47 protein-coding genes, 1 tRNA gene and 1 other RNA gene (1 of these 49 running past the window's edge) are annotated in these 57,671 nt (G+C 38.2%); 23 read left to right on the top strand and 26 right to left on the bottom strand.

From position 1 onward, the window contains the following. A protein-coding gene (locus tag B0G92_RS16815; protein WP_245867895.1) for a hypothetical protein crosses the window boundary here: on the bottom strand, positions 1-57 show its beginning. The gene continues 120 nt to the left of window position 1, outside the view; 57 of the gene's 177 nt are visible here — the first part of the coding sequence; its start codon is at positions 55-57; its stop codon lies beyond the left edge, outside the window. Between the two features lie 306 nt (positions 58-363). Here B0G92_RS16815 and B0G92_RS14395 point away from each other — a divergent pair, with 306 nt between their 5' ends. Continuing rightward, positions 364-747 (top strand): hypothetical protein, encoded by a 384-nt coding sequence (locus B0G92_RS14395; RefSeq protein WP_101472750.1) that lies wholly within the window; start codon positions 364-366, stop codon positions 745-747. A gap of 44 nt (positions 748-791) precedes the next feature. Here the strand turns inward: B0G92_RS14395 and B0G92_RS14390 are convergent, their stop codons facing one another. The 5 genes from B0G92_RS14390 to B0G92_RS14370 all read right to left on the bottom strand — a co-directional run bounded on the left by B0G92_RS14390 (position 792) and on the right by B0G92_RS14370 (position 5,205). Further along, positions 792-1,526: a protein phosphatase 2C domain-containing protein gene (locus tag B0G92_RS14390; RefSeq protein WP_101472749.1), complete on the bottom strand. Its 735-nt coding sequence runs from the start codon at positions 1,524-1,526 to the stop codon at positions 792-794. A gap of 44 nt (positions 1,527-1,570) precedes the next feature. After that, positions 1,571-2,089 carry an N-acetyltransferase gene (locus B0G92_RS14385; protein ID WP_101472748.1) on the bottom strand — a complete coding sequence of 173 codons (519 nt, stop codon included), beginning with the start codon at positions 2,087-2,089 and terminating at the stop codon, positions 1,571-1,573. A gap of 112 nt (positions 2,090-2,201) precedes the next feature. Next, complete coding sequence (locus B0G92_RS14380; RefSeq protein WP_245867893.1) at positions 2,202-3,581, bottom strand: aminotransferase-like domain-containing protein; 1,380 nt, start codon at positions 3,579-3,581, stop codon at positions 2,202-2,204. Between the two features lie 60 nt (positions 3,582-3,641). Further along, entirely contained in the window at positions 3,642-4,190 is a 549-nt protein-coding gene (locus B0G92_RS14375; RefSeq protein WP_101472747.1) for a TPM domain-containing protein, read from the bottom strand. 31 nt (positions 4,191-4,221) lie between these two features. Next, a complete protein-coding gene (locus tag B0G92_RS14370) occupies positions 4,222-5,205 on the bottom strand; it encodes a hypothetical protein (RefSeq protein WP_101472746.1) in 984 nt (327 codons plus the stop codon). Between the two features lie 117 nt (positions 5,206-5,322). On the opposite strand from B0G92_RS14370, the gene idi reads away from it, so the two are divergent. The 5 genes from idi to B0G92_RS14345 all read left to right on the top strand — a co-directional run bounded on the left by idi (position 5,323) and on the right by B0G92_RS14345 (position 7,884). Next, on the top strand, positions 5,323-5,850 hold the full coding sequence (gene idi, locus B0G92_RS14365) for an isopentenyl-diphosphate Delta-isomerase (protein WP_101472745.1): 528 nt from the start codon (positions 5,323-5,325) through the stop codon (positions 5,848-5,850). A gap of 97 nt (positions 5,851-5,947) precedes the next feature. Then, entirely contained in the window at positions 5,948-6,367 is a 420-nt protein-coding gene (locus B0G92_RS14360) for a 6-pyruvoyl trahydropterin synthase family protein (RefSeq protein ID WP_101472744.1), read from the top strand. 74 nt (positions 6,368-6,441) lie between these two features. After that, positions 6,442-7,407, top strand: a complete 966-nt coding sequence (locus B0G92_RS14355; RefSeq protein WP_101472743.1) for a type I phosphomannose isomerase catalytic subunit — start codon at positions 6,442-6,444, stop codon at positions 7,405-7,407. 58 nt (positions 7,408-7,465) lie between these two features. Beyond that, positions 7,466-7,732 carry a hypothetical protein gene (locus B0G92_RS14350; RefSeq protein WP_056068555.1) on the top strand — a complete coding sequence of 89 codons (267 nt, stop codon included), beginning with the start codon at positions 7,466-7,468 and terminating at the stop codon, positions 7,730-7,732. Positions 7,733-7,810: 78 nt separating this feature from the next. Then, positions 7,811-7,884, top strand: a tRNA-Thr gene (locus B0G92_RS14345). A gap of 96 nt (positions 7,885-7,980) precedes the next feature. On the opposite strand, the gene B0G92_RS14340 is transcribed toward B0G92_RS14345, so the two are convergent. The 9 genes from B0G92_RS14340 to B0G92_RS14300 all read right to left on the bottom strand — a co-directional run bounded on the left by B0G92_RS14340 (position 7,981) and on the right by B0G92_RS14300 (position 16,350). After that, positions 7,981-8,694, bottom strand: a complete 714-nt coding sequence (locus B0G92_RS14340; RefSeq protein ID WP_056069073.1) for a DUF4369 domain-containing protein — start codon at positions 8,692-8,694, stop codon at positions 7,981-7,983. Between the two features lie 127 nt (positions 8,695-8,821). After that, complete coding sequence (locus tag B0G92_RS14335; protein WP_101472742.1) at positions 8,822-10,669, bottom strand: M61 family metallopeptidase; 1,848 nt, start codon at positions 10,667-10,669, stop codon at positions 8,822-8,824. Between the two features lie 76 nt (positions 10,670-10,745). After that, entirely contained in the window at positions 10,746-11,684 is a 939-nt protein-coding gene (locus B0G92_RS14330; RefSeq protein WP_101472741.1) for an alpha/beta hydrolase family protein, read from the bottom strand. 4 nt (positions 11,685-11,688) lie between these two features. Then, positions 11,689-12,282, bottom strand: coding sequence for a hypothetical protein (locus tag B0G92_RS14325; protein WP_101472740.1), 594 nt, complete (start codon positions 12,280-12,282; stop codon positions 11,689-11,691). Beyond that, positions 12,279-12,560 (bottom strand): DUF2089 family protein, encoded by a 282-nt coding sequence (locus B0G92_RS14320; protein ID WP_056068548.1) that lies wholly within the window; start codon positions 12,558-12,560, stop codon positions 12,279-12,281. The genes B0G92_RS14325 and B0G92_RS14320 overlap by 4 nt, the downstream gene beginning before the upstream one ends. A 131-nt stretch (positions 12,561-12,691) precedes the next feature. Next, entirely contained in the window at positions 12,692-12,970 is a 279-nt protein-coding gene (locus tag B0G92_RS14315; protein ID WP_056068546.1) for a DUF2805 domain-containing protein, read from the bottom strand. 92 nt (positions 12,971-13,062) lie between these two features. Then, positions 13,063-13,905, bottom strand: a complete 843-nt coding sequence (locus tag B0G92_RS14310; RefSeq protein WP_101472739.1) for a sterol desaturase family protein — start codon at positions 13,903-13,905, stop codon at positions 13,063-13,065. 16 nt (positions 13,906-13,921) lie between these two features. Continuing rightward, on the bottom strand, positions 13,922-15,271 hold the full coding sequence (locus tag B0G92_RS14305) for a sensor histidine kinase (protein WP_101472738.1): 1,350 nt from the start codon (positions 15,269-15,271) through the stop codon (positions 13,922-13,924). A gap of 179 nt (positions 15,272-15,450) precedes the next feature. Beyond that, a complete protein-coding gene (locus tag B0G92_RS14300) occupies positions 15,451-16,350 on the bottom strand; it encodes an EamA family transporter (protein ID WP_101472898.1) in 900 nt (299 codons plus the stop codon). 139 nt (positions 16,351-16,489) lie between these two features. Here B0G92_RS14300 and B0G92_RS14295 point away from each other — a divergent pair, with 139 nt between their 5' ends. Continuing rightward, positions 16,490-17,095 (top strand): murein L,D-transpeptidase catalytic domain-containing protein, encoded by a 606-nt coding sequence (locus tag B0G92_RS14295; RefSeq protein WP_101472737.1) that lies wholly within the window; start codon positions 16,490-16,492, stop codon positions 17,093-17,095. 234 nt (positions 17,096-17,329) lie between these two features. Here the strand turns inward: B0G92_RS14295 and htpG are convergent, their stop codons facing one another. Further along, on the bottom strand, positions 17,330-19,216 hold the full coding sequence (gene htpG, locus B0G92_RS14290) for a molecular chaperone HtpG (protein WP_101472736.1): 1,887 nt from the start codon (positions 19,214-19,216) through the stop codon (positions 17,330-17,332). Positions 19,217-19,401: 185 nt separating this feature from the next. On the opposite strand from htpG, the gene B0G92_RS14285 reads away from it, so the two are divergent. The 5 genes from B0G92_RS14285 (at position 19,402) to B0G92_RS14265 (ending at position 27,486) form a co-directional block, all read left to right on the top strand. Continuing rightward, entirely contained in the window at positions 19,402-19,878 is a 477-nt protein-coding gene (locus B0G92_RS14285) for a lipocalin family protein (RefSeq protein ID WP_056068536.1), read from the top strand. A 19-nt stretch (positions 19,879-19,897) separates the two neighbouring features. Beyond that, on the top strand, positions 19,898-20,593 hold the full coding sequence (locus tag B0G92_RS14280) for a YiaD family glycine zipper/OmpA-like lipoprotein (protein WP_056068534.1): 696 nt from the start codon (positions 19,898-19,900) through the stop codon (positions 20,591-20,593). Between the two features lie 359 nt (positions 20,594-20,952). After that, positions 20,953-21,621 carry a TetR family transcriptional regulator C-terminal domain-containing protein gene (locus B0G92_RS14275; RefSeq protein WP_101472735.1) on the top strand — a complete coding sequence of 223 codons (669 nt, stop codon included), beginning with the start codon at positions 20,953-20,955 and terminating at the stop codon, positions 21,619-21,621. Between the two features lie 12 nt (positions 21,622-21,633). Beyond that, entirely contained in the window at positions 21,634-22,947 is a 1,314-nt protein-coding gene (locus B0G92_RS14270; RefSeq protein ID WP_101472734.1) for an ABC1 kinase family protein, read from the top strand. 327 nt (positions 22,948-23,274) lie between these two features. Further along, the gene (locus B0G92_RS14265) at positions 23,275-27,486 is read left to right on the top strand and encodes a GEVED domain-containing protein (protein WP_101472733.1); all 4,212 of its coding nucleotides are present in this window, start codon (positions 23,275-23,277) and stop codon (positions 27,484-27,486) included. A gap of 76 nt (positions 27,487-27,562) precedes the next feature. On the opposite strand, the gene B0G92_RS14260 is transcribed toward B0G92_RS14265, so the two are convergent. Beyond that, positions 27,563-28,183, bottom strand: a complete 621-nt coding sequence (locus B0G92_RS14260) for a porin family protein (RefSeq protein WP_056068527.1) — start codon at positions 28,181-28,183, stop codon at positions 27,563-27,565. An 82-nt stretch (positions 28,184-28,265) separates the two neighbouring features. On the opposite strand from B0G92_RS14260, the gene xerD reads away from it, so the two are divergent. The 3 genes from xerD (at position 28,266) to B0G92_RS14245 (ending at position 31,160) form a co-directional block, all read left to right on the top strand. Next, entirely contained in the window at positions 28,266-29,165 is a 900-nt protein-coding gene (gene xerD / locus B0G92_RS14255; RefSeq protein WP_101472732.1) for a site-specific tyrosine recombinase XerD, read from the top strand. Positions 29,166-29,251: 86 nt separating this feature from the next. Further along, the gene (locus B0G92_RS14250; protein WP_101472731.1) at positions 29,252-30,775 is read left to right on the top strand and encodes a PAS domain-containing sensor histidine kinase; all 1,524 of its coding nucleotides are present in this window, start codon (positions 29,252-29,254) and stop codon (positions 30,773-30,775) included. After that, the gene (locus B0G92_RS14245; protein WP_056068520.1) at positions 30,762-31,160 is read left to right on the top strand and encodes a response regulator; all 399 of its coding nucleotides are present in this window, start codon (positions 30,762-30,764) and stop codon (positions 31,158-31,160) included. Before B0G92_RS14250 ends, B0G92_RS14245 begins: the two co-directional genes overlap by 14 nt. A gap of 56 nt (positions 31,161-31,216) precedes the next feature. On the opposite strand, the gene rny is transcribed toward B0G92_RS14245, so the two are convergent. From rny to B0G92_RS14225, 4 genes are all read right to left on the bottom strand, one after another. Next, entirely contained in the window at positions 31,217-32,782 is a 1,566-nt protein-coding gene (gene rny, locus B0G92_RS14240; RefSeq protein ID WP_056068518.1) for a ribonuclease Y, read from the bottom strand. Between the two features lie 50 nt (positions 32,783-32,832). Beyond that, positions 32,833-32,938, bottom strand: a non-coding RNA gene (ssrS, locus tag B0G92_RS14235) — 6S RNA. A 60-nt stretch (positions 32,939-32,998) separates the two neighbouring features. Beyond that, positions 32,999-33,292: a cell division protein ZapA gene (locus tag B0G92_RS14230; RefSeq protein WP_056068517.1), complete on the bottom strand. Its 294-nt coding sequence runs from the start codon at positions 33,290-33,292 to the stop codon at positions 32,999-33,001. 5 nt (positions 33,293-33,297) lie between these two features. Further along, positions 33,298-33,588, bottom strand: coding sequence for a hypothetical protein (locus B0G92_RS14225; protein WP_056068515.1), 291 nt, complete (start codon positions 33,586-33,588; stop codon positions 33,298-33,300). A gap of 187 nt (positions 33,589-33,775) precedes the next feature. Here B0G92_RS14225 and B0G92_RS14220 point away from each other — a divergent pair, with 187 nt between their 5' ends. Genes B0G92_RS14220 through B0G92_RS14210 form a run of 3 tightly spaced genes read left to right on the top strand, consistent with a single transcriptional unit; the run spans position 33,776 to position 38,735 of the window. After that, positions 33,776-35,473, top strand: coding sequence for a M23 family metallopeptidase (locus B0G92_RS14220; protein WP_101472730.1), 1,698 nt, complete (start codon positions 33,776-33,778; stop codon positions 35,471-35,473). An 11-nt stretch (positions 35,474-35,484) separates the two neighbouring features. Beyond that, positions 35,485-37,947, top strand: a complete 2,463-nt coding sequence (locus tag B0G92_RS14215) for a TonB-dependent receptor (RefSeq protein WP_101472729.1) — start codon at positions 35,485-35,487, stop codon at positions 37,945-37,947. A 53-nt stretch (positions 37,948-38,000) separates the two neighbouring features. Beyond that, positions 38,001-38,735 (top strand): hypothetical protein, encoded by a 735-nt coding sequence (locus B0G92_RS14210; protein ID WP_056068509.1) that lies wholly within the window; start codon positions 38,001-38,003, stop codon positions 38,733-38,735. Between the two features lie 31 nt (positions 38,736-38,766). Here the strand turns inward: B0G92_RS14210 and B0G92_RS14205 are convergent, their stop codons facing one another. From B0G92_RS14205 to B0G92_RS14185, 5 genes are read right to left on the bottom strand one after another with little or no spacing between them, the layout of a single operon-like run. Further along, positions 38,767-39,468 (bottom strand): hypothetical protein, encoded by a 702-nt coding sequence (locus B0G92_RS14205; RefSeq protein ID WP_101472728.1) that lies wholly within the window; start codon positions 39,466-39,468, stop codon positions 38,767-38,769. 10 nt (positions 39,469-39,478) lie between these two features. Further along, positions 39,479-41,305: an ABC transporter ATP-binding protein gene (locus B0G92_RS14200; RefSeq protein WP_056068505.1), complete on the bottom strand. Its 1,827-nt coding sequence runs from the start codon at positions 41,303-41,305 to the stop codon at positions 39,479-39,481. Between the two features lie 20 nt (positions 41,306-41,325). Then, on the bottom strand, positions 41,326-43,053 hold the full coding sequence (locus tag B0G92_RS14195; protein WP_101472727.1) for a phospho-sugar mutase: 1,728 nt from the start codon (positions 43,051-43,053) through the stop codon (positions 41,326-41,328). A 32-nt stretch (positions 43,054-43,085) separates the two neighbouring features. Next, positions 43,086-44,042, bottom strand: a complete 957-nt coding sequence (locus B0G92_RS14190) for a glycosyltransferase family 2 protein (RefSeq protein ID WP_101472726.1) — start codon at positions 44,040-44,042, stop codon at positions 43,086-43,088. Between the two features lie 3 nt (positions 44,043-44,045). Then, positions 44,046-44,588 (bottom strand): DUF4199 domain-containing protein, encoded by a 543-nt coding sequence (locus B0G92_RS14185; RefSeq protein ID WP_101472725.1) that lies wholly within the window; start codon positions 44,586-44,588, stop codon positions 44,046-44,048. Positions 44,589-44,831: 243 nt separating this feature from the next. Here B0G92_RS14185 and B0G92_RS14180 point away from each other — a divergent pair, with 243 nt between their 5' ends. The 5 genes from B0G92_RS14180 to B0G92_RS14160 all read left to right on the top strand — a co-directional run. Next, positions 44,832-45,083, top strand: coding sequence for a type B 50S ribosomal protein L31 (locus tag B0G92_RS14180; protein ID WP_056069064.1), 252 nt, complete (start codon positions 44,832-44,834; stop codon positions 45,081-45,083). Between the two features lie 322 nt (positions 45,084-45,405). Continuing rightward, positions 45,406-46,581: a GlmU family protein gene (locus B0G92_RS14175; RefSeq protein ID WP_101472724.1), complete on the top strand. Its 1,176-nt coding sequence runs from the start codon at positions 45,406-45,408 to the stop codon at positions 46,579-46,581. 190 nt (positions 46,582-46,771) lie between these two features. Then, entirely contained in the window at positions 46,772-48,328 is a 1,557-nt protein-coding gene (locus B0G92_RS14170) for a helix-turn-helix domain-containing protein (protein ID WP_180326456.1), read from the top strand. Between the two features lie 67 nt (positions 48,329-48,395). After that, positions 48,396-49,472 carry a tetratricopeptide repeat protein gene (locus tag B0G92_RS14165; protein ID WP_180326455.1) on the top strand — a complete coding sequence of 359 codons (1,077 nt, stop codon included), beginning with the start codon at positions 48,396-48,398 and terminating at the stop codon, positions 49,470-49,472. Between the two features lie 160 nt (positions 49,473-49,632). Next, a partial coding sequence (locus B0G92_RS14160; protein ID WP_180326454.1) for a choice-of-anchor J domain-containing protein occupies positions 49,633-57,671 on the top strand: 8,039 nt, incomplete at its 3' end.

The following is a 57,671-nucleotide window of genomic DNA, read 5'->3' as shown; positions in this document are numbered from 1 at the left end:
TCCAGAAATGCTGTCATCTGGTTTTCCAAGCAAGCTGATGATCTCGTTTTTTTGCATTCCGACTAAGTCGTGATTGTTTCTTATACTATTCATCATATCTCAGCGTAAACTCCAATTTTCTTCTGAATTAAGATCTGAATTTTTCCATTTATCAGAATCAAATTTTTTATGTGAAATTTTTCCGCGTAAAAAGAAGCCACAGATTAACAAAATTCCGATTGTAATAATTACTGGTTTAAGAATCTTTTTCATGGTTTGTTTTATCTTAACGCAAAATACAAATTATTTGAAATCTGTGTTATTTCTGAAATTACATAGTTTGTATTATATGCTATATTTGTTTTTAAAGTTAGATTGTTTGTTATGAAAAAAGATATGATGTTCAAAAAAGCAATTGGATTGATAGGTGTAATATCATTGATTATGATTTCATGTTCTTCTTCATTGTCTAAAAAGAATGAGGCTAATACTTTTATGGGAAAATGGGAAGGAAAATGGGATGATATTTCAGTAGAGTTAGTATTTCAACCTAGAAATAAAGGATTTGTCACTTACACAAATCCATTAGAAAAAAAATATTTTAATTATAAAGTCAAGGGTGATAGTATAACGTTAAATTATCCAAAATTAGTCAGGACTTATAAATTTACAGTTGAACAAGATAAATTATATATAAACTCAAAAGATTATAAAGAAGAATCTGCAGAAATAATTGAATTGATTCGCTACACTAGAAAAAAAGAATAATACAATTAATATTAAAAAATTGGATAATTTACATTGTTTAGGTCTTAACTATTTAAAATCCGTATCATAGAAAAATCATCGGTTGGTTTTAGTCCAAAGTCATTCTTCAAAATTTTGAGTTTTAGGTTTAGCATATCCTCAGTTTCATTACCCTCTTTATTTTGTGATAAAAAATCAATCACATCCATTTCTTCGGTCGATTTTTGGACTTTTGTGAATGAAAAAATACCATCTGTTGCGATGCTTATATCGCTGATCTTATCAAACACAATTTTTTGATTTTGTAGACTGTAGAATTTTTCAAAGTCTTCGGAAATATGAAATCCTAAATAATCAGGTTTATTGTCTTGCTCGTATTCCGTTACTTTTCCATTGATATTTACAAAGCCATCACCAATAGTAAGAACAATTCCCTGATCTGAATTTTTATCTACAATCATGATAATCAACGTGGTCAGCAGCTCTTTAGCGTCTAATAATAATTGATTTTTAATTATTTTAAGTTCTGAAAACAGATCTTTTAGTATAGATTTCAAATGCTGTTCTAAAGACATAGTAGCTTCACTTTTATCAACCATGTCTTTATATCCTTTCTCAATTATAATTTTCTTTAGTATTTTGCATACTAACAGGGAAGCAAACTGACTTTCTATAGCCGTTGTACAGCCATCCATAACTGCACAGATTAATTTGTCTCTCCCGAATTTTCCTATATAAAGAGCATCTTCACAATTGTTGAAATGATAATCTCCAATTTGTATTGCTGAATAAATTTTCATGGCGGCAATTTACTGTTTTATCTGTATAATTTGCCTACACTTTCTTAGCTGTGTTTATTCTTTACCAAAAATACAGATGACAACGGAAGTTCCTCATGCTGACAAGTCTCATCCTGCATCACAAATCCTTCGGATTCAAAAAAAGCAACCAAAGGATTTTCTTTATATTCATGAATCCACAGTCCGTCATAAGATTTACCGATAGCCAGACATTTTTCGAGAAGTGATTGCCTGATGAGTGTATCGTTGTACTTTTTGAGTATTCCAAAATCTGCAATTCTCATTATTCGTGCCTCTTCCTGATTTTTAGGTTTTCTGCCGTTTGATGTAATACAGGCATATCCCACGGGCGTATCTCTTATATAAACAACAAGCCATTGGTTAGACATGCTGTTCATTTCAGCAATCAGGTTTTTGTCATTGAATTTCTTTTCGATATAATCTTCGAGCTGTTGCGGCTCTATTAGTGATGTGAATTTTTCCGTTGCTATTTCTTTAGCTAACGTTGCCAGTAAGCTTCTGCCTTGCTCTGTGGCGATTGTGAATTTTGTAGTGATTTCCATCTCTCTTTCTGTTGGTAAATATGCAAAATTAGAGAGGGTTTTGAGATTTATATCGGTACACAATCGGAAACAATTGTCGGTACAGATCAGCGGATAAGTTGTCCGACCTGCCTTATGGCTTCAATTCTTTTTGGCGTATAGGCATCGGCAAATACGATTCTGAAATAACTGGAAAAAGTATCTGAAAACGAAAAAGTATACCGGGTGTAAATCGTACACCAATTTTATCACATTGGGTATAAAAATAATCCATGTTTGTGGCTTCCGGCATTTTTACCCAAATAGAGTAACCGCCGTCAGGAACTGTGATAGAAGTGCCTCTCGGGAAGTTTTCATTAAGCAGGTGTAAAGTAAGATTGGCATTTTTTGCCAATTGCTTCCGGAATGCCTTAAGATGTCTTTCATAACTGCTTGTAGACAGCAAACGGTTGACTGTTTCCTGATAGACTGGAGATACGGTGCTGCCCAGAGAAAATTTGATCTGTTCTGCTTTTTGGGTAAATTTTCCTGCCGACAGCCACCCGAGCCTGATACCGGGAGCAAGAGTCTTGGCATAGGAAGAATAGGTCATAACAAGTCCGCTGTCATCATAACTTTTAATTGTAGTTGGCCGGGTTCCATTAAAGTTAAGGTCACCATAAATATCATTTTCGATAACTGCAATTTCATAATCCTGCGCCACAGAAAGCACCGCCTTTTTTTTCTCATCTGTCAGCAGGATACCTGTAGGATTATGGAAATTAGGCGTTAGCAGCACGGCGCTTACCTTGTTTTTTGCACATGCTTTTCTAAGAAAGTCTACGTCAAAACCACTATCTCTATCTATTGGAATTTCTATAACTTTTAGGTGGAGTACCCGGATTACTTCCAATATAGAAAAGACACATGGGCTTTCCACAGCAACTACATCGTCGGCAGTACATACAGAAGCCAACGCAATATACAGTGCCTGTAATGCGCCGTCTGTGACAATCAATTCATCAGGATTGAGAAGGGTTTGGTATCCGGCAGCACGCCTGGCAATTGCGTCTTTTAAATCTGGCAGTCCGTTAGAAGGATAATACCGTAACAGATTTGCTCCCTGTTCTCTTACGACCTGCTGCATAGTGCGCAATAGTAGTTTTTGTGGAATCAGGAGGTCACCGGGAGCGGCAACATTAAATTCTGAAAGTTTTCGTCCTTTCCGTAAAGATGTAATGGAGGCAAGGCTGTTTTCAAAGAAAGCATCCCTGATTATGGGCGAACGGTTTGTTTTAACGGGCTCGTGAGATTTGCCAAATTGACGATTCACATAATATCCTGATTTGGGCACGCTTTCAACCAATCCCTGAATGATAAGGTATTCATAACCGTTTTGAACAGAATTGGTGCTTAGCTGGTATTTGTCTTTTAATTCACGTACCGAAGGTAGTTTATGTCCCGGTTTGTATATTCCTTCCCGTATGTTTTTTTCTAAAAACGAAGTAAAGATTTCAAATTTATATGATTTCATACGAGGTGGTTAAGGTATGCTTTGCCTGTTCTTTATTAAACGTTTTTTGTTAAGTTGGTATTACATTTTGCTTTTTAAAATTCGCGTTATTTCTTTTATGCCCAGTAATGTTCCATAGAAATATTCTTCTTTTTTGAAATAAGGGATAAAATAGTTGTCAATAACCAATTGTGTTTCTTCGTTTGTAAATAATATTTCAGTTCCATTTCCGTTTTGTATCCTTATTCGCCTATATCCTTTTGAAATAGCAATTAAGATTCCATTGTCCTTAAAGCGCTTTCCAACGCCCCAAGTTTTAGCGATATGTAGCGATAGATCTTCAAATTTATCTTCTGTAACTATTATCGTATCAATTGTGACAATTGCTATCTCGAAAGAAGTTTCTTTTTCAAAATTATCAATCAGAGCAGTAAGCTCTGCTTTTTGGTCAAAAGTGTATAAATCTTCATAATCATTTACCCATTTTTGATATCTGGGAGGATGCATCCAAAATATATTTCTAACGAGTTCAATACTTTTTGTTCTTAACGAATCAACGTTTTCTGTTTTCTCTTGTGACCAAACATTTGTAAATGTCAAGAAAACAATAATGATAAGAGTGTTTCTCATTTTAAAGTATGCTTTTAAATGACCAAAATAATCACTCAAACTCAGATATGACCTTGTTCTTATCGATTAAAAACAGGTTTATTTTATTAAAATTATTAAAAAGAATTAGCTGTTTGCCAAATCTGCTAATAACTTGAAATGGCCAAAAAGTCCCATTGTCTATATGAATTAATGTTTCTGAAATATTTTCATTATGTAAGTAGTAGAAATTCTCTTTATCTACAAATACCAGTAATGACATCGGATTAATATAAGTATAATAGTAATAATCTTTGATTTTAAATAGGCGTTTTTTTGAACTATAATGAGATCCTATCTCAAATAGAAACTCATTGTTACTCCAATAAATATCAATTTTGGAATACATTTCCGTCTCTATTTTTGTTTTTTCTTTTATTATTTCCTCTGCAAAATCAGATTTGCCTGAAGTAATCAGATTAAACAATTTTTTTGGGATAATATTGGCAGAATAAACATACGTACTATCATTGTCCCAATCGGGCAAGGTAATTTGTTTTTTCTCTAATTTAAGTTTTAAGGATTTTCGGTTTCGGATTGAATACTCAACTAGTTTTAATACTTGCCCAATATCAATTTTATCTGCATTTATTCTTAGAGAGATTCCATAATTTTTTTCCTTTAAATCTATTTCATCTGTATCATAATATCCCTGTTGCGCTTGGATATATGCGGCAGATCTAAAATCGTTCCTTTCATCATTAATGAATTTAAGGTTTGTATTGTTGTTTTCAAACGAATAAATTTCTTCTGGGAAACGTTCTGCATAATCGTTCACGTATTCGATTAATAAAGTATCCTTACAATTGAGTTTTTTTGACAGTTTTTCAGACAGTACTCCTATAACCTTCATTTTTTCGATTTCGGAATATTCAAAACCAGTTTTCAGGTAAATTTTGACATTACCATAAGTTTTTACAAAAAAAATATCTTTATGAGCAAAGATATTATTTGAGAATACCAAAAATACTGTGTAGATAAACAGTCTTTGTTTCATATGTAATTGTTTTTATTTCAAATATATTCAAAATCACATGACTATTGAAAAAGCTCTAATAATTATTGATTTCACAAGGACGTTTCTTTTTTGTATTTTTGTAAAGTACACAAAATTATGACAGAAGAAAAAGTAATATTGGTTAATGAGCGCGATGAGCAGATTGGATTGATGCCAAAGCTGGAAGCTCATGAAAAGGCAGAACTTCACAGGGCCTTTTCAATTTTTATACTGAATTCAAAAAATGAAGTAATGCTCCAGCAGCGTGCTTCACAAAAATACCATTCACCATTGCTGTGGACTAACACCTGTTGTAGCCATCAGCGTGAAGGTGAAAGCAATATTCAGGCAGGAAACCGCCGACTTATGGAGGAAATGGGGTTTTCAACAGAGCTGAAAGAACTGTTTCATTTTATCTATAAAGCGCCTTTTGATAATGGATTGACAGAACATGAATTGGATCATGTAATGGTTGGCTATTTTGATGGTGAACCAGTCATCAATCCGGAAGAAGTGGAAGATTGGAAATGGATGGATATTGATGCAATCAAGGAGGACATGCAGCTGCATCCGGAAAAATATACGGTATGGTTCAAGATTATTTTTGATGAATTTTATCACTTTTTAGAAGAGCATAAGTTGTGAAGTTGAGAGTCATAAAGTCATAAAGTCATAAAGTCTTAAAGTCGTAAGTTTTAAAGTCGTAAGTTGAAAGTCGAAAATCAAAAACCACAAATCAAAAATGAGAGTAACTGTCAGTAGAAAAGCCCATTTTAATGCCGCACACCGCCTGTATCGCAAAGACTGGTCGGATGAGAAAAACGATTTGGTTTTTGGGAAATGCAACAATCCTAATTTTCACGGCCATAATTATGAATTGATTGTTAGCGTGACAGGAAAAATCAATCCTGATACGGGCTATGTGATTGATATCAAGGATTTGGCCGATATTATTCTCGAAGAGGTTGAAAGACCTTTTGACCATAAAAACCTGAATCTGGATGTGCCTGAATTTTCAGATTTGAACCCGACAGCCGAAAATATTGCTGTTGTTATTTGGAATAAGATCAGAAAAAGGATAGAAGCCGATAAGGATCTGGAAGTTATTCTTTATGAAACGCCGCGAAATTTCGTAAGTTATAAAGGAGAAAGCGCCAACTAAAAATCATATAAGTTATTTCAGAAATAATGGTACAAGCCAGATTGTAAATTTCTGTAATTTGTTTTCAAAAAAATATGAGTCTACAACTATACCCGCTGGTTTTCGAACCAATACTAAAAGAACGAATCTGGGGCGGGACAAAACTTAAAACCGTTTTTAATAAGCCAATACAGTCAGATAGTACAGGCGAAAGTTGGGAATTATCCACAGTGGCGGGAGACATCAGCCGCATTGCAGAAGGAGAATATCAGGGAAAATTACTTTCGGACTTGATTTCACAGTTTCCGGAAGAAATTCTGGGTGAGGCAGTGCATAAGAAATTCGGGACAGAATTCCCTTTACTGTTTAAATTTATTGATGCCAAAGAAGACCTTTCAATTCAGGTGCATCCCAATGATGAGCTTGCCAAAAAGCGCCATAATTCTTTCGGAAAAACAGAAATGTGGTATGTGATGCAGGCAGATGAGAATGCCAGGATTGTAGTAGGTTTTAAAGAAAAGTCAAGCAGGGAAGAGTATTTGAAAAATCTGGAAGATAAGACGCTATTGTCAATCTTACAGGAAGTCCCAGTAAAAAAAGGAGATGTCTTTTTCTTAGAAACAGGAACAATCCACGCCATTGGAGCCGGAATTGTGATTGCGGAAATCCAGCAAACTTCAGATATTACCTATAGAGTATACGATTGGGATAGGGTTGATGCCGAAGGAAAATCAAGAGAGCTTCACATAGACTTGGCGCTTGATGCCATCAATTATAATACTACAGATACGGAAAGAACCTACACACAGGAAAAAAATAAAAGTAATCCGGTAGTAACATGTCCTTATTTTATTACCAATTACTTTCCGCTTGATGGTGAGGTGGAAATAAAGAAGCAGCAAGAATCGTTTACTGTGTATATGTGTATGGAAGGTAATTTTACGATAAAGTACAATGGAATGGAATGGAATTATAAAAAAGGAAATACAGTATTATTGCCAGCCGCAATGCGGGAATATCGTTTAGAAGGTGAGGCGGTACTTTTAGAAATTTATATTTAATAGCCTCAAATAGAAAGATTATGCTTAATTTTGCAGACGCAAATTAAAATTTAAAAAAATGGCAAACGTTAGGAATTTAAAGAAAGACATCAATTACGTATTGGGAGACATTATTGAAGCAGTATACATCTGGGAAATGTCTACAACAGGAAAACCAACTGAAGCTTCTGAAGCTTTGATTGATGAAGCAATTGTTGCTTTTGATTCTTTGATCGCAAAAGTGAATGCTAAAAATGTAGAAAACAAAAAAGCACATTTCAAGCAAATCAATGCAGAATTAGAACAAACTGCTAATCAATTGGTTGCTAAAATAAACGCTTTATAGTCTAAAAAAAGATAAAAAAAGTGCAGATTTTTTTTGGAAAATTAAAATTCAGAACTATATTTGCACCCGTATTGAGATGCCGGTGTAGCTCAGCTGGCTAGAGCAGCTGATTTGTAATCAGCAGGTCGTGGGTTCGAGTCCCTCTATCGGCTCAATAAGAAAAACCATCCTTTCGGATGGTTTTTTTGTTTTATAAAGATTTGGAATTATCATAAAAAAACGCCTTGAATTTTCAAGGCGTTTTTTTATTACTGCTTCTGTTCTGCCTGTTTTCTGTCGGCTACAAACTTCGTAAGCATTTTTCCGTATTTGGATTGAGCTACTTTTGGTGACATGGATTTGTCAATAGTGTCCAAATATTTAATATTGGCATTATAAATGTCGGCTAAGGCAATATAAGGAGCTATATCATGGTCTTTATTGTTCAAGGCAAAGTTGATGGCCATCAGATATTTTCTTTTCAGATTATCGCTGTTTTTCTTGTCAAAATCAGAAGATACATCTCTGTTGAATTGCAGGGCTCTTAACTTCTCTTCTGTAAGGCTCAATTGCGTGTTTTTGTATCTTGACATAATTTTTCGATACTCTTCAAACAGTTTTTGATTTTCAGAACCTGTTATTTTTGCGGCAGCAAAAAAAGAATCCAGCCTAGTGTCGATTGTCATATTTCCGGGTTCGGCAAAAAACATCAGATTGTTATCGATGCTGTTGGTTTCACCTCTGTCCAAAAACAGGTAAAGCATTTCCGGAGAATCGATAGTCAGATGGCTTTCAAAGTTCGAATTTCCTTTGATAACAATCGTATCAACAGCAACTAATGCCGTATCTACAATTTTTTGAATGTAGAGCGTGCCTTGTTTCAGACCTTCTACATTTCCTTTGATATGGAGATTTCCTTCTTTCTTTTCTTCCTTACAGGAAATCATTGCTAATGCTGCAAAAGCAAACACTATTTTTCTCATAATTGTTGCTGGTGTTTTTGCGGGCGGTTTCAATTATCTGACAGCCCCTGATTTTAATTCGCGGCAAAATAATAAAAAAATCCCCAATTTAGATTTTAAATTGGGGATTAGTTTTATGGAATATTGATTATCCTTTCAGCCAGGCTTCTCTTAGTTTGGCCTTGCTTGCATCAGTAGCCTGATATCCTTCGATTTCTTCACTTGGAAGTTTTATAACTCCTTTTAATTGGATTTCCTTTCCGTTGCGTTTTACTTTTGCCGTGATAGGGTCATTTTCTTTCCACGTCAGACTACCCATAATCATGTCATACACATTGTCAAGGTTGTATTTTGTGCCGTTGATTTCAAGAAGTATATCGCCATCTTTTATGCCAAGGCTCTTGTAGAAATCAATATTTCCGCTGCCTGGCAGTATAAAAATTTCTTTTGTAGCCGGATTGATTGAAAAATTAGGTTCCATTCCTTTCAGAAAAGCATTTCCTGCAACCGTAGTCTTTCCTTTTGTGACACCCATTTTGGCAAAATAAACATCATAAGGAATTGGAGTTGGCCCGGCAACATAAGTGTCAAGAAACTTTCTTACTGTTGGAGAAGTCAGGGATTCAATTTTGTCAAAAAGTTCGGAATCATCAAAAGCTTTTTTAGTGCCATATTCATTTGAGAGCTTCTGCATCAGGTCAAGAATGCCTCTTTGTCCGTTACTGTCTTCGCGAATCTGTATGTCAAGACACATGGCTATCAGGGCGCCTTTTTCATAAACGTTTTGGTATTGGTCTTTGTATGGTTTTTGCAACACCATTGAACTCATTTTTGTGAATGGCATCGTGTCATCCATAGTTGAAGCGTTAGCTATTTTGGTAGCCATTCTTTCGTAGAATTCGTCTTCCGTAATTAAATCCTGGTTGACCTGGAAAAGATTTGCAAAATATTCCGTTACGCCTTCATACATCCATAAATGTTCAGACATCTTTGGTTTGTTGTAATCAAAGAATTGGATTTCCTTAGAATGGATGGTGAGCGGTGTTACAATGTGGAAGAACTCATGCGAAACAACGTCCTTAAACTGTTCAGCCAACTGTTCTTTTGGCATAGCTTCCGGCATTACTACCGTTGTTGCTGTTGGGTGTTCCAAAGCTCCAAAGCCTTTGGCATCATTTCGGGATGTGTCAGACAGATAGATAAGAACACTGTATTTTTTTGTCGAGTTGAATTTGCCTAAGAAATTCTTTTGGGCAGTCATCATGGTTTTCATTTCCGGGGTAATGCTTTCAGCGGTAACGATGCCGTTTGGAGAATAAACAGCAATCAGTATTTCCATCCCGTTTACGGTAAAAGTAGTATAATCCGGTTTGGAATACATAATCGGGTTTTCAACCAATTCGGAATATTTAGAGACGGTGAAAGTGTCTTTCGTATCTGAAGCATCCGTATCTGTCATAGATGTTGCTCCCCAAAGTGTCGCAGGATGCGCGATATTTACCTGATATGGAGTGTCAAGAAATTCTTTGAAATAGCCCACAAAGGCATGGGTATTCAGCATGATGTTTTTTCCCGCTTCAATATTGCTGCCTGCCGGAGAAAAAATATCGTGTGTTCCTTCAACATCATAAGTGTCATTTACCCAATAGGTAAGTTTTGCAAGTTTTTTTGCATCACTGATAGTCCATGAATTGTCATCTATTTTAGCAACTACCAATGAATTGCCTTTGGCGTCATAGGCTTTTACGTTTTCTAAAAATTTACCGTAATCGTCTTCAGAATAAGTTCCCGGTATTATTTTAGGGATATGGTACGTTATTTTTTCGGATTTAATCGCTGGCGGTAAAACCGTAACCATTACTTTATCGTCTTTGATACCGTTAAGGTCGATTTCTACCTGTACTTCATTTTTTGCAGTTACTGATACTACATTTTCGGAAGGTTTGCAACTCCATAACAATGCTGCAAATGCCAGTGAATAAATTATTTTTCTCATTATTTTTTTGTTTTATCCCAATAGGTTCGCCGAACTGATTTTTTGTTACAGACTCCCCGTTTTTTTTAAGAAAGAATTATATTTTTTTGAGAAAGGTAGTAATTTTTTCGATAAGTTCCGGCATTACCGGCAGGTTCGGATTGGTATAGGTAGCCATGTTTTCGGCATCGTCTCCTTTAATTTCTTTGAAAATGTGATTCATGTTTTGGATAAGAACTAATTCTGATTTGGGATTGGCTTTGTGTAGCAATTCAGCATCCTGTGTCGAAATTTGTATGTCTTTTGTACCGTTGACAATAAGAATCGGTATTTGCAGTTTTTTGATTTCTTCCTGCGGATTGTGTTTCAGCCATGAAATTATATAAGGTTGGACGCTTGCTCTGAAAAGACTTGCCAGCATTGGGTTTTTTAGCTCAAAGGTTTGTCCTTTTTTGAGAGATTCAAGGCCTTTGGCAGTTTCTTCTTTCAGCATGGGTGCCCTGCTGCTGATCTGTTCTATCAAAATTTCATCAATAGGTCTGCCGGCTCCCGCCAGCGAAATAAAGGCGTTTGCATCCGGTACGGCCGCATTCATGCCAATTAAAGAACCTTCACTGTGTCCGGCAATAACAATTTTGTTGAATTGTTTTTTTGCCTTGAAATAGCTAACGATATCTTTTACATCCTGTATTAAAATGTCAAAGCTTAATTTGGATTCGTCTATTTCTCCGGAGCGCATTTCAACAACAGGCCTTTTGTCATAATTGTAAACAGCGTAATTATTTTTGGCCAGTCCTTCTGCCAAAAATTTTAAACTGTTATTGGAAACTCCCGGCTGGTTACCATTTCTATCTGTAGGTCCCGAGCCTGCAATCAGGATGATGAGGTCTGTTTTTTTAGAGGTATTTGGAGTATAAAGAGTTCCTGGGATAAGAGCATTTACATTTATTTCTTCTGTAGAAAATTTGCTTTCCTGAGAAAAAGTGACCATTGTTGAAAATAAGACAAAGCTTAGGAAGATTATTTTTTTTATCATGATGTTAATAGTTTAGAAATGAAATAAGAATTCCGGAAATGATTTCTGCCACTAAAATGGCAAGTGCGAAATATAGTTTGTGCATGCCCGTCTTACTGTTGGTTGCTATTTTGAATCCGTTATAGAGAAGAATTACAAACCATATTAGGCAGAGTATGCTTATTATGGCGAAAAAACCAAGTACAATCATACTGATGGGAGACAGGTTCATTTCGCTGGGCATTGCTTTTGGATTGAAATTTTCAAGCAGGCTGACCGAGATATCTGAAATATAATTTCTGAAGTTGGAAAAAGTCAGCAGGTAAAAAGGAATCCGGCAGATAAGAATTGGATTTACAATATCGATTATCCTGGTTTTGGAATTGATGAGCTTTCCCACAAAAAAAAGTGTCACAAACAAGCAAACAATATTAATCAGGTTGTCAATAAATGGCTGAGCAAGTGTCACACTTTTTGTAAAATGTAAATCTATAACGCCGTCATATCTTCCGTTAAAAAGATAGGCCAGATAACTTCCGATTGCTGTGACTGCCAGCCCAAAAATAAAAAGTCTGGTTTCAGGATTTTTTTCAAAAGGGTTGAGTAGGAGTTTCTTCATTGGTTTCCGGATTTGAGTTTTTTTATTTTTTCGATAATATCGTCCAGTTTGTTCCTGACAGTTGGGTAGCTATTGCCCATCTGAACGGCCATTTCTTTAAGGCTGCCGCTGCTAAGAAAAAATTGAAGAATAAAATTCTGCTCCTCTTCAGAAAGCTGAAGATAAAAGGGTAGTGAATAGTTACCGGAAACGGTAGTCTGGCAGTTTCCGCACTTCAACTGTGATACGGAAAGTGAGTCACTGCAACTGGGGCAATGAATTGGGAGTTTTGGTGTCATGAACTAAAATTAATTTAATTAAATATTAATAAAGTTTATACAAACTTAAATAAAATTAATTTTAGTTTTTGTTTTATTGTGAGAAAAGGCAAAAAAAATATTCCACGAAGGAATATTTTTAAGTATTTATGTTAATCAAATTTATTCTTGATGTAGTATTTTCCGTCCAAATCTTCATCAAAATCATCAATCTTTGGCGGTTTTGGTTTTGGCTTGCTGGCCATTGCTTTTTTCTTCCACAGCTCAAATTTATCTGCGGTAAGTCTTTTCTTCATTATTTCGATTACATCCTTTTCGGCTAATCCTAACTCTTTTTTAATAATCTCAAAAGGATTTCTTTCTTCCAAAGCCAAGGTAACAAGCTTTTCATTTTCCTCTCGAGTCAGCTCAATGTTTTTGCCTTTTTTCATTACATGAAAATTAATTCAGATAAATAGTAATTGTACGTTTTTTAATTGTTACTCAATATTAATAAAAAAAATAATTACTTTTTCAAGCGGTCTTAAATTTTTTCTTCGGGAAGAACCTGGGGTGACCGGTGTTTTTGAAAAGGGATAGCTACTAAATTAGACAATCGGTTGTTTTCAGAAGCTTCCATGTGAGTGTCAACACCATAAACAATTTTTTCTTTCGGGAGTGTCAAAAACGTACCAAAAAGCCTGTCCCATATAGAGAAGATGTTGCCATAATTAGAGTCAGTATAAGGCAAGACATAATGATGGTGTACTTTATGCATATTAGGAGAAACGATAATGTAGCTGATGTATTTGTCAAGTTTTTCCGGAAGCGAAATATTGGCATGATTGAATTGGGAAAACACAACCGACAGTGATTGGTATAAAAAAGCAAGCCACATTGGAGCGCCTGTTATTAATACTGCTGCTGCCGTAAATACAAAACGGACAACACTTTCTCCCGGATGGTGCCTGTTTGCGGTAGTTGTATCTACCCAGGTATCCGTATGATGAATGAGGTGGAAATGCCAGAGCCAACGGGTTTTATGCTGTACAAGATGTGCCAGATAAGCCCCTATCAGGTCAAGAAGCAATAATCCTGTTAACGTGTAAAGCCATAAGGGAAGTTCCGGCAGCCATTCCAGGACTCCGAAATTATTTTTCAATGCCCATTCCGAAGCCAGAAGCAGGATAAAAGCCAAAATGAAATTTACGATTATGGTAGTCAGGGTGAAAAAGATATTGATTCCCGCATGATTCCATTTTTTATAATTAAACCGGAATAATGGAAATGCATTTTCAATCATCCAAAAGATTGCAATGCCACCAACCAATATAAGTCCTCTATGGAGTGAAGGAATGGTTGAGAAATAATCGACAATATCATTCATATCCTGCAATTTTAGTTTATGTTCCAAACATGACCGTAAATGTGGTCCCGATATTGACTTCGCTGGCTACAGTGATTTTTCCTTTCATGCTTTCGATTTGTGTTTTCGTCATAAAAAGCCCGATGCCCTTGGCTTCCGGGTGATTATGGAAAATCTGGTTCATGCCAAAAATCTTGTGACCGTTTTTGTTCAGGTCGATTCCAAGTCCGTTATCGATAACATAAAGATAAACAATATTATTTTTCCTTTCAGAACGAATTGTAATTTCCGGTGTTCTTTCCAGCGCCCTGTATTTTAAAGCATTGCTGATAAGGTTATGGAAAATGCTTTCCAGATAAATTCTGGAATAGGCTATTTCCGCTACCTCTTTAAAATCGGCCTTAATAATTGCGCCGGATTTTAGTATTTCACCTTGCAGCGATTCAATTGTCTTGGAATAAATCTGTTGGAATGACAATAGTTCTTTTTCAACTTTATTTTTTTTGATATGTAGTACTTCCATCAACTGGTTTAGCGAGTCGTTCAGGTTCTGCGCAACCTTTCTAAGCATTTCAAAAATCGTCTTATACTCTTCAATTGGGCTGTCCTTTTCAATAGTGGCAATCAAGGCTGTAATGTTTGAAGCAGGCGAACGAAGATTGTGTGAAGTAATGTTGGCGAAATCATTAAGCTGTTGGTTTTGTATGGTAAGCTCATCCATCAGATTTTCCTGAATGATTTTATCCAATAGCAGGCGTTGGGTGTTTTGTCTGATTTTTATATATGCAAAAATCAGTATTCCAAAGGTGACAAAAATAAACAAGAAGAAACGGTTGTTTCGTGCCTGTACATTTTCTTCTGTCTGGGCAAGATTGTCTGATAAGATGAGTACAGCCTGTTTTTGATAATCACGGATTGACCTTCTTATGGAGTCCATAACTTCTTTACCACGGCCTTTTTTAATCAAAGCGGCGGCTTCTTCCATGCCATATTCCCTTCGTGTCTTGATTACCATAGCGCTCACTTTTTGCTTAGATTCGATTAGCTTTTCTAACGTATCAAGTTTTTTGCTCTGGTATTCATCGGTTTCGTTCATAGAACGAAGTGAATCAATCCAGATTTCAAGATTTTTATGGCCGTGGTTGTATACTTCCAGATAGTTTTCATCTCCGGTAATCGTATAGCCGCGTGCTCCTGTTTCGATATCGATAGTGCTGGAAAGCACTTTTTCAAGAACGCTGTTGATGTTGCTCGTATGGTTAACAATCATCCTGTTTTGCTTTACAGATTGTGAACGGCTGTGAATGGAGTAGGCAAGAATTGCAAAAGAAGCGACAATAACAATGAAGGTTATGTCAATAGTGGTTTTTAGAGATATTTTTCCCATTAGTATTTTGCGGTATTATTTGTTTTGGGGCGCCTTTTCAGGACAATGCAAAGTAATGCAATTATTTTTTTGTATACGTTTAAAAATAAAGCAAGGTTTTTGGAATGCAGGAAATCTGATAAACAATAAAAAAAAACTGCCCGAAATCCGGGCAGTTTATGAAAATAATAAAATTATAATTAAGATTTTTGTTTCCTGAATTTGACATTCATAATGACAATGGCGAGGATAATAAGTACAATGCCCACCCATTGCAGAAATACGACTTCTTCATTAAGCAGAAAGAAGGCCATAAGCACGGAAACAGGAAGTTCGAGTGAAGAAACAATACTTCCTAATCCAATGCCTGTAAGCGGAAATCCTGCATTTAAAAGCATTGGAGGTATGATAGTTCCAAATAGAGAAAGTACGATTCCCCATTTTAAGAAAATGCTCGTATCAAAAGGTGTGTTTTGGGTAATCAGTGCAAACGTAAGTACAATGATTCCGCCTCCCAAAAGCATATAAAGGCTTCTTTGTGCCGATGAAATTCCAACAGCAATTCTGTTAGCCGTAAACATAGTAGTTGTAAAAGAAGCCGCGGCCATTAATCCCCAGGCAATTCCGCGCCAGTCTAAGTCTGCTTCAGTATTGATAAGGTTTGTGGCCAAAGCTGTGCCAATCAATACAATAACAACCGCAACAATCTTTGTAGCAGAAGGAAGCTTTTTTTCAAGAAACATTTCTAAAAGAACACCCATCCAGACGGTCTGCATGAGCAATACGATTCCTATAGAAACAGGAATGTAACGAACGGCAAGATAATAAAAGATACTGGTCAACCCGGTAGATGTACCGGCAATCATCAAATGTGTGATGTTCTTTTTGGAGGCTTTAATCACCACGTTGTCTTTTCTCGATTTTTGAAAAGCATTGATGAGAAGTATCCCTATAATTCCGAACAAAAACTGCGATGAAGTGACTTCGGCTGTTGTATAGCCTTCGCCATAAGCCATCTTTACAAAAGTGGCCAGCATTCCATAACTTGTAGCGCCTAAGCCTACAAGAAGAACTCCTTTTAGTACTCTATTTCCTAACATTTTTTCATTTTTAAAAAGCGGGCAAAGATAAGGCATAGTTTTTTTGCAAATGCTTTTTTGTCATTAAATAATACTATTTTAACAGGATTATAGTTAATAAGTAATAGCCAATAGCTGTATTAAAATCCATTAGAATAGTATGATTCAAAGAACCCTCCTGTTTGTGTCCTTATACTTAATTAGTTGTGGTGAAGGACCTGCTGCTGTTAAGAACAATAAAAAACGCGACTATGCGACATTCCACAAGGAAGCAAAGGCATTTTGTAAAAAAGAGAAATTTAACGAAGACTATTATTTTCTGGTCGATCTGAGTGTTCATTCCGGTAAAAACAGATTTTACATTTATGATTTCAAAACCGGTAAAATTAGTGATGAAAAACTTGTGACACATGGAAGTTGCGACGCAGGTCAGGTAAACGATACCAAATGGGAGAAGGTGAAATTCAGCAATAAAGACAATAGCCACTGCTCGTCAAAAGGAAAATACAAGATAGGGAAGAGAGATTCCAGTACCTGGGGCATCAAGATAAAATATTGGCTGCATGGATTGGAAGAAACAAACAGCAATGCAGTAGACAGGATAATTGTGCTGCATTCCTGGAGTGCCATTTCCAATACGGAAATCTTCCCGAAATATACACCCCTGAGTTGGGGCTGTCCGGCGGTATCGGATGATTTTATGAAAGTTCTTGATAAAAAGCTTCAAAAAACAAACAAGCCGGTACTGTTATGGATTATTGATTGAGTGACAAGTGATTAATAAAAAAACCTGCGAAAATCTCGCAGGTTTTTTTTAAAGTTAGATAGCAGGTGGTAGATAGCAGATAGCAGGTGGCAGATGATAGAGAAGAGACAATAGATGATAGAAAATTCAGAGAAACAGAAATCTGCAGTCTCAAATCTTAAATCTTAAACCTACAATCTTGAATCTGCAATCTTAAATCTGCAATCTTAAATCTGCAATCTCAAATCCCAAATCTTACTTAATCAACTCAAAGCTTCTCTTTACAAAAGCAGTCAGTTCTTCACCTTTTAATAGGTTTTGAGACAGTTTTGCCAAATCAAGTGCTTGTTTAACCAAGGCTTCCTGATGTGACTTGTCTTTAGAATTCAATATGTTGGAAGCCAATTCATGGTTGGTGTTAACCACCAGATTGTACATTTCCGGCATGTTGCCCATTCCAAACATACCGCCACCTCCGGTCTGGCTCATTTCTTTCATACGGCGAAGAAATTCGGGTTGTGTAATCACAAATGGCGCCGACTGGCTGTCTAACGCTTCCAATTGGATAGAATATTTCTTATCCGAAATAACGCCCTCCAGTTCGGTTTTAAGCTTTTCTTTTTCCTCATCAGAAAGTTTGGAAATCGTTTCTTCTTCTTTCTTGATTAGGTTATTAATATGGTCGGCATCAACACGCGCAAATGTCAGCTTTTCATTATCAGCCTCCAATTTTTGGATAAGGTGTGAAATGATTGGCGAATCCAAAAGCAATACTTCATAGCCTTTGGCCTGAGCTTCGGCTATATAACTGTGCTGAGCATCTGTGTTAGAAGCATATAAAATGACAAGATTGCCATTTTTGTCGGTTTGCGTTTCTTTTGTTTTCTCTTTTAATTCCTCCAGCGTATAATATTTGCCGTCAACGGTTGGATATAATGCAAATGCGCCTGCTTTTTCGTAAAACTTAGGCTCAGACAGCATTCCGTATTCCAATACAATTTTGATATCGTTCCATTTTTGCTCAAAATCTTCACGGTTTTCAGTAAAAAGTGATTTTAGCTTGTCGGCTACTTTTCGGGTAATGTAATTGGAAATCTTTTTCACGGCACCGTCAGCTTGCAGGTACGAACGTGAAACGTTTAACGGGATATCCGGAGAATCGATAACTCCTTTCAGCATGGTCAGGAATTCAGGCACGATTCCTTCTACATTGTCGGTTACGAAAACCTGATTCTGATACAGTTGGATTTTGTCTTTTTGTATCTGCAGGTCGCCTGTCATTTTTGGGAAATACAGAATACCGGTCAGGTTAAAAGGATAATCAACATTCAAATGGATATTGAAAAGCGGTTCTTCAAACTGCATCGGATACAATTCTCTGTAGAAATTCTTATAATCTTCATCCGTAAGGTCAGACGGTTGTTTGGTCCATGCCGGATTAGGATTATTGATGATGTTATCCACTTCAATAGTCTCGGCTACATAATCATCCGGAGCATTTTCCGGTTTTGGAAGCGTTTCAGTTCTTGTTCCGAATTTAATTGGAACAGGCATAAATTTGTTGTATTTCTGCAACAATCCTGAAATTCTTCCTTCTTCAAGAAATTCGAGAGAATCTTCTGCAATATGCAGTATGATTTCGGTTCCGCGTGAAGTTTTGTCGGATGGTTCCAATGTAAATTCAGGACTTCCGTCACACGTCCAATGAGCAGCCGGTTCGTCTTTATAGGATTTAGTAATGATTTCAACTTTTTCTGCTACCATAAATGCAGAATAGAAACCAAGACCAAAATGTCCAATAATTCCTGAATCTTTGGCAGAATCTTTATATTTTTCAAGAAATTCCTCCGCCCCGGAGAAAGCCACCTGGTTGATGTACTTTTCTACTTCTTCTGCCGTCATACCCAAGCCCTGGTCAATAATATGGATTTTCTTGCCATCCTTGTCAACCTTTACCTCGATAATCGGATTTCCATATTCTACTTTTGCCTCGCCAATATTAGCAAGATGCTTTAGTTTTAAAGTAGCGTCTGTAGCATTGGAAACCAACTCACGTAAGAAAATTTCATGGTCGCTGTATAAGAACTTTTTGATAAGCGGGAAAATGTTTTCTACCGAAACATTAATTTTTCCTGTTGTCATAAACTATTGATATTAATATTGTTAATTATTTTCGGTATTATTATTTTCAAATAGAATACCAAATATTATTAAAATGACAAATTGGCTGAATTGTTAATTTTAAGATAATAAAATTGAAATTTTAACATTTCAAAATCAATCCATTGTATATTTGTAGTGTAAATAAACTTTAAAAATACCAATCTATGAAAAAATTAATCTTATTTGGAGTTTTTGCATTACTATTTGCATCGTGTAAAACTTCATCAATAACTAACACAAAGACGGATAGGTCTTCACAGGTTGCAATTAAAGGAAACTGGGTTATCAGTTCTGTTAGTTATCCCGGTTCTGAATACATTAAAGTAAATTCCTTTCAGCTTGCCGATTCGCAATGTTTTGTAGGAAGTACGTGGAAATTCATTTCAAACAACAACAAGGGAGAAATGGCATTGACCAAAATGGGATGTCCTGCATTTAGCTCACCAATTACGTGGTTTGTCAACAAAGACGGACAATTTGTCCTAAAAGTTCTTGATGCGGGTGAAAAAGCAAAAAGAGTTAGAGATGGTTATGTATTAGGCGTAGCTAACCAGTCAGAAAACTCATTCCAGTTGATTGACAAAATTGACGTAGGTGGAAAACTGACAGATGTTGTATATCAATTCACAAAAGTAAACTAATCCAAAAACAATAATCGATATGAAAAGAATTGGAATATATTCATTAGCATGTTTATTTGCTATAGGTACGTTTTTTACAGGCTGTGAGTCTGCAAAAAATATGAATAATACTCAAAAAGGAGCCGGTATTGGTGCTGCGGCAGGTGCTGTAATTGGTGGTATTTTGGGTAACAATATAGGTAAAGGCGGTAATACTGCTTTAGGTGCTGTTCTTGGAGGTGTTGTTGGTGGAACCGTTGGAGGTGTTATTGGGAACAAGATGGACAAACAGGCCAGAGAAATTGATAATGCGCTTCCGGGAGCCGAAGTAGAAAGAGTAGGAGAAGGAATCAAATTGACATTAAATGAAAATGCGGTGCGTTTTGATACTAACAAATCAACTCTGACAGCTACGGCTAAAGCGAATCTGGATAAACTGGTTACTGTGTTTAATTCTTATCCTGATACTAACATTCAGATATACGGATATACAGACAGTACTGGTCCGGCTGACTATAACCTGAAATTGTCTGGTGAAAGAGCAGCTTCTGTAAAGAATTATTTGGTTAGCAAAGGTATCAATGCTTCCCGATTCAATACAACAGGTTTAGGAATTGCTGACCCAATCGCAACAAACGATACTCCTGAAGGAAGGTCTCAAAACCGTCGTGTTGAATTTGCAATTACGGCAAATGAGAAAATGGTACAGGATGCCCAAAAAGAAGTGAAAAACTAAATTATACAATAATATAGTTGCTAAGGCCGTCTGAAAAGACGGCCTTTTTTTGTGCCTATAAATAAAGTTTAAATCCGTGATGTTCTTAGCGTCTTAGCGTAAAAGTAATTGCTCGCAAAGCCGCAGTTTTTTTGGATGCTCTTTCGCTATACATAAACTTCTGTAATCTGTGTAATCACTCTAATCTGCGGCTAAATAAAAAACAACCAAAATTCACTTTTTCAAATTGACACAAAATTCTCAATAGTGGTTTCTAGAGTTTTAGTTCAAATTTTTTGAAAGATATTTAACAGATGTTTATATGTTTCAGAAATAATTGAAATGTACCTTTACTGTACAATCTAAAAAAGAGGTTTATCATGGCAACAGCAAAGAATTCAAAGTCAAAAAAACAGCTAATTGATGACGACAAGCTAATTGAAATGTATATGAATACTGTTCTCGAAAAAAATGAAGCTCCCAAAAACGTCTATCTTTTTTGCAAAGAAAACACCGTTGAAGAAGCTGATTTTTACTCCTTCTTTAATTCACTGGATGCACTGAAAGAAACAATTTGGGTCAAATTTTTTGAAAATACTATAAATACCTTACATAAGGATACAAATTATGCAGGTTATGAAAACAGAAACAAGCTATTGTCGCTGTATTTTACATTCTTTGAAATCTTAACCTTAAACAGGACGTATGTCTATTATGCCCTGAAGGATAATAAGGAATGGCTTCGTAATCTCAAACAATTGACATCGCTACGAAACCATTTTAAGGATTATATCGTAGATATATTAAAATCTGCTGAAACTGAAAAAGACAGCAAGATTAAAAAAGTCACGACACCTTTGTTTTCTGAAGGAGCCTGGCTTCAGTTCTTATTCATATTGAAGTTTTGGCTGGACGACAGGTCAAAGGGATTTGAGAAAACGGATGTTATGATTGAGAAAGCCGTAAAGGCCACTTTTGATATTTTGGATACCACACCGTTGGAAAGCCTGTTTGACCTGGGTAAGTTCATTTGGAAAGAAAGAGTATAAGTTGAGGACGAGATGAAGACATTAGATAAAATACCCGTAAATAAAATTGAAAGGGCAGGCCAACTGGTAAAGACCGGAATCAAAGTAGGAGGTAATTATATAGCCTATTATGGTGAAAAAATTGTCAATCCGTCCCTGACAAAAGAAAAGCTGAATGAAAATAATGCCGAAGATATCTATGACGGATTGAAAAACTTAAAAGGCAGTGCTTTAAAAGTAGCCCAAATGCTAAGCATGGATAAAAATATCATGCCGCGGGCTTATGTAGAAAAATTTTCACTGGCACAATTTTCAGTTCCACCCTTGTCAGCACCCTTGGTCAGAAAGACGTTCAAAAAATACCTGGGCATGTTTCCCGAAGAAATATACGATTCCTTTACGGCCGATTCTGTAAATGCAGCAAGCATTGGACAAGTCCATAAAGCAACCAAAAACGGAAAAAATTTGGCTGTAAAAATCCAGTATCCGGGAGTGGCAGACAGTATTAGTTCTGATTTGGCTATAGTCAAGCCTTTTGCCATCAAGATGTTTAACCTTCAGGGGAAGGATTCTGAACGCTATTTTAAGGAAGTCGAAAACAAGTTGTTAGAAGAGACCGATTATGAACTGGAATTAAGACAAGGTGTTGCCATAGCAGAGGCGTGCAGCGGGATTGCCAATCTGAAATTCCCGAAATACTATCCGGAATTGTCTTCTAAAAAGATTATTACGATGGATTGGATGGACGGTGAACACTTGTCTGAATTTGTAGCCCACAATGAAAACAGGGCAAAAGGCGATAGCATTGGCCAAGCTCTATGGGACTTTTATATGTTCCAGATGCATCAGTTAAGACAGGTTCATGCAGACCCGCATCCGGGCAATTTTTTAATTGATAAGGAAGGAAACCTGATAGCGATTGATTTTGGTTGCATAAAACAGGTGCCGGAAGATTTTTATATACCGTATTTTGAATTGGCCCGACCTGAAATTATGGATAATCAAAAGCTTTTCCTTGAGAAATTATATGAGCTGGAGATTTTACGCAAAGATGATACGGATGAAGAAGTAGCCTATTTTTCAGAACTATTCAACAGGCTTTTGCGTTTGTTTACAAAACCCTATCAAACGGATGCTTTTGATTTTTCTGACGAAGCCTTTTTTGGTGAGATGGCGCAGCTTAGCGAAGAATACAGCAAAGATTCAAAGCTTAGAAAAATGAATGGCAATAGAGGGTCAAAACACTTTTTGTACATCAACAGGACTTTCTTCGGATTGTACAGCCTGTTGCATGATTTGAAAGCAAGAATCAGTACAGAAAATTATAAAAAATACATGAAAGATTAATTTTTGTTTTTAATGGTTGGTTAGGTTGTAAGAGCGGTTTTCATACGTGAAAATCGCTCTTATTTTTTATGAAAAAATGTAACTTTTTATCACCCTAATGTGTTGATTAGATGATTTTAATAACAAAAAGAAAGATTAAACTTACTTTTTTTATTCTTTTTCTCTCCCATAATTAAAAAAACTTATCAACACAAAGAGTCAAATATTGTAGTTCGACGATACGGAAATGTAGTTAGTCGTCATTATTCTTAAAATACTTTTCCTAGTCTGAAATTATGTTAAAACAATTTGGTTTTATCATAAATTTCGATGTTAAACCCCTAGACTATGAAAAATAATTACAAAAATTTATCAAATGATGAATTTGGAAGCATTCCCCGTGCAAAAATTCTTCAATTGATTTTGATGCTGTTTGTCTCTTTGACAGCATATGAAAGTTTTGGACAGGTTAGTGCTTATACTTTTTCCCAATCGTCCGGCACTTATACTTCTCTACCAACATCAACTGTAGTGCATGCTTCAGGTTGGGATGATAATGTAGCTTCCGTAACTATTCCATTTACTTTTACATTTAACGGAACTGGCTATACTTCATGTTCTGTAAATTCAAACGGTTATGTGACTTTTGGAGGAACGGCATCCGGAACGACAGATTATAATCCTATTTCACAGGGAAATGCCTATTCAGGAGCTGTTAGCGCCTTAGGAGGAGATTTAACATCCAACAGTTCAACCATTGTTTATGGAACTACCGGTTCGAGCCCAAACAGGGTATTTGTAGTTCAATGGAATAATACGAGGCGATACAGTGCTGGTATAATAAATGGAGATTTTAATTTTCAGATACGATTGTATGAAACCACCAACGTTGTTGAAATGAGATATGGCAACTGTACTCCCGCGACCAATACTAATTTTAATGTTCAGGTTGGATTGAGAGGTGCAACCAATGGCGATTTCAATAACAGGCTTTTACAGACAAATGGCCTCGATTGGTATAATAATACGACAGCTGGAACACTAAACACGCATGCTTGCAGAACCAGAAATAATACTTATCCATCATTAGGGACAACTTTCACATGGACACCACCACCGGTATGTTCTGGTGCCCCTGCAGCTTCAACAACTGTAAGTTCTGCAAATCCGGTTTGTTCTGGTGCTAATTTTACACTGTCCCTTGGAACTACCTATACTGGAACAGGAATAACCTATCAATGGCAAAGTGCAGATAATGCTTCGTTTACTACAGGGTTGACAAATCTTGGTACATCCAGTACACAGATAGTTAGCCAGACTTCCAATAAATATTATAGGGCAAGAATAACTTGTAGCGGCAATACTACGATTTCAACACCGCTTTTAGTGTCTACTACACTTTGTTATTGCCCAACCATATCCACAAGCAATAATGAATATATTTCCAGGGTTGTTTCAGGCGGATTTTCAAATACGAGTACGCAGTCAAACTATGCTAATTATACAGGGTTGGGTTCAATTGCTTCTGTAATGCAGGGAACAGCTACCTCGACCATTAGAGTGACAACTGCTAACGGACATGTTAATGATGGTATTTATCTTTTTGCCGATTGGAATCAGGATGGCGATTTTGGTGATACGGGTGAAGTTGTGACAGGCCCGATTGCCGCATCTGGAAGCGGTACTTACACTCTGACCGTTACAGTACCGGCCGGTGCAACTCTTGGTACAACCCGAATCAGAATAAAATTATCTCGTAATGCAAATAATAATCCTTGCCAGGCTACATTCGCCAATGGCGAAGTAGAAGATTATCTAATTACCGTAATTCAGTCATGTTCGCATACGGTTACGGCTACTCCGGGAAGAAGTTGCGGACCGGGAACGGTAACCTTAACAGCTATAGGCGGCACCGGAACTACAGAATACAGGTGGTATGAATATATAAGCAGCGGAAGTCCGGTTGCGGTTACACCAACAGGCTCGTTTGTGACACCATCATTAAGTGTTACAAAAACCTATTATGTAACAGCCTATAACGGCGTTTGTGAAAGTCCGAGATTTCCTGTCAACGCTTTTGTATATCCTGCTCCTTCATCATCTGTAACCCCGGCTGCCGCGAGTTTGTGCGATGGGGTAATTGAACTGGTAGCAACAGGAAGCAATTCCGGAACTACAGATACGCTTTTCTACGAAGACTTTGAAGTGTCTACATCTACGTTAATGATGTTACAGGATTATGGCTCATCAACTTATGGATACTGGTATATTGAAGAAAGCCCTAGCGAATATGTCAGTTATGAAACGGTGAATTCAGGAAGCAGTTTTGGAGCCATTGATTCTAATTACGACAATAATGGTTTCTCAAATAATGCTCTGACTATGAGTGCAGCAATCAATACTTATAATTACACCTCGCTCGCACTTAGTTTCAGACAATATTACAGATATTACAATTTTGATGCCCCAGACAGGGCTATTATAGAAGTAAATACAGATGGTGATTTGGATGGTGTCTGGACGGCCATACAAACCTATACCAGTACTCAGGGCACAGCGACCAACTTCGCTACGGTTAATATTAACCTTTCAGCTTACATAAATCAGCCTAACCTGAGAGTCCGCTTCAGGTATTATTCAGGCTGGAATTATGGCTGGAATGTTGACGATATCAGAATTACAGGAACTTCAGTTCCTTCCCCTGTAGCATGGACTCCAATTGCCGGACTGTATACTGATTCCGCTTTAACAATTCCTTACACAGGTGGAAATATTGCAACGGTGTATGCCTATCCGGATGCAGCCCAAACCTATACAGCCACTGTAACAAACGGTTCAGGATGCCAGGCAACCGATACGGCAGTTATTTCCGGAAGTTCTAACATTTGGAACGGGACATCCTGGAGTTCGGGAACAGCACCGGTAGCCGGAACCGAAAAGATAATCTTTAACGGAAATTATAGCTCTACAGGCGATATTTCAGGATGCCTGCTTCAGGTAAACAGCGGTAATGTGGTAATTAATGCAGACAATACCGTTACTGTTGCAAATCAGGTGAGAATAAATCCTGCGGCTACATTCACATTGGAAGATACAGCCAGCCTTCTGCAAACTGCGGGAACAACCAATACCAATATTGGCATCATCAGGTCAAAACGCAGAACGCAACCGGTAAAAAGGCTCGATTTTACATATTGGTCTTCTCCTGTTGCCGGACAAACATTGTATAATTTGTCGCCAGCAACAATGGCAGATAAATATTATAGCTGGAATCCGGTCAGCCAGGCATGGGTGACGCACATGAATGGAAATGTAACCATGACAGATGCAAAAGGTTATATTGTGAGAGCGCCTCAGAGCTTTTCTACTACATCGGCAGTACAATACGAGGCCATTTTTCAAGGAGTGCCGAATAATGGCGATATCAGTATTCCGGTTTATGGAAACACCAGCACTTTGCCGGCAGATTATAAGTGGAACCTGATAGGTAATCCGTATCCGTCAGCAGTAGATTTGGACGAATTTCTTTCTTATGCCAACAATGTTGCTGCATTAGATGGGACAATCTATTTGTGGACGCACAATTCAGCGCCAAGTAATGCCGTTCCGGGTGACCAAACCTATAATTATACAGCAAATGACTATGCAACTTACAATTTGTCCGGAGGTGTGGCCACATCACCGGCAACTCCTGACCCTTTAAATCCTGAAATCAGCGATAACTTCAACGGAGCTATACCAACGAAACATTTGGCTTCAGGACAGGCATTTTTTGTGAGAGGTCTTGGAAATCTTCCCGCAAGATTTACCAATGATATGCGAATTCAGGATGAAAACAACCGATTCTTCAGAAATATGAATCCTGTTAAACGGAATGCTGCCAACTCAGGAATTGAAAAAAACAGGTTCTGGCTCAATCTTAGAAATAATCAGGGTGCTTTTAACCAAACACTGGTTGGATATATAGAAGGTGCTACCAATGGTTTGGACAGAGGTTTTGACGGTAGTCTTTTTGGAGGTAATCATGTTACTATTTATTCTATAAACGATTCACAAAAACTGGCAATACAGGGACGTGCACTTCCTTTTGATAATTCAGATGTGGTTAATTTAGGAATCAAAACTACCATTGCCGGAGCCTTTACCATCAGCCTGGATATGCTGGACGGACTGTTTGTAAATCAGGATATTTACTTGAAAGATAATCTTCAGAACGCTATCCATAATCTCAAATCAGGGCCTTACAGCTTTACGACAGGGATAGGAACATTTGAAAACCGATTCCAGATAGTTTACAGAAATGAGGCTTTGGGAATACCGGAATTTAATCCAGAAAGTATCGTAATCTATAAAAAAGATAAGGATGTTGTTGTTACCTCCGGAACGGCAACCATAGAAGGAGTAAAGGTTTTTGACATTCAGGGAAGATTATTGTTTGACGGACAGAAAATCAATGCTTCTGAAAAAGTAATCAAGAGCCTGCCTCCAACAGACCAGGTATTGATTGTTCAGGTTGTCACAACAGTGGGAATACGAATTTCCCGGAAAATACTTTATTAGAACTGTACCCGCATTCAATAGAAACAGCCTTTGAGAAATTTTCCCAAAGGCTGTTTTGTTTGTAATTTGAGTCAGATTAGAATTTAAATCCTAAACCAACCTGGAATACGGAATTTTTTGCGTCGGTATCCTTAATAACCTCATTAAAACTATGGTTGTATCTACCGTTGATGAATAAACCCCCGTCAAACTGGAAGGTAAGTCCGGCTGCCAAACTCATGTCAAAATCATTGACCTCGTCTAGCTCTTCTCCGGCGTTTCCATCATTATTGTCCAGGTCGATTTTTTCGTTAATCTTAAATCCGAACTGCGGACCGGCTTCGATACTAAATCCTTTCACGATATAAAGCTTTGCCAATATAGGAACATTAATATAGTCCAATTGGTACTCAGCAGTATAATTGTTTCCTAAAAAGGAATAATCCCTTTCAAAACCTTGTCGCGAATAAATCACCTCCGGCTGGATAGAGAAGGAATCATCAATAAGCGGAATTTCGGCTATGGCACCCACATAAAAACTTGTTCTTGCGTCAGGGCCTTCGTCAAAATCACCTTTTGTAACTGTAGAATAATTTAAACCGGCTTTTACTCCAAATCCTGCCTCATTAAATGAACCTGAAGATTGTGTAGTTTGCGCATAAGTTGCCATCCCGGCAAGTAATAACACATTAGTCGAAATAATTTTTAATAGCTTCATAATTAAATTATTTTTGTTAGTTCTTATGTTAAATTACGACATTTATTATGCCAGCATAGTACTATTAACATAACTTTGACAGATGGCAAATTGGGCAACTTACATTAAAAATTTTCAGTCTTTCCTGAAGATAGAAAGAGGATTGTCACAAAATACGATTGACAATTATACTTTTGATATTGAAAAGATGGTTTTTTATTTATCTGAAAATCAGATAAATGAAAGCCCTGTTTCGGTTTCTGATGAAACGATACAGCAATTTATTTATGAAGTTTCTAAAACCATAAATCCCCGCTCGCAAGCCAGGATAATTTCCGGATTAAGGAGTTTTTTCAATTATATGATTTTTGAAGATTACAGAAATGATAATCCGATGGAACTTGTGGAAATCCCCAAAATAGGACGAAAACTCCCCGATACTTTGTCTACAGATGAAATAGATAAAATTATTGGTGCCATTGAACTCAATACAGACCAGGGCGAAAGAAACCGCGCCATGTTGGAAACCCTGTATGGCTGTGGTCTTAGGGTTTCAGAATTGATATCGCTGCGTATTTCCGATTTGTTCTTTGAAGAAGGATTTATAAAAGTAAAAGGGAAAGGCGACAAGCAGCGTTTCGTGCCTATTGGAAATCTTACACAAAAATATATCGACATATACAAAACGACTGTACGGTCACATCTCGATATTCAAAAAGGACATGAAGACACGCTGTTTCTTAACAGGAGAGGTAAACAGCTTACCCGGGCGATGGTTTTTACGATAATCAAAGACCTGGCGGTAAAAATAAATCTTAAAAAGACAATCAGTCCGCATACCTTCAGGCATTCTTTTGCCACACATCTTCTTGAAAATGGTGCCGATCTGCGTTCCATCCAACTCATGCTCGGACATGAATCAATTACCACAACAGAAATCTATGTCCACCTCGACAGAAGGCATCTTACCGATGTTATGAATGCATTTCATCCAAGAAAATAACCGTTAAACGATTTTGTGTTTTTCTAAGGAAGATTTGACATTTTGGTGTATACTTTTGTTGCACCTAACCAATATGTTAACCCTTAATGGCGTTCGAGAATTACGTTAATTCAAATGAATCGTACACTTCGAATCAATTTTATGAAAAACTTCTGAGAGAAATCCCGGATTTGATTTTTCAGTTTAAAATTGAGAAAGACAACACTTACAGCATGCCGTTTGTAAGTCATTCCGCCATGGAAATTTATGGTTTTGACAAAGACTTTCTGGAGCACGATGCCGGTCCGATCATCACGGAACGCATTCTTAAAGAGGATGTGAAAGGATTTTTAAAATCAGTACTTAAATCAAGGGATACATTAACAAGATGGAACCATGAATACAGGGTTCAGCTTCCAAAAAAAGGAGTCCGTTGGCTGAAAGGTTCAGCCAAACCGGAAGCCATGAAAGATGGAAGTGTTGTGTTTTATGGCCGCATTACCGATATAACGGCAAATAAGGAACAGGAGTTGAGGTTAGTATTATCAGAAAAACGCTTTGAATTTGCACTGGAAGCTTCTATGGGAGGTGTCTGGGATTGGAATCTTGTAAACAATACTGTTTTCTATTCCGAACAATCCATGAAGATTTTGGATTTGGATGAAGCCGAAGGAATTAATTCTTTTGAAAATTGCATTTCTAAAGTACATCCTGACGACCAGAAAGAATATCTGACCGATATCGACATGCACCTCAAAGGAATAACAGATGTATACGAAAACCTGCATAGGGTTAAAGGCAGAAAAGGAACCTATAAATGGATTCTTGACCGTGGTAAAGTAATCGAACGCGACAAATCAGGCAAGCCGTTAAGAATTATAGGAACGCATACGGATATTTCTTCACAGAAGGAGAGAGAAGACGAGCTGAAAAAGACACTGGATATTGTGAGTGAACAAAACAGCAGGCTCTTGAATTTTGCCCATATCGTTTCGCATAATCTGCGCTCGCATGCCGGAAATTTTACCATGCTTTTGGATTTGGTAGATGATATTCAGGATTCCGGTGAAAGGGAGGAAACCTTACAACATTTAAGAACTATTTCTAATGATTTGACCCAAACAATCGAACATTTGAATGAATTGGTCAACATACACACCGAAATAAAAATTGCTCGCGAAAACTTAAATCTTCATGAGTTTTTTCAACGAACTTTAAATGTTTTGAGCGAGAAGATAAACAAACATGACGTAAAAATTATCAGTCTGATTCCGGATGATGTTCAAATCAATTACAACCCGGCTTATCTGGAAAGCATACTTTTGAATTTTACAACCAATGCAATAAAATATTCCCATCCGGACAGGAGATTGGAAATTACCTACCAGCTTACTTATGAAAAAGGTAAAAAGGTATTGACGATTTCTGACAACGGGCTTGGTATAGATTTGGAAAAATATAAAGATTCGCTTTTTGGAATGTATAAAACATTTCACCAGCATCCGGATTCCAGAGGAATTGGCCTTTTCATTACAAAAAATCAGGTAGAGGCTATGGGAGGTAAAATAGAAGTTAAGAGTAAAGTAGGAGAAGGTACCGCATTTAAAATATATTTTAATGAAAAAGTTTAATGATGTTTTTGTAGTTGATGATGATAAAGTTTATCATTTTATATTAAAAAATTTACTGAAGAGAAATAATATTGAAGTCAACTCAAGATTTTTCGAAAACGGTCACGATGCGATAGAAGGCCTGAAGGAAAATTCTAAAAACGGTACTACACTCCCGGATTTGATTCTTTTGGATATCAATATGCCGGTTATGGACGGATGGCAGTTTCTGGAAGAGTTTCGAAAAATAAAAGGTTCGCTGAATAAAGAAACCGTAATCTATATGGTGAGTTCCTCCAACAGTCCTTTTGATTTGGATAAGGCAAAAGATTTTCCTAATGAAATAAAAGACTATTTCCTGAAGCCTGTCTGTCTGGAAGACATCTGCAGAATATTTTTAAACTAAATACTTATAAAAAAAAGCTCCTCATTTGAGGAGCTTTTTTTATGTCTGATTGTTATTTATTTTGCAATATTTACGGCTCTGGTTTCTCTGATAACCGTAATTTTTACTTGTCCCGGATAGGTCATTTCTGTCTGAATCTTTTGCGAGATATCGAAAGACAGGTTGGCTGCATTATCGTCAGAAACTTTTTCGCTTTCTACAATAACACGAAGCTCTCTACCAGCCTGAATGGCATAAGCACTTTTTACTCCCTGGAATCCGTAAGCAATATCTTCAAGGTCTTTTAATCTCTGGATGTAGGAATCAAGAACCTGTCTTCTGGCTCCTGGTCTGGCTCCTGAAATAGCGTCACAAACCTGAACGATAGGAGATAGAAGCGATTTCATCTCGATTTCATCGTGGTGGGCTCCAATAGCATTGCATACTTCTTCTTTCTCACCATATTTTTCAGCCCACTGCATACCCAATAAAGCGTGTGGAAGGTCGCTTTCCGTATCCGGCACTTTCCCTATATCGTGTAATAATCCGGCTCTTTTTGCCAGTTTTACGTTCAAGCCCAATTCTGCTGCCATGATTCCACAAAGTTTGGAAACCTCGCGGGAGTGTTGCAACAGGTTTTGACCGTAAGAAGAACGGTATTTCATTCTACCTACAACTTTAATCAATTCAGGGTGCAATCCGTGGATTCCTAAGTCAATTACGGTACGTTTACCAACTTCAATAATTTCATCGTCAATCTGTTTGGCTGTTTTAGCAACAACTTCTTCGATTCTTGCCGGATGAATACGGCCGTCGGTTACTAATTTATGTAATGCCAAACGGGCAATTTCTCTACGAACAGGGTCAAAGCAGGAAAGGATGATTGCTTCTGGAGTATCATCAACAATAATTTCAACTCCGGTAGCAGCTTCCAAGGCCCTGATGTTTCTACCTTCACGGCCAATAATTCTACCTTTTACGTCATCAGACTCAATGTTGAAGACAGAAACGCAGTTTTCCACCGCTTCTTCTGTACCCACTCTTTGGATAGTATTAATAATGATTTTTTTAGCTTCCTGTTGTGCTGTAAGCTTAGCCTCTTCAAGGGTTTCCTGAATATAAGACATGGCACCACTTTTGGCTTCGGCTCTAAGGCTTTCAACCAATTGGTTTTTGGCTTCTTCGGCAGATAATCCGGAAATAACTTCCAATTGCTCTACCTGGCTTTTGTGCAGACGGTCTACTTCGGCCTGTCTCTTCTCAAGAGTCTCGATTCTGTTAGAATAATCGTTGATTTTTGCCTCAAGGTCTTCTGTCGCTTTTTTAGTTTTTGCCAACTCGTTAGAAACCTGAGATTCCTTGTCTCTTGTTCTTTTTTCTGCTTCTGCTATTTTCTTGTCTCTTGCCAGAATCACCTGTTCGTGCTCTGCCTTAAGTTCAATAAATTTTTCTTTTGCTTGCAGTATTTTGTGCTGTTTGTTGGTTTCTGCTTCTGCTTTGGCATCCTTTAAAATAGATGCGGCTTCTTTTTTGGCATTTTTTATTAAGTTGGAAACGTTGCTCCTCTCCATGATTTTTGCAACTGCAAAACCTACCGCGATGCCTACGATTCCTGAAATAATTATAACTAATGTACTGTCCATGTTTGTTGAATGTTTATATATAAAAAAAGCCTACATTAGGTTGCTTGTATAAACTCGTTAAGACAAGTTTTGAGCTAACTCGCTGTTCAAGGATCTGCTCGGGGCAGCTTGCTTTAGTAGCGACGATTTGCTCATTCTAATTTGTTAGTGTTGAGTTTATCAAATATGAACTAATGTAGGCAGTATTTTTAGTCTATGTTAAAGAACGTCTTTTTATTATTTGTCGAGATAACTTGCTAGCAGGTCATTAATCTTTTTCAGTCTTTCATTGGCCTCAACATTGTCTGCTGAAGAATCAATTTGTTTTTGCTCCAATTGTGATGCGAATTGCAGGGCACACATGGCCAAAACATCCTGTTTGTCACGAACAGCATAATTTTCTTCGAATTGCTTTATCATCATATCAATCTTTTTAGAAGCGCTTCGCAGTCCTTCTTCCTGTGACATGTCTACTGTTAAAGGATAGACCCTGTCTGCGATTGATATTTTAATTTTAAGCTTTTCGTCCATAATTATTAATCAGAAAGCTGTGCTATACAGTAATCAATTTCACGGATTAATGAATTTATCTTAAGCTTTGTATCTCTTTTATTTTCTTCACTGCCTAGTAATGAATTCGCCATTCTGAGCGTCTCCTGCTGCGTTTTTAATGTTTCAATCTCTTTCGATTGCTTCTGCATCACGACTGCGGCTCTATCCAATTCCTGCTGCAATTCACGCGATGTTTTTTCCAAACCCTCAATTTTTGCGATAAGTTTTTCAAGCCTGCTTTCAAGAGTATCAATGATTTGCGCAATTTCACTCATCGGGGTCAATATTCATTACATAATTTACAAAGTTACTATTCCTAATTAAATATTGCAATATTTTTCCTTAAATTCTCTTTTTTACTGTAGCTTTTCATGTAATAATTTGTGAAGTAGGGAGTTATAATTTTCGGTTTTTCTTCCCGGTTTAATTAGTCTTTTTTTTATATTAGCAAAAACCTTTACTATGCGATTTAGCCTGTTATTTTTACTGTTTACAATTTCGGTTTTTGGCCAGAATGACTATCCAAAAGATTATTTCCGTTCGCCTTTGGACATACCGCTTTATTTATCCGGGACTTTTGGAGAATTAAGAGGAAATCACTTTCATACGGGTCTTGATTTTAAAACACAGCAAAAAGAAGGATTGAATGTGTATGCCGCGGCAGACGGGTACGTATCGCGTATTAAAATCTCTACCTGGGGCTACGGAAAAGCAATATATATCACACATCCTAATGGCTACACCACGGTTTACGGGCATCTTCAAAAAGCGTCTCCTGTAATTGAAGCCTATATCAAAAAGAAGCAGTATGAACAAAAATCGTTTGAAGTAGAAATGTTTCCTGCAGAAAATGAGCTTGTGGTGAAAAAAGGTGATATAATTGCATTGTCCGGAAATTCCGGTGGATCTGGTGGGCCGCACCTGCATTTTGAATTTCGGGATTCCAAAACCGAAAAAATAATCAATCCGATGCTTTTTGGATTTGATATACAGATAAAAGATACAAAACCGCCGGTTATCAACAGCCTGGTCGTTTATCCTATTGGCGATAGTTCCAGTGTTAACCAGATACAAAAACCTATCGAACTCAACCTTTCGCAACAAAAAGACGGAAGTTATATTGCCGAGAAGCTTATGGCTAAAGGAAAAATAGGATTTGGTGTCAATACTTATGACCTTTTTGATAACAGCTATAACAAAAATGGCGTATTTAAAGTGGAAGGTTTGTGCAATGGAAAACCTTTCTTCGGCTATCAGTTTGACACTTTTGCTTTTGACGAAGGTCGTTACATTAACGCGCTGATTGATTATCCAAGATACAAGAGAACCGGACAGCGTGTACAGAAGCTCTTTATGGTAGAACCTTATCTTTTAAGTATTATTACTTCTAACAATACCTATGGGATGATTGATGTTGTTCCAAACCTGTATCAGAATTTTCAGGTGGAAGTTTCAGATTTTAATAAAAACAAAAGCGTCATCAATATCCCGATTGAATATTCTGCATTGCCTGTAAAAGTAGCTAAAGAAGAAAAACGTTCCGGGTTTCTTTTAAAGTCAAGAAAAGACAACAGCTATACTAAGGATAATGTAACGGTTTTTATTCCTGCCGGTACTTTCTATGAAGATTTTTATATTGATTTTGATGTAAAAGATTCCATACTGTACCTTCACAACGAAACCGTTCCGGTACATAACAATATGACCATTACGTTTGAGGATAAGGTTTCATCCGAAGCTGATAAGTCAAAGATGTTTATAGCGTCAAAACAAGGCAAACGCCTCGGGTTTAATAAAACCACAAGAAAAGGAAATGTTTTTACAACATATACTAAAGATTTAGGACAATTCGTTTTAGCAAAGGACACGATTGCTCCCAAAATCAGCAATCCTAATTTTGTTGAAGGAAAATGGATTAGTAAGCAGCCATTTTTGGAAATCTATATTTCGGATAATATGTCTGGTATAGCAGAATATAACGGATATCTGAACGGAAAATGGATTCTGTTGGAATACGATTACAAAACCAGAAAACTTTCCTATAATTTTGAAGACAATATTTCTGACGAAGGAAGAAATGATTTAAAAATAGTTGTGTCTGATAATATGGGAAATTCTGCTACCTTTGAGTCGCATTTTTTTAGAAGTCAACAACAATAAAAAAGTATAATTTGAAAACAAAAAATTTAGCTGCAGTTCTTTTTTTCTTTATAAGCGTCGCCGCATTTGCACAAACTGCCAGAATTAAGGGTGTTATTTTAGATGAAAACAACCAACCGGTTGAGGATGCGGATATCAGCTATAAGAATACATCTGCTACTTCTAATAAAAATGGATTTTATATTCTGACCGTCCCGGCCAATCAAAAAATCACAATTATTTTCTCCCACCTTTCAAACAAAAGTGCCTCTTTGGATATTGAGCTGAAGCCTAATGAAGATTTTGAATTCAATCCGGTATTGAGCAAAAAAATCGAAATGATTGGTGTTGTTGAAATCTATGATAACCGAAAAAGAATTGAAGGAATTACCAATATTTCTCCAAGAGACATCAAATTAATTCCCGGTGCCAACGCAGGTGTGGAAAACCTTTTGAAAACACTTCCCGGAGTAAACAACAACAGCGATTTGAGTAGTGGCTACAACGTAAGAGGAGGTAACTATGATGAAAACCTGGTGTATGTAAATGAAGTGGAAGTGTACCGTCCGTTTTTGATACGTTCAGGTCAGCAGGAAGGTTTGAGTTTTACGAATACCGACATGATTCAGAATGTTGACTTTTCTGCCGGAGGATTTCAGGCCAAGTATGGAGATAAATTATCTTCTGTATTGGATATTACCTACAGAAGACCAAAAAGTTTTGGAGCTTCTCTTGAAGCAAGTTTATTGGGTGGAAGTTTAATGGTGGAAACGACATCTAAAAACCAAAAATGGGCTGCCATTACCGGAGTGCGATACAGAGACAACAGCCTTTTGGTAAACAGCCAGGAAACAGAAACGAATTTCAGGCCTACTTTTGCCGATATACAAACCAATGTCACATTCAACCCAAATAACAAATGGGAATGGAGTTTTCTTGGAAATATCTCGCAGAACCGTTATAACTATGAACCCCTGACGAGACAGACCAATTTCGGAACGATTGATGACCCGAAAGCATTGCTGGTTTTTTATGAAGGACAGGAAAAGGACAGATATGAAACCTATTTCGGGGCTTTAAAAACGACCTACAAGGCAAGCGAAGATTTTACGTTGAAATTTATCGCATCGGCCTATCTGACACAGGAGCAGGAATATTTTGATATTAAGGCTGATTACAGCTTTGGAGAATTGGATACTAACATTGGTTCCGGAAGTCTTGGAAATATCGTATATACGCAGGAAATAGGTTCGCAGTTAAACCATGCCAGAAATGATCTGGATGCCCTGATTGTGAATGCAGAAGTAAAAGGATTTCACAATATCAAAGAAAATAAAATAGAGTGGGGTTTCAAATATACCCGTGAAGACATTCGTGACAGAATAGTAGAATGGGAAGTGATTGACTCGGCAGGATTTTCATTAAATCCGCCGGTTATTGACCTGCCAATCCGTGACCAGCCTTATACTCCGTATACAGGTCCATTGGTTCCATATCAAAACGTAAGGGCATTGAACTTTACAAAAATCGACAGGCTTTCCGGATATGTACAATGGAGCAAAAAGAGCCTTATCGGAAGCCATGATGTATGGTATAATTTCGGGGTAAGAGCCCATAACTGGCAAGTGTCTGGTGATAATCTGGATGGAAAAAACCAAACAACTTTCAGTCCTAGAGGTCAGTTTGCCATCAAGCCGGATTGGGATAGCGATATGGTGTTCCGTCTTTCCGGAGGGTTGTATCACCAGCCGCCATTTTACAGAGAACTTCGTGGTGCTGACGGAAAAGTAAATCCGGACGTTAAGGCACAGCAGTCCATCCATGTTGTATTGAGCAACGACTATAGCTTTCAGATGTGGCAACGACCGTTTAAATTGGTTACGGAGGCCTATTATAAATCAATGTCGGATGTAAATACCTATACACTTGATAACGTAAGGATTCGTTATAGTGCAAACAATGATGCCAAAGCCTATGCAGCCGGTTTTGATGCCCGATTGAATGGAGAGTTTGTTCCGGGCACAGAATCCTGGTTCAGTTTTGGGTATATGAAAACGGAAGAAAACATCAACAACCGGGGTTATATTGCCAGGCCAACAGACCAGAGATTGAAGTTTGGGATACTGTTCCAGGATTATGTTAAAAATATTCCTAACCTGAAGTTATATCTGAATTTGGTGTACAACACAGGTCTGCCGGGCGGTTCACCTTCGTATGCTGACCCGTATATATACCAGAGCCGCCTTCGTGATTACCGCAGGGCAGACGTAGGATTTTCTTATGTTTTCACAGAAAAAAATGAGTTAAGACCTGACGGGCACTGGTTGAAACGCTTTAAGGATTTGTCGCTTGGTTTTGAAATATTCAACATGTTTAATAACCAAAATGCGATAACAAATACCTGGGTGAGAGATGTTTATACTAAAGTTCAGTACGGAATTCCGAACTATATGACAACGAGGGTTTTCAATGTTAAGCTTACTGCAAGATTATAAATTGAAATTCTGAAGTTTTATCTTTATATTTGAATGACTTTTAAGCTGATGAAATGAGAAAATTTCAAACCTATATACTCGTAGCGGCAGTGGCCTGTTTGGCCAGTTGTAAAGAAAAGGAGGAAACTCCAAAGGTAATTTATGACTCAAAGCCGGAAAAAGTGGTGACCAAGCCGGATTCTTCGCAAATAAAAATTGCCGACCTTCCAATTCACATGGAGGGCACAAAATACCTTATTCATGCTATTGGCGATGTGCGAGTGTATGACGGGAACTCAAGGACGTATGGTTCAAGCAAGACCAATTCAGTGAGCTATGCCATTTCCAATTACAATAGGTTTGAGCTTACGGGATATTTTGAAAACCTGAAATTCCAGCATATCGATTCTACAGCGCTGAAACCGCTAACGGATAAAAAAATACAGATGCAGACCGTGACTTTCCTGAACACGATTTCTGATAAAACCAAAAAGCAGATTCTGGTGTATTCATTGGTAGATATGGATACGAATAAGGACGGGAAATTAGATGCAAACGATATCAAATGTCTTTACATCAGCGAAATTAACGGCAAGCATTTCCAGAAACTTTCTGAAGATTACCAGGAACTGATTGATTGGAATATAGTTGAAGCCCAAAACAGGCTTTATTACAGAACCATTGAAGATATTAATAAGAACGGAGCCTTTGATAAGAACGATGCAGTGCATTACTATTATGTAGAGCTGCTTTCTCCGGACTGGAAAACGGAAAAATATGACCCGATAGGAAACGGAAACGGAGCCTAAAAAAATCCCCGGCATTGTCCGGGGATTTTTTTTAGATTAATATGTCGCTTTCCAAATCGGATTTTTCGATAGTAAAATCAAAGCCAAGCTGGCCTACTAATTGGATGACAAGATTTTTGTACCAGTTTTCGGACTTCGGGTGAATGTATATCTTTTCAATCATTTTATTGATGTCCACATCAATCTTTACACCTTCATTTATAGTCAGGTTGTGGGAAGAAAGATTGGAAATAATCCGAACTTCTCTTTCGTATTGGAAACTTTTTCGCTTGAAAAGAAAAGGGAAGAAGTCATCGTTAAAAGGAATGTATTCTTTTTTATAATCAATGTAATTGACTTCCCCGATATGCTGAACATATTGTTTCTCTAAATCCAAAGATTCCTGTATTCTTCGAATAGTAGATTGTATTGCAAGTCCTTCACTGTTTTGGGTGAAAATCTGCCACATGGCAAAAGACTCGTATTCATTGATATGCCAGCTGCTAATGACGACATTCTTTCGCTGTGTTTTGTAGGCATCCAAAAACTCCGGATTGTTCTCTGAAATCTTCCGGATTTCTTCAAAAGTTGGTTCGCTGAATGTACCTTCATACTGGTCTTCAAATTTATCCGACCGCGACATGAAGAGCTTTCTCGATAAAAGAAGGTCGAGGAATTTTGACAAATCCAAATATTTCCAGACTACGGTGTCGAGATTTTCCGGAAGACTGATATTTGGATTGTTCTGATACATGTTTGGCTTTTTATTCGAATGATTGCATCATTACGAGTTTTTTATACACTCCGTTTCTGGCAAGCAGTTCGTCATGGTTTCCCTGTTCTACGATTTCACCTTTTTGCATTACCACAATTTTGTCTGCTTTTTGGATGGTTGACAATCTATGGGCAATAACAATCGATGTCCTGTTCTGCATCATATTTTCCAGGGCTACCTGAACCAGTCTTTCGCTTTCCGTATCCAAAGCAGAAGTTGCTTCGTCCAGAATCATGATTGGCGGATTTTTCAGGACAGCACGTGCTATGCTCAATCGTTGTTTTTGTCCGCCAGACAATTTGTTACCGCTGTCTCCCACGTTTGTATTGATGCCGTTTGGCAGGTCTTTTACGAATTCGTAGGCGTTGGCAATTTTCAGGGCGGTGATGATTTCCTCATCAGTAGCGTCCTGTTTGCCTAACAGGATGTTGTTTTTTATAGTATCGTTAAATAAGATGCTGTCCTGAGTCACCAGGCCCATCAGGCCTCTTAAAGAATTTAATTTTAAATCTTTGATGTTGGTGTCATCAATTTTTATTTCACCTTCCTGAACATCATAGAAACGTGTCAGAAGATTGGCAATCGTACTTTTTCCGCTGCCGGATTGCCCGACCAAAGCTACGGTTTGCCCTTTTTGTACCTCTAAAGAAAAGTTTTTCAGAACGTTTTCTTCTTCATACCTGAAGTTGATATTTTTTATATCGATATGTTCTTCAAAGGATTCTTTTTCTACAGCATTCGGAATGTCCGTAATTGTATTTTCCTGTTCCAGGATTTCCATAACACGTTCTGCTGCCGCGTTTCCTCGTTTGATGCTGTAGGAAGCTTTAGAAATGGCTTTTGCAGGTGTAAGGATGTTGTATGCCAATCCCATATAAGCAATAAAAGCTGCGCCTTCTAATGTTTTGTCAATAAGCACCATGTTTCCGCCATACCATAACAAAACGGCAATTACTGTAATCCCCATAAATTCACTTACAGGAGATGCCAGATTTTGCCTGTTACCAATATTGTTGGACAGATTAAAAAACCGGGAAGTTGATTTCTGAAAAACATTATTAAAGTATTTCTCTGCATTATAGCCTTTCACGACTTTTAATCCTCCTAATGTTTCTTCTACCGTAGAAAGAAACACGCCTTGTTCTTCCTGTGCACGGGTAGATTTTTTCTTGAGCTGTTTACCAATAATTGAAATGATATAGCCTGAAATAGGGATGAAAACAAATACGAATATTGTAAGCTTGGTGCTTATTGTGAACATGGCCACAATCGTAAAAACTATCGTAAGAGGTTCTTTAACGATGAGTTCCAATATGGATAGGAAAGAAGTCTGTACTTCATAAACATCGCCCGAAATTCTTGAAATTACGTCTCCTTTACGTTTTTCGGAGAAAAAAGAAAGTGGCAGTTCAAGTGTTTTTTTATACATGGCATTCCTGATGTCCTTTAAAATCCCGTTTCTTAGGAAAGTGATGAAAAACATGGCCAGATAATCAAACAGGTTTTTCAGCAGAAATATGGAGATGATAATTGCTACCATAAAAGCAAGCGTAGTCTGCACGCCATGATTGTCTGTCAATGTCGTGATTTTATAGCTCATGTAGCTTTCAAGGTAATCGGTTATTTTGAAAATGCTTTCAAATTCCGGCTTGGTTGTATTTCTCTTTGTCTGGTCAAAAAGCACCTGCATCATCGGAATCAGTGAGATAAATGACAGTGTGCTGAAAAGGGCGTATAGAATATTAAAAAATATGTTCAGATAGGCATATTTTTTATAGGGCAGGACAAAGGGAATTATTTTTTTAAAATTGCTCATCGAATTGGATTTGCTTGAAATTATTGCAATTGCATTTCAGCAACAATATTTTTTATTTTTTGGTCAAGATTTTTTTCGACTTCTTTGGCGTGTTCAACAGCATCCAAAGGCTCGTTTACGCTGAAATAGAATTTTATTTTAGGCTCCGTACCGCTTGGTCTGGCACATATTTTTGTTCCGTCTTCCAGATAGTAAATCAAAACGTTTGATTTCGGGACTTTTAATTCTTCGGTTTCGCCCGTAAATAAATTTAATGCGGTCGAATTCTGGTAATCTTCAACCATCAGCACTCTTTGGCCGTTGATTTCTTTTAAAGGATTTTGTCGTAATTCAAACATCATGGTCTGGATTTCTGCCGCACCTTCAATTCCTTTTTTGGTGATGGAAATCAGGTATTCTTTATAAAACCCGAAGTCTACATACAGGTTTAGTAATTCTTTATAAAGTGAACTTCCATTGGCTTTTGCCTGTGCTGCAATTTCGCAAACCAATAATGTGGCTGCAACAGCATCTTTATCACGAACTGCATCGCCCACCATAAATCCGAAGCTTTCTTCACCGCCACCAATAAATTTCTGGTTCGGGAAGTCCTTAATCATTTTGGCGATCCATTTGAATCCGGTTAATCCTACTTTGCATTCTACATTATAGGCAGAAGCCAGTTCCAGCATCATTGGAGTAGAAACAATAGTAGAGCCAATAAATTCTTTTCCGGTAATCTTACCTGCCTTTTCCCATTGTTGTAACAGATAGGCAGTCATCAGTACCATAGTCTGGTTTCCGTTCAAAAGAACCATTTTGCCATCATTGTCACGAACAGCAACGCCAAGGCGATCAGAATCAGGGTCGGTTCCCACAACAATATCAGCATTCAGCTTGTCAGCCAAAGCCAAAGCCATGGTCAACGCCTCCGGTTCTTCCGGGTTTGGAGACTTTACGGTAGGGAAGTTTCCGTCTGGAACGGCCTGTTCCGGAACAATATTGACATTGGTATAGCCTGCTTTTGATAAAACTTCAGGAATCAATTTTATGGAAGTTCCGTGTAATGAAGTATAGACAACATTCAGGTTCTTTTTAGCTTCGGCAGGCGTATTGAAACTGGCATTTTCAATGGTTGAATTGATAAAAGCCTCGTCAATTTTTTTATCGACATATTCAATCAGCTTTTCGTTAGCCTGGAAATTAATCTGGTCATAACCCAGATCTTCAATAACCTGTATGATTTCAACATCCTGAGGCGGAACCAATTGGCCGCCGTCCTGCCAGTATACTTTGTAGCCGTTGTATTCAGGCGGGTTATGAGAAGCCGTAAGGACAATACCGGCATGACATTTCAGGTGTTTTACAGCGAAAGACAATTCAGGCGTAGGGCGTAATTCTGAAAACAGGTATACTTTGATTCCGTTAGCAGAAAAAACATCGGCTACAACTTTTGCAAGCGTGTCGCTGTTGTGGCGGCAATCGTAAGCAATGGCTACTTTCAGTTGTTCATTAGGGAATACTTTTTTCATGTAATCCGAAATTCCCTGAGTGTTTTTTCCAAGTGTGTATTTGTTGATACGATTGGTTCCCACGCCCATAATTCCTCTCATGCCTCCGGTTCCGAATTCGAGATTCTTATAGAAACTTTCTTCCAGTTCTTTTGGGGAAGAAGTCATCATTTCGGTAATTTCCTTATGTGTCTTTTCGTCAAAAATTGGCGATAGCCAAACATTTACTTTGTCTAATATATTTTGTTCGATGTGCATTTCGGATTTAAAATTTAAATTGAACTTTAAATTTAAAGATTTATTTCTTTAGAAACTTTATATCGTTCTTCGTTATTTTTAGTTCTGAGGATGATTTCTCCCAAAAAACCGGCAAGGAACAACTGGGTTCCTATAATCATGGTCGTCAGGGCGATATAAAACCACGGATTGTCTGTGACTAATATGGTGGTCTGTTTGTCATATAATCTGTAAAGCTTCATGAATCCGATGTAGCCGGCAGATAAGAACCCGATGATAAACATCAGGACGCCCCAGGCGCCAAACAGGTGCATTGGTCTTTTTCCAAATCGGGAAAGAAACCAGATGGTAATCAAATCCAGGAAACCGTTAATGAACCGCTCCATTCCAAATTTTGTAGAGCCATATTTTCGGGCCTGGTGTACTACGATTTTCTCTCCAATTTTCGCAAACCCGGCGTTTTTCGCCAATACCGGGATATAGCGGTGCATTTCGCCGGAGACCTCTATGTTTTTGACAACTATATTTTTGTAGGCCTTTAACCCGCAATTAAAATCGTTTAGCTGAACTCCGGAAGTTTTCCGTGCGGCCCAATTGAATAATTTTGACGGTAGGTTTTTAGATACGACTGAGTCAAAGCGTTTTTTCTTCCAGCCTGAAACCAGGTCGTATTTCTGATTAACAATCATGGAGTACAATTCCGGAATTTCATCCGGACTGTCTTGCAAATCGGCATCCATAGTTATGATAACATCGCCCTGAGCTTTGGCAAAGCCGGCATGCAATGCCTGAGATTTTCCGTAGTTTCTCAAAAAACGGATTCCCTTTATGTTTGGATTTTGTTGTGACAGTCCTTCAATAATTGACCAGGAATTATCGGTACTGCCATCATCTATGAATATGACTTCATAGGAAAAATTATTGGCAGTCATGACTTTTTCAATCCACTGCTGTAATTCTTTTAAGGACTCTTCTTCGTTGAGAAGAGGTATAATAATGGATAGATTCATTTATTAATAACCTTGTGGTCTATCGTTTTTTAAAATGGCACCAATAATTAGTGAATATATAAACCCTACAAAAGAATAAAAGGCCAATGTAAAAGGAACCACTATAAATGGGCTTGAGAATTTTTCTGACCATGATAAAGCCATATCCAGCTGTTCTTGTGACATGTTTGGATTTGTTTCTGTCATCATTGTTCTTGTCTTTTCCAGCATTTCCTGTGTGAATTCCGGAAAAATAAGATTAAAGATAACCGTAAAAATGGCATAAATTAATGCTGCAATGAAAGCAGTTGTTACTCCGGCTTTTAGACATTGGCTAAAAGAAATAACTCCGTTGTTTATGTTTTTCTTGAAATTATTGCAGGCAAGAGTAATGAACAGAATAGGCAATACGAAAAAATTAAGCAGGTTGATTACAATCCCGACCGCTGGATTTGTTATAGTATCTATCCCGATTATGTACAGGATGACAAATTCTAAAACCATAATTACTCCAAAAAATACTCCGTATTGAACTGCTGACTTGGCAGGAGATGTAATTTCGCTCATTTTATCTGTTTTTAAGAATTAATCTACAAATATAAGAAATCCGTAATTACAGTGGGATAAAAATCAATGTGGAATGCCGGAAAAAAAAGAGCAATAAAGATTTGCAAATTAAAAAATAATTGTAAATTTGCAGACTCAAAACAATAAAAGTTTAAAAATTAAAAAGTTATAGGAGGTTTATACCTTTTCAATACGAAAAGCTTCAGAACAGCTTATAGCCAATTGAATAAAAAATCAAATAAGATGAAAAAAGGAATTCACCCAGAGAATTACAGATTAGTTGCTTTCAAAGACATGTCAAACGACGATGTTTTCATTACTAAATCTACAGCAGAAACAAAAGAAACAATCATTCACGAAGGAGTTGAATATCCGGTTGTAAAAATGGAGATTTCAAGAACATCTCACCCTTTCTACACAGGTAAGTCTAAATTGATTGATACTGCAGGACGTATCGACAAATTCAAAACGAAATACGCTAAACACGCAAAATAATTTTTGCAGGTTCAAGATAACAGAAAAGCCTTCCAGATTTTGGAGGGCTTTTTTATTTGGAAGGTATTCTTTTTATACTTTTACTTTGTAACTTTGGGATGATTAAGGTTCTAAGGTTCTAAGGTTCTAAGGTTCTGAGGTTCTGAGGTTCTGAGGTTCTGAGGTTCTGAGGTTCTGAGGTTTTGAGGTTTTGAATTTCTAGGTCAAAATCATAAATCTAAAGTCTAAAGTCCAAAGTCTAAAGTCCAAAGCCTAAATCTAAAATCTAAAATCATAAATCCACAATCCAAAACTATCAACTATCAATTATAAACTAAACAAGATGAACTATATACTTTTTGACGGAACCGTCCGGAATGCCTTATTACCTTTTACATTTACCAGACCAGTGGCAGATATTCGTGTGGGGATTCTTACTATCCGCGAAAAGTGGGAAAAATATCTTGGTTATACAACCACGAGCCTGACGGAAGAATACCTTATGGAAAAATTTCCCATGGTAGAAATGCCTGAAAATATTATGATTAATGCTTCTTTTTTACCTAATGAAGTATTGGCTGAAATGGTGAAGTCACTGGAGAAAAATCAGGCTATTTTCAAAGGAGAAGAAGTAATTGCTTTTTTCTCTGAAGAAAGCCAGGAAGAAGTCGATTTCGAAAACTATGAAATTCTGGAATACAACGACGATTGTATTACAATTGAACATACATGGGATATTTTTCAAAAAAATGATGCAGCCCTCCGTGAAGATTTTGAGCTTTTGACAGAAGACAGGGTTTCACAACCAATTCCTAAAAGTGTCAATGTCATTGCTCCCGAAAATATTTTTATTGAAGAAGGCGCTAAGCTGGAATTCGTAACCCTGAATGCTTCAACAGGTCCTATTTATATTGGGAAAAATTCTGAAATTATGGAAGGTTCCGTAATCAGGGGACCTTTTGCACTTTGTGAAGGAGCACAGGTAAAACTGGCGGCTAAAATATATGGTGCTACAACAGTTGGTCCTTTTTCAAGAGTAGGAGGAGAGGTTAGTAATTCTGTACTTTTTGCCTATTCCAATAAAGGGCACGACGGGTTTTTAGGAAATTCCGTTTTGGGTGAATGGTGTAATATTGGAGCTGACAGTAATAATTCAAACCTGAAAAATAATTATGAAGAAGTGAAATTGTGGAGCTATGAAACCGAAAGTTTTGCTAAAACCGGCCTGCAATTTTGCGGTTTGATGATGGGAGACCATAGCAAATGTGGTATCAACACTATGTTTAATACCGGAACAGTAGTAGGAGTTAGTACGAATATTTTCGGAAGCGGATTCCCTCGTAATTTTGTGCCAAGTTTTTCATGGGGCGGTGCCGCAGGATTTACAACCTATGTCACCAAAAAGGCTTTTGAAACTGCCAGAATAGTCATGTCCAGAAGAAATGTCGAATTTGACGAAAAGGAGGCCCGCATATTGGAACATGTTTTTGAGGAAACTAAAAAATGGAGAAAAGATTAAGGAAAACCGCCAGACACTCTGGCGGTTTTTTTATATTAATTTCACGGGAAATGTATTATTCTGTAGGTATATTTCTTAAAATACAAGAAAAGGGGATATATTTGTAAAAACAGTTTTTTACGGAAAACCATAATTTAGAATTACCAAAAAAATGAAACCCTGTCGCCATTATATATGTTGGTTAATTCTCATGGCAGTTTGCTTATTGAAAAGCCCTGCTTATGGGCAATCTGCAACTCCCAACGAGTCACTGCTGGTCAAGGCCTATGAGCTTGTACGCTCAAATCCTGATGAAGCAGTAAAAATCGGCCAATATTTGCTAAAGAATAATCCGTCAGATACTCAGAAAACAAAATTTTACCTGTTGCTGGCAGAAAGTTATTGGGCAAAAGGCGATTACAATAATTCTGTTATTAATGTTTTTGAGGCAGGAAAGTTTGCCGATGGTGCTAAAGAGGAAGAAAAAATAAAAATTCTGCTTCTCAAATCACAGCTTTTCAGGGCTATATATTTGGACAATCAGTCAAAAAGATGCCTTGAAGATGCGGCCGCTAAAATTTCGGAACTCAAATCGAAAGAAGACCAGAACTTCTTTGAAGCCAAAATCTTAATCGGTAATTCGGGCATGTATCTGGACAGGCAGAATTACCAAAAGGCTTTTGAGCTATTACAAAAAGCGGATAAAAAATATGAACCTGCTTTTAGCAAAAATGCCTTGCTCCGTCAAGAATTTTATATTACCAAAGCCAGAGCATTAGTTGGTCTTGCAAAAATTGACTCTGCAAATTATTATTTGGCAAAGGCGCAAAAACTCACCAAAAACCAGAAAAATTTTGATTTCCTCAATGAAATAGCACTTTTAAATGAGTTAAGTGCCGTCTATTTTCATGAAAAGCAACATACCAGAGCTATTGATACTTTACTGGTATCTATGAAAATGGCAACCCAACTTAAAAATGAAGCGCTTTTAAAAGTAATCAACAAGCAGTTGGGAATCAATTATCTTGCCTTGAACGACAAGAAAAACTACCAATTGTTTGATAATAAGTTTCTTAAAGCCTATGATACGGTTGAAGAATCAGAGCAGGATGCGGTTAATTCAGCGTATAATTTAATCAGCCAGGAACAGGAGGCCGATTTCCAGAAAGCAAAAACGCGTTATGCCGATTATTTTTATGTGGCTGTTGGGGTATTGTTTTTTGTGTTGGTTGCGGGTTTTTTGCTTTGGCTGAAAAATTACCTGAAGAAAAAACGTTTGAAAGAAATTATCAGCTATCTGGAAATAAGAACCAATAATCCTGTAAGGTTACAACCTGAAAAACGGGAAACCCATAAAAAAATAGCAATTCCGGCAGAAACAGAACAGGTGATACTTGCCAAATTGAAACGTTTTGAAAACTCGACCCGATTTACCAATAAAGAAATGTCGCTGGCAGTCTTGGCAGGGCAATTTGATACCAATACAAAATACCTGTCTGAAATAATAAACAAGCATTATCAGGATAATTTTAATACCTATATCAACAAACTGCGTATTACCTTTATTATAGGGAAATTGAAAGAAGACCCGAATTATATGCACTATAAAATCAGCTATCTGGCTGAAAAGAGCGGTTTTTCATCCCATAGCAGCTTTGCTACGGTTTTCAAATCGATAACAGGAATTGCGCCGGGTACATTTATTGACCTGCTGAAAGAAGAAACGGAAGCCCTTAAACAAGAAAAAGTGAACAGCCATGCAGTATAATCGCTATTTTTTCTCAGCTTTTTTAGGTTTTGTCATGCTCTTCGGCAATGCCTCTTTTGCGCAATCCATGAAGAAGGCGGATAGCATTATCAGGGCCAGCGGTATGGAAATTTATGAAAAGCCTGAAAAAGCAATAGAGGCGGGCAAGTATATTATTGCCAACGCTAAGGATGATGCCCAGATTAAAATTAGGGGGCTTATGCTTGTTGCTGATGCTTATTCGGTAAAAAGGGACTACCAAAAATCGCTGGAATATGTCATCATGGCCAATAAGCTCTCCAACCATATAGATGACCCGATTCTAAAGATTAAGATTGCCAATAAAATGGGAATTCAATATCAGCAGATGAAAATATATGATGAAGCCATACAATACCTTAATGAGGCAGAAAAACTCTGTATGGCCTATCCTGTAAAAGACTCTGTGATGTATCATTTGGGAAGGAATCATATAGTGAGAGGATTTATCTATAAGGAAAAACTAAACTGCGATATAGCAATCAATTTTTTTAACAAAGGAATAGCAGAACTCGCCAGAGTAGATAATACCATGGTAAAGACCAACATAAGTATTGCACTTTATAATAAAGGCAATTGCTATATTCTTTTATCGGATTATGAATCGGCAAAGAAAAGTTTTTTTGAAGCCATCGAAATTACGAAAGGAATCCATGCCAGCAGTCTTCAGGCATTTGCCCAAAAAGGTTTGGCAGAAGTTTATACGTTAGAAGGAAGATATCGTGACGCCATAAAAGAACTAGAAGAAGCATTGGCTGTTTCAAATAGTGTGGGCGATCTTGTTTTAAACCGAGGTATTTATAATGGTCTTTTGGAAAATTACCTGGCGGTGAATGATTGGAGCAATTATGAAAAATTTCATGCCCGCTTTTTGGAAACTCAATTGAAGGTAAAAGAGTCCGAAAGAAAATCAATCAATAACTTGATTAATGAAGGCTATAAAACTCAAAATAAAAATCTTAAAACGGAAATTTCTAAATACAATTATTACATCCTAACAACTTTAATCTTAATAATTGTGGTTGTTATATTTTTCTATGTATTAATTAAGAAAAGTGAAAAAAATATATTAAAATTAAATGATATTATTGAAAATCTCCAAAATAACAGAGAAAAACCCAATTGATTTTTTTTGTTTTATTTAAGAGGTAATGGTTTGATTTTTAATATTTTAACATAATATTTAGATTTTCAAATTTCAGTAAATAGTAAAGGCATACTTTAAAAAAGGTTAGTAGTAGTTTCTATTTTTATGACGAAACACTAACTGAAAAATGTATGACTTTATGAGAAAAGAATTACCATTTGCTTCGATAATGGGCAGGCTCTTACTGACCTGTTTTTATCGATTCTCAACAATTCATGACAGACTGATACATAAATGTGTCAGGAAAAGAATTGTCATCCCCTTGTTTTTGCTTTTCATTTCCATCAGCGCCCATGCGCAAATGGCTTTGGAAACATTTGAAAGCGGTATTCCCGCTACATGGGCATCCTTTAGAAATAATGTTGGAACCCTGAACTGGGGAATTTCTCCTGACAGTTACAGAGGAACCGGTGCTGCCTTTCTGAATCCAGGTGCAGAAAACATTGGTGCCGGAAATACCGCACAGTATTTTCTGGCAACGCCTATTGTCCCGATTCCTCAGAATGGGGAAATCCGCTTTTATTCAAAACAGGCAACCAGTGCCAATAACGGGGCCATCTACCAAATCAGGATGTCTACAGCAGGACAGACAGACCCGGCAGGATATACCGTAATATTAAAGTCCTGGACAGAAGCAGACCTTAATGTGGGTTCGCAGACGGCCTATGAAGAAAAGATAGTCCCTATCCCTTCAAACATTCCAGTCGGACTGAATGTCCATATCGCGTTTGTGGTCATCAACACCCAAGCCGGTGCGTCGCCAAGCGGAGATGCCTGGTTTCTGGACAACATCAGGGTTATGGAATCCTGCCAGAAAGTAAGTCAGACTAATTTTTCAGCAAACAATATCACGTCAAGTGGTGCCAACCTAGCCTGGACACACCCAACGGCATTTGATTTTCAGATTCAGGTTGTAACGCAGGGAACGGCACCGGCAGCTACGGGCATCAGCGTACAGAATTCTTATGCAGCGGGTTCGCTTGATGCGGATACCGCTTATGACGTATATATCAAAACGGTATGTGATGCCGATACGGCGAGCGAATGGGCAGGACCCTTTCCATTCAGGACAAAAAAAATGGGATTGTCATGCGCTTCTCCAATCGTAATTCCGGTGACTACGACACCTTATGTTCTGTCGAGCAACCTTAACCTTTTTGCAGACAACCCGACGAGCTATACGACTCAGGGTTCGGGGTGTCTCCCAGCAGGGGTTACGGGTAATTTTCTGAATGGAGCCAAAGCCTTTTTCTCTTATACGCCTACACAAAACGGATTGCTGAATATCAAACAGATGACGCTTCCGTCTTCACCGGGTTCCGGATGTTTTGGTAATGCTATTACTGGCGTATTTGTTTATGACAATTGTAGTACTGTAGGGGTGAGTTGCCTTGCAGGATTAAATACAACAGCTACGAGTGTGCCAAAATATATAACTAATTTATATGTTCAGGCAGGTCATACCTATATAATTGTCATTTCGTCAACATTAGCCGCATCAACAAGTATCTGCTTTAATTTTGAATTGAGTTTTTCAAGCTGTGGGGCACCGGGTGTATTCACCTATAAAAACCTACTTCAGAATAGTGTTACATTTTCCTGGGATAATGTGGCCAATCTGGCAAGCTCATGGGAATATGTGGTACAGCCTGCAGGAGCGGGTGTTCCAACAGGTCCCGGAACAATTACCAATACCAATATTGATAATTTAATCAATACAGGATTGGCAGCCGGTCAATCGTATGACCTGTATGTTCGATCCGTATGTGGAGCTACAACAGGAGAATGGGGAATACCGTATCGATTTACGACACAATGTGCCGTTTTTAATACGCCTTACTCTACAGCATTTAATGGAACATCGGCAACAGTTTCAGAACCATGCTGGACAGCTATTGATGTGAACAGAGATGGACAAAGATGGTCTTATTTGGCAGGTTATGCTACTATGCAGACAAATACCTTCCAAAATAATAATAATGATATGTTTGTTTCTCCACAGATTAATTTCAACGGAACTCAGAAACGACTACGATACAAGCATCAGGTGACCAGTGGAGTTGCCAGTTATGGAATTAAAATTTCGACTACAGGTGTAGGAGCAGATAACTTTACAACAGTACTACTTCCGGATACACCAATTACGAATACGGCCTGGCAAGAGAAAATAATCAATATTCCGGCGAACATAACAGGCAATGTAAATATTGCATGGGTTGTCGTTCCCGGCTCAGGGCATACTGCAACCAGAATCTCAATTGACGATGTGTTTATTGAAGACAAACCGGCATGTCCTGACCCGTTAGCACTTGCGGCGAACAATGTTACTACCTCGCAAGCCCAATTGTCATGGACTGCAGGAGATACGGAATCGCAATGGCAGGTTGTAGTACAGCGCAAGGATACAGGTATTCCAACAGGAAGCGGAGTGCTTGTCAATACACCTCAATATACAGCAGACCAGCTAACCCATGCCACCCAATACGAATATTATGTAAGAGCCTACTGCTCGTCCACACAGCAGAGCAATTGGGTAGGACCATTCTATTTTACAACGGTTTGTGGTGTTTTTGATACGCCTTTCCATGAGAATTTTGATACTGCAGATGTGAACAATCACAGATCATGTTGGACCATTACGGATGCGAATGCTGATGGAACTACTTGGCGTTTAGATCCTACGTTTGCGGCAATTCAGGGCAGGACTTTTCCTTTTCCTACAGCGTCCTACAACGACTGGCTCATTTCTCCTGCTATCAATGTAGTAGGGACAAAAACCTTAAAATTCAAATATAGAGCAGCTTTGGGAGCTATGTTCCCAAATCCTAGATTTGGGGTGGAAGTCCTGATGTCTACTACAGATAGGAATCCGGCAAGCTTCAGCGTCATCATGCCGCTGATGGATTTTACCAATACCGATTTTATTGAGAAATCACTTTATATCAATGCCAACGGACCGGTTTATATTGCCTTTAGGGTACCGCCATCCTTTTCGACAGCCGGAGGTACGTCCGTTTTACAGATTGATGATGTGAAGGTTGAAGATGCTCCGGCATGTCCGAATCCATCTGAACTTAAGGCTGCTAATATTACGCAAACCTCGGCCGTACTGTCCTGGACCAAAGGATATCTGGAAACCCAATGGCAGGTCGTGGTACAGAATGCAGGTTCGGGAATCCCTACCGGAAATGGCCAGCTGACAAGCACCAATACGGCTTATGCTACAGGGACAATGCTACAACCAAACACACAATACGAATATTATGTAAGAGCCTATTGCAGTGCTTCAGAACAGAGCCAATGGGTAGGGCCTTTCAAATTCACCACATTATGTAATGCCTTTACGACACCGTTTGTTGAGACATTCGATCCCGGATCCATATCAGAAGAATGTTGGAGAGTTGTCAATCGTAATAGTGATACTTTTGCATGGAACCTGAATAACACGCTAAATCCATACGAAGGGGAGCATGCGGCAATGATATTTACGGGTTCTAACGGTAATAATGACGACTGGTTGATTTCACCAACCATAACCGTAAGGCCAGGCCAGCGCCTGCGCTACTACTACAGGGTACTTTGGGGCGAAGATTTCAAGGAAGATCTTACAGTAAAATTGTCTACAAACGGAAATGAACTTAGTCAATTCACAACTATATTATATGATGTCAGTTATGAAAGTGTACCGCCTTTGAACAATTCGGAATGGAAGGAAAAAGTAATCAACCTTCCTGCAGGTGTTACAGGAGATATCAATATAGCTTGGCATATCCCACAAAAAACTCCTAATGCATGGGGTTATAGAGGACAATTATTAGTGATAGATAAGGTAGTCATAGAAGACATACCAACATGCCCTGTTCCTAATAATCTTGCAGTAACTGATATTATCGATACATCGGCCAAAATTTCATGGGATGCAAACGGAACAGAAACTTCATGGGACGTTTACGTACAGCCGGCAGAATTGCCTGCTCCTGTTGGAGATGGCGATGCGCAATACCTGCACAATACGACAACGAATCCATACACCGTGACGGGCCTTACGCCTGCCATACGATACGAATATTACGTAAGGGCGGTTTGTAGCGCTTCACAAGACAGCGAATGGGTAGGGCCATTTGAATTCACTACAAGATGCAGTTTTGAAAACCTTTGTGAATATACGATTACCCTAAGTGGCGGTACTTCATCAGGAGTTGGTGGTGGAATAAATCTGGTACAGAACGGAGTAATAGTCCAAAGTATGGTCTTTCCATCCGGACCTTTTGGTCAGGTTCCTCCTCCGGTAGATTTTACGGTATTCTTATGTACGGGAGTGGAATTTTCGTTATGGAATGATGCAGGAAATGAGTGGCAGTTTACTACTGCGCGTGTACAAATTAAGGATGACTCAGGAAATGAGGTATGGATTGGAGGCATAGGACTATCTGACTCGAGAATTTATACGGGAGTAGCAACATGCGGACCGGTTACTTGTCCGCAACCAACCAACTTAACGGTAAACTCTACGGGAGTACTTTCCTGGACGGCAGGAGGCAGTGAAACCCAATGGGAAGTAGCCGTACAGCCAATGGATAACAATACCTTGCCACAGTCCGGAACGCTTGTAAGCACTAATTCCTATACGCCGCAGGCTTCTGATTTTGCAGATTTGAAAGCAGGAACTTATGAATTCTTTGTAAGGGCTGTCTGTGGCACGAATAACACCAGCTACTGGTCGGGACCTCACAAATTTGTTAGAAATGACGATGCTTCCAAAGCAGTGGTGGTACCTGTAAATGCAGGCACATCCTGTGAGCAGCCTGCTACCAAAGCAAGCTTTATAGGAGCAACGGCTTCAACCGAAGCTATGGCCTGTACAGGAGTTAACAATGGAGACATCTGGTTTGAATTTGTTGCCGCTTCAAAAGTACACGTATTGGAATTGGGTAACTTCTCTGCAAAAGGAAGGTACCAGCAAGGCTATACACCAGATGTGGTGGCACCAAAAATTACCCTGACACTATACAAAGTCAATGGAACATCTTTAGAACAGCTAGCCTGTACATACAATAATGCCATTGTAATGTCGTATAGGGCTGAAGTAGAACCGGGAGCTACCTATAAGGTAAGGATGACCCTGAACGATACGGCTCCAAATATCTGTACGTTTGATGTGTGTATTACTACGCCACAGGATCTTTGTAATTTAGATATTGTGAACGGCAGTTTTGAAAGACCGGAAGCAGATTTTGGATTGGGTAACTTCATTCCACAGAATATAGTTCCGGGTTGGAGAACCAATGCCATAGAAGACACGGCATCATCGCTTTACGACGAATTTTTCTTTGGAAATGCAACAGGAATTGACGGCTACATGCCTTATGAAGGAGGACAGGTCGTTCAAACGCTTTCCCCTGACCCTGCACCGACCACACTTGACAATGTGAGAGGTATCTATCAGGATCTTGACAGTTCAGAGATTACACAGTTCAAATACAGCTATGCCCATGCAACAAGGGGCAGCAACGTTACGTTAGAACTATTGGCAGGCCCACCTTCGGGACCATTCGTATTGCTTGAACAACATCCGGGTATACTTACATGGAACTTCTATGAAGGAACCTATAATGTCCCTGCAGGACAGAACGTAACCCGTTTTGTTTTCAGATCGAAAGACAATGCCGGAGGTAATCTTTTGGATGCGGTATCTATTGTCGCCAATACGGCCATAAACACAGAACCTGTTATACTTGCATGCCATGAAACAGCTACGCAGCTTGAAGCAGAAGGTGTTGGAACATGGGTAGCTGACGAAAACAACCCGGCACAAGTGATTATTGCGAGTCCGAACAGCAAATCCACAGCAATTTCAGGATTCAATACACCAGGGGTATACACTTTCAAATGGAAAACAAGATACTGTGAGAAAAGCGTAACAGTTACTTACAACGGATTCAGTGATGTACCAACAGTTGTCACTCCTGTGGAATACTGCCGTAACGCAGTAGCACAACCTTTGGCAGCTACACCAACAGAAAACTATACGTTAAAATGGTATACAGACGAAGTAGGCGGAACAGGAACAACAACAGCTCCAACTCTGGAAACAACTACAGTAGGAACAACAACATACTACGTAAGCAATGTGGATGTAAACGGCTGTGAAGGACCTAGAGTAGCAATAACCGTAACAGTAAATGAAAGAACTACTGCAGAAGTAGGCTTCAGTTATGATAATGGTACTTACTGTACTTTAGGAACGAATCCGGTAATCACAAAAAATCCTGGCTTTGCAATAGGAGGAACTTTTGAGGCGACGCCAAACGGACTAGGAATTGATACGACAACAGGAGAAATTGACCTAAGTGCAAGTACAGCAGGAACCTATACGGTAAAATATGTTGTAGGGAATGTTGGATGTATAGATGGCGGAAACCATGAGGTGACCATCACAATTAATTCAGGAACGGCACCAACGGTAGGTTTTACCTACGAAACTCCTGTATGTTCGAACAATGCTAATCTTTTACCGCAATTGCCTTCTGGCTTTACTACTGGTGGTGAATTTTCATCCGGGACTCTTTCTGTAAATGCACAGACTGGAGAAATAGATATGGCAACGGCAACTGTCGGGCTTCATACAATAACCTATAATCTGGACGCGAATGCAACTGCATGTATAAATGCAGGAAGTCAGACTTTCCAGATTCAGATAGACCAGAATATTGTGCCTGTAACAGGATTTGCTTATCAGACTTCGTATTGTAAGGCTGAAGTTAATCCATTGCCAACACTGGCTCAGGACTTCTACACAGGAGGTACTTTTGAAGCAACCGGAGGTTTAATTATTAATGCAACAACCGGAGAAATTGATTTGGCGAATAGCCCGGCCGGAGAATATGATATTACATATACTGTTACGCAATCAGGCTGTAATGTAGGAGGAACCCATACAGAAAGCATTACAATCAATGCTTTGCAAACTCCGCAAGTAGCATTTAGCTATACTAATGCCTGTACAAATTCAGGTACGAATCCTTTGCCGGTATTGCCAGCAGGATTTACTTCCGGAGGGTCATTTGCTTCTAATACCCTTACAATAAACCCTACAACAGGAGAGATTAACCTTGCTGGAGTTACTCCGGGCACTCATCAAATTACGTATACGTTAGTTGGTGATAACATAACTTGTACTGATGATGGACAATTTACTGCAACTATTGTATTAGAAAATGGAATCAATCCGGTAACAGGATTTACTTACCAGCCTTCTTATTGCAAAGCAGGAACAAATCCATTACCTACATTGGCTCAGGACTTCTATACGGGAGGTACTTTTGAGGCAACCGGAGGTTTGGTTATTAATGCAACAACCGGAGAAATTAATTTGGGGAGCAGCCCGGCCGGAGTTTATACGATTACGTATAAGGTTGAACAATCAGGTTGTAACTCAGGTGGAATCCATACCGAAAATGTTACAATCAATGCTTTGCAAACTCCACAAGTAACATTTAGTTATACGAATGTTTGTGCAAATTCAGGGACGAATCCTTTACCGGTATTGCCGGCAGGATTCACCCAGGGAGGTACTTTTACTTCTGCTACGATTACGGTAAATCCAACAACTGGAGAAATTAATCTGGCCGGAGCTACTGTAGGAACACACCAGATTAAATATACCTTGGCGCAAAACATAGGTACATGTACCGACGGGGATGAACATACCGCGACTATCACGGTCAATGCAGGCACGACGCCAACGGTTGGCTTTACCTACGACACGCCGGTCTGCCAGAACGATGCTAACCTGTTGCCGAACCTTTCGGCAGGCTTTACCCCTGGAGGTCGCTTCGGCGCGCCTGCCGGACTGTCCATCAACACGGGCACTGGAGAGATCTCGCTATCGCAGAGTACCCCTGGCACCTACCTTGTGACCTACGATATAGACGGGAACGCGGCAGCGTGCAGCCTTGGCGGTAGTGGCAGCTTCACGGTAACGGTTTCCGAAGGTCCCGAGGTTTCGATAGCCAGGGAATGCACCGGGCAGACGCTTTGGCTTAAGGCCACCCCTTCGGGATCGGGCACCTATGTCTGGACCGACGGCAGCGGGGCCACGGTAGGCAGCACCGCAGACCTTAACATCGACGACTACGTTTCCCAGCATCCCGGCACGCCATTCCCTATGGATTTTAC

This window comes from Flavobacterium lindanitolerans (genome assembly GCF_002846575.1).
Lineage (GTDB): Bacteria > Bacteroidota > Bacteroidia > Flavobacteriales > Flavobacteriaceae > Flavobacterium > Flavobacterium lindanitolerans.
Note: the sequence above shows the minus strand (reverse complement) of the source record. Positions and strands in the feature narration are given on the sequence as shown.

What these genes read in the sequence shown, in the direction of transcription:
- B0G92_RS14395 (WP_101472750.1), top strand. Translation starts at nt 364, where the DNA reads ATGAAAAAAGATATGATGTTCAAAAAAGCAATTGGATTGATAGGTGTA.
- B0G92_RS14390 (WP_101472749.1), bottom strand. Translation starts at nt 1,526, where the DNA reads ATGAAAATTTATTCAGCAATACAAATTGGAGATTATCATTTCAACAAT.
- B0G92_RS14385 (WP_101472748.1), bottom strand. Translation starts at nt 2,089, where the DNA reads ATGGAAATCACTACAAAATTCACAATCGCCACAGAGCAAGGCAGAAGC.
- B0G92_RS14380 (WP_245867893.1), bottom strand. Translation starts at nt 3,581, where the DNA reads ATGAAATCATATAAATTTGAAATCTTTACTTCGTTTTTAGAAAAAAAC.
- B0G92_RS14375 (WP_101472747.1), bottom strand. Translation starts at nt 4,190, where the DNA reads ATGAGAAACACTCTTATCATTATTGTTTTCTTGACATTTACAAATGTT.
- B0G92_RS14370 (WP_101472746.1), bottom strand. Translation starts at nt 5,205, where the DNA reads ATGAAACAAAGACTGTTTATCTACACAGTATTTTTGGTATTCTCAAAT.
- idi (WP_101472745.1), top strand. Translation starts at nt 5,323, where the DNA reads ATGACAGAAGAAAAAGTAATATTGGTTAATGAGCGCGATGAGCAGATT.
- B0G92_RS14360 (WP_101472744.1), top strand. Translation starts at nt 5,948, where the DNA reads ATGAGAGTAACTGTCAGTAGAAAAGCCCATTTTAATGCCGCACACCGC.
- B0G92_RS14355 (WP_101472743.1), top strand. Translation starts at nt 6,442, where the DNA reads ATGAGTCTACAACTATACCCGCTGGTTTTCGAACCAATACTAAAAGAA.
- B0G92_RS14350 (WP_056068555.1), top strand. Translation starts at nt 7,466, where the DNA reads ATGGCAAACGTTAGGAATTTAAAGAAAGACATCAATTACGTATTGGGA.
- B0G92_RS14340 (WP_056069073.1), bottom strand. Translation starts at nt 8,694, where the DNA reads ATGAGAAAAATAGTGTTTGCTTTTGCAGCATTAGCAATGATTTCCTGT.
- B0G92_RS14335 (WP_101472742.1), bottom strand. Translation starts at nt 10,669, where the DNA reads ATGAGAAAAATAATTTATTCACTGGCATTTGCAGCATTGTTATGGAGT.
- B0G92_RS14330 (WP_101472741.1), bottom strand. Translation starts at nt 11,684, where the DNA reads ATGATAAAAAAAATAATCTTCCTAAGCTTTGTCTTATTTTCAACAATG.
- B0G92_RS14325 (WP_101472740.1), bottom strand. Translation starts at nt 12,282, where the DNA reads ATGAAGAAACTCCTACTCAACCCTTTTGAAAAAAATCCTGAAACCAGA.
- B0G92_RS14320 (WP_056068548.1), bottom strand. Translation starts at nt 12,560, where the DNA reads ATGACACCAAAACTCCCAATTCATTGCCCCAGTTGCAGTGACTCACTT.
- B0G92_RS14315 (WP_056068546.1), bottom strand. Translation starts at nt 12,970, where the DNA reads ATGAAAAAAGGCAAAAACATTGAGCTGACTCGAGAGGAAAATGAAAAG.
- B0G92_RS14310 (WP_101472739.1), bottom strand. Translation starts at nt 13,905, where the DNA reads ATGAATGATATTGTCGATTATTTCTCAACCATTCCTTCACTCCATAGA.
- B0G92_RS14305 (WP_101472738.1), bottom strand. Translation starts at nt 15,271, where the DNA reads ATGGGAAAAATATCTCTAAAAACCACTATTGACATAACCTTCATTGTT.
- B0G92_RS14300 (WP_101472898.1), bottom strand. Translation starts at nt 16,350, where the DNA reads ATGTTAGGAAATAGAGTACTAAAAGGAGTTCTTCTTGTAGGCTTAGGC.
- B0G92_RS14295 (WP_101472737.1), top strand. Translation starts at nt 16,490, where the DNA reads ATGATTCAAAGAACCCTCCTGTTTGTGTCCTTATACTTAATTAGTTGT.
- htpG (WP_101472736.1), bottom strand. Translation starts at nt 19,216, where the DNA reads ATGACAACAGGAAAAATTAATGTTTCGGTAGAAAACATTTTCCCGCTT.
- B0G92_RS14285 (WP_056068536.1), top strand. Translation starts at nt 19,402, where the DNA reads ATGAAAAAATTAATCTTATTTGGAGTTTTTGCATTACTATTTGCATCG.
- B0G92_RS14280 (WP_056068534.1), top strand. Translation starts at nt 19,898, where the DNA reads ATGAAAAGAATTGGAATATATTCATTAGCATGTTTATTTGCTATAGGT.
- B0G92_RS14275 (WP_101472735.1), top strand. Translation starts at nt 20,953, where the DNA reads ATGGCAACAGCAAAGAATTCAAAGTCAAAAAAACAGCTAATTGATGAC.
- B0G92_RS14270 (WP_101472734.1), top strand. Translation starts at nt 21,634, where the DNA reads ATGAAGACATTAGATAAAATACCCGTAAATAAAATTGAAAGGGCAGGC.
- B0G92_RS14265 (WP_101472733.1), top strand. Translation starts at nt 23,275, where the DNA reads ATGAAAAATAATTACAAAAATTTATCAAATGATGAATTTGGAAGCATT.
- B0G92_RS14260 (WP_056068527.1), bottom strand. Translation starts at nt 28,183, where the DNA reads ATGAAGCTATTAAAAATTATTTCGACTAATGTGTTATTACTTGCCGGG.
- xerD (WP_101472732.1), top strand. Translation starts at nt 28,266, where the DNA reads ATGGCAAATTGGGCAACTTACATTAAAAATTTTCAGTCTTTCCTGAAG.
- B0G92_RS14250 (WP_101472731.1), top strand. Translation starts at nt 29,252, where the DNA reads ATGGCGTTCGAGAATTACGTTAATTCAAATGAATCGTACACTTCGAAT.
- B0G92_RS14245 (WP_056068520.1), top strand. Translation starts at nt 30,762, where the DNA reads ATGAAAAAGTTTAATGATGTTTTTGTAGTTGATGATGATAAAGTTTAT.
- rny (WP_056068518.1), bottom strand. Translation starts at nt 32,782, where the DNA reads ATGGACAGTACATTAGTTATAATTATTTCAGGAATCGTAGGCATCGCG.
- B0G92_RS14230 (WP_056068517.1), bottom strand. Translation starts at nt 33,292, where the DNA reads ATGGACGAAAAGCTTAAAATTAAAATATCAATCGCAGACAGGGTCTAT.
- B0G92_RS14225 (WP_056068515.1), bottom strand. Translation starts at nt 33,588, where the DNA reads ATGAGTGAAATTGCGCAAATCATTGATACTCTTGAAAGCAGGCTTGAA.
- B0G92_RS14220 (WP_101472730.1), top strand. Translation starts at nt 33,776, where the DNA reads ATGCGATTTAGCCTGTTATTTTTACTGTTTACAATTTCGGTTTTTGGC.
- B0G92_RS14210 (WP_056068509.1), top strand. Translation starts at nt 38,001, where the DNA reads ATGAGAAAATTTCAAACCTATATACTCGTAGCGGCAGTGGCCTGTTTG.
- B0G92_RS14205 (WP_101472728.1), bottom strand. Translation starts at nt 39,468, where the DNA reads ATGTATCAGAACAATCCAAATATCAGTCTTCCGGAAAATCTCGACACC.
- B0G92_RS14200 (WP_056068505.1), bottom strand. Translation starts at nt 41,305, where the DNA reads ATGAGCAATTTTAAAAAAATAATTCCCTTTGTCCTGCCCTATAAAAAA.
- B0G92_RS14195 (WP_101472727.1), bottom strand. Translation starts at nt 43,053, where the DNA reads ATGCACATCGAACAAAATATATTAGACAAAGTAAATGTTTGGCTATCG.
- B0G92_RS14190 (WP_101472726.1), bottom strand. Translation starts at nt 44,042, where the DNA reads ATGAATCTATCCATTATTATACCTCTTCTCAACGAAGAAGAGTCCTTA.
- B0G92_RS14185 (WP_101472725.1), bottom strand. Translation starts at nt 44,588, where the DNA reads ATGAGCGAAATTACATCTCCTGCCAAGTCAGCAGTTCAATACGGAGTA.
- B0G92_RS14180 (WP_056069064.1), top strand. Translation starts at nt 44,832, where the DNA reads ATGAAAAAAGGAATTCACCCAGAGAATTACAGATTAGTTGCTTTCAAA.
- B0G92_RS14175 (WP_101472724.1), top strand. Translation starts at nt 45,406, where the DNA reads ATGAACTATATACTTTTTGACGGAACCGTCCGGAATGCCTTATTACCT.
- B0G92_RS14170 (WP_180326456.1), top strand. Translation starts at nt 46,772, where the DNA reads ATGGCAGTTTGCTTATTGAAAAGCCCTGCTTATGGGCAATCTGCAACT.
- B0G92_RS14165 (WP_180326455.1), top strand. Translation starts at nt 48,396, where the DNA reads ATGAAGAAGGCGGATAGCATTATCAGGGCCAGCGGTATGGAAATTTAT.